The organism is Aeromonas sp. R7-1, assembly GCF_040908115.1.
In the GTDB taxonomy this organism is placed as follows: domain Bacteria; phylum Pseudomonadota; class Gammaproteobacteria; order Enterobacterales; family Aeromonadaceae; genus Aeromonas; species Aeromonas caviae.
Genome location: NZ_JBFODD010000065.1, coordinates 1 through 57062 on the forward strand (window position 1 = coordinate 1; position 57062 = coordinate 57062).

52 protein-coding genes and 2 pseudogenes (1 of these 54 running past the window's edge) are annotated in these 57062 nt (G+C 60.4%); 17 read left to right on the forward strand and 37 right to left on the reverse strand.

From position 1 onward, the window contains the following. From AB5Y51_RS20620 to AB5Y51_RS20645, 6 genes are all read left to right on the forward strand, one after another. The coding region (locus tag AB5Y51_RS20620; RefSeq protein ID WP_368179114.1) for a flagellin at positions 1 to 735 on the forward strand (735 nt) is incomplete at its 5' end. 41 nt (positions 736 to 776) lie between these two features. Then, positions 777 to 1235 (forward strand): flagellar protein FlaG, encoded by a 459-nt coding sequence (locus AB5Y51_RS20625; protein WP_225315744.1) that lies wholly within the window; start codon positions 777 to 779, stop codon positions 1233 to 1235. A gap of 31 nt (positions 1236 to 1266) precedes the next feature. After that, positions 1267 to 2664 carry a flagellar filament capping protein FliD gene (gene fliD, locus AB5Y51_RS20630; protein ID WP_191967237.1) on the forward strand — a complete coding sequence of 466 codons (1398 nt, stop codon included), beginning with the start codon at positions 1267 to 1269 and terminating at the stop codon, positions 2662 to 2664. 20 nt (positions 2665 to 2684) lie between these two features. Then, a complete protein-coding gene (fliS, locus tag AB5Y51_RS20635) occupies positions 2685 to 3107 on the forward strand; it encodes a flagellar export chaperone FliS (protein WP_042015966.1) in 423 nt (140 codons plus the stop codon). Positions 3108 to 3157: 50 nt separating this feature from the next. Beyond that, positions 3158 to 3430 carry a hypothetical protein gene (locus AB5Y51_RS20640; RefSeq protein ID WP_151027608.1) on the forward strand — a complete coding sequence of 91 codons (273 nt, stop codon included), beginning with the start codon at positions 3158 to 3160 and terminating at the stop codon, positions 3428 to 3430. Beyond that, positions 3430 to 5535, forward strand: coding sequence for a 6-hydroxymethylpterin diphosphokinase MptE-like protein (locus AB5Y51_RS20645; protein ID WP_368179117.1), 2106 nt, complete (start codon positions 3430 to 3432; stop codon positions 5533 to 5535). The genes AB5Y51_RS20640 and AB5Y51_RS20645 overlap by 1 nt, the downstream gene beginning before the upstream one ends. Positions 5536 to 5608: 73 nt before the next feature. Here the strand turns inward: AB5Y51_RS20645 and AB5Y51_RS20650 are convergent, their stop codons facing one another. The 15 genes and pseudogenes from AB5Y51_RS20650 to AB5Y51_RS20720 form a co-directional block, all read right to left on the reverse strand. Then, complete coding sequence (locus tag AB5Y51_RS20650) at positions 5609 to 6274, reverse strand: class I SAM-dependent methyltransferase (protein ID WP_323882231.1); 666 nt, start codon at positions 6272 to 6274, stop codon at positions 5609 to 5611. Positions 6275 to 6285: 11 nt separating this feature from the next. Then, on the reverse strand, positions 6286 to 7335 hold the full coding sequence (gene pseI, locus AB5Y51_RS20655) for a pseudaminic acid synthase (RefSeq protein ID WP_080767979.1): 1050 nt from the start codon (positions 7333 to 7335) through the stop codon (positions 6286 to 6288). 3 nt (positions 7336 to 7338) lie between these two features. Further along, positions 7339 to 7890, reverse strand: coding sequence for a UDP-4-amino-4,6-dideoxy-N-acetyl-beta-L-altrosamine N-acetyltransferase (gene pseH, locus AB5Y51_RS20660; RefSeq protein WP_042015970.1), 552 nt, complete (start codon positions 7888 to 7890; stop codon positions 7339 to 7341). Between the two features lie 14 nt (positions 7891 to 7904). After that, positions 7905 to 9059, reverse strand: a complete 1155-nt coding sequence (gene pseG / locus AB5Y51_RS20665; protein WP_362778034.1) for a UDP-2,4-diacetamido-2,4,6-trideoxy-beta-L-altropyranose hydrolase — start codon at positions 9057 to 9059, stop codon at positions 7905 to 7907. Beyond that, positions 9060 to 10349 carry an aminotransferase class III-fold pyridoxal phosphate-dependent enzyme gene (locus AB5Y51_RS20670; RefSeq protein ID WP_042015973.1) on the reverse strand — a complete coding sequence of 430 codons (1290 nt, stop codon included), beginning with the start codon at positions 10347 to 10349 and terminating at the stop codon, positions 9060 to 9062. After that, entirely contained in the window at positions 10346 to 11101 is a 756-nt protein-coding gene (locus AB5Y51_RS20675) for an NTP transferase domain-containing protein (RefSeq protein WP_124245085.1), read from the reverse strand. Before AB5Y51_RS20675 ends, AB5Y51_RS20670 begins: the two co-directional genes overlap by 4 nt. Further along, complete coding sequence (locus tag AB5Y51_RS20680; protein WP_201934572.1) at positions 11098 to 11943, reverse strand: aldo/keto reductase; 846 nt, start codon at positions 11941 to 11943, stop codon at positions 11098 to 11100. Before AB5Y51_RS20680 ends, AB5Y51_RS20675 begins: the two co-directional genes overlap by 4 nt. Beyond that, positions 11934 to 13076: a UDP-4-amino-4,6-dideoxy-N-acetyl-beta-L-altrosamine transaminase gene (gene pseC / locus AB5Y51_RS20685; protein ID WP_266135967.1), complete on the reverse strand. Its 1143-nt coding sequence runs from the start codon at positions 13074 to 13076 to the stop codon at positions 11934 to 11936. The genes AB5Y51_RS20680 and pseC overlap by 10 nt, the downstream gene beginning before the upstream one ends. Beyond that, a complete protein-coding gene (gene pseB / locus AB5Y51_RS20690) occupies positions 13073 to 14077 on the reverse strand; it encodes a UDP-N-acetylglucosamine 4,6-dehydratase (inverting) (RefSeq protein ID WP_266135968.1) in 1005 nt (334 codons plus the stop codon). Before pseB ends, pseC begins: the two co-directional genes overlap by 4 nt. A 106-nt stretch (positions 14078 to 14183) precedes the next feature. Continuing rightward, on the reverse strand, positions 14184 to 14954 hold the full coding sequence (locus tag AB5Y51_RS20695; RefSeq protein WP_368179141.1) for a cobalamin-binding protein: 771 nt from the start codon (positions 14952 to 14954) through the stop codon (positions 14184 to 14186). A gap of 61 nt (positions 14955 to 15015) precedes the next feature. Then, positions 15016 to 15948 (reverse strand): cobalamin biosynthesis protein, encoded by a 933-nt coding sequence (locus AB5Y51_RS20700; RefSeq protein WP_368179121.1) that lies wholly within the window; start codon positions 15946 to 15948, stop codon positions 15016 to 15018. 26 nt (positions 15949 to 15974) lie between these two features. Next, positions 15975 to 16667: a 5'-methylthioadenosine/S-adenosylhomocysteine nucleosidase gene (gene mtnN / locus AB5Y51_RS20705; RefSeq protein ID WP_010674306.1), complete on the reverse strand. Its 693-nt coding sequence runs from the start codon at positions 16665 to 16667 to the stop codon at positions 15975 to 15977. A gap of 99 nt (positions 16668 to 16766) precedes the next feature. Beyond that, complete coding sequence (locus AB5Y51_RS20710; protein ID WP_041215436.1) at positions 16767 to 17525, reverse strand: ABC transporter substrate-binding protein; 759 nt, start codon at positions 17523 to 17525, stop codon at positions 16767 to 16769. A gap of 142 nt (positions 17526 to 17667) precedes the next feature. Then, a pseudogene (locus tag AB5Y51_RS20715) lies at positions 17668 to 17784 on the reverse strand (ZIP family metal transporter); the annotation flags it as partial. A 23-nt stretch (positions 17785 to 17807) separates the two neighbouring features. Then, positions 17808 to 18737 carry a ZIP family metal transporter gene (locus tag AB5Y51_RS20720; protein ID WP_039038671.1) on the reverse strand — a complete coding sequence of 310 codons (930 nt, stop codon included), beginning with the start codon at positions 18735 to 18737 and terminating at the stop codon, positions 17808 to 17810. Between the two features lie 295 nt (positions 18738 to 19032). Here AB5Y51_RS20720 and AB5Y51_RS20725 point away from each other — a divergent pair, with 295 nt between their 5' ends. Beyond that, positions 19033 to 20664, forward strand: coding sequence for a methyl-accepting chemotaxis protein (locus AB5Y51_RS20725; RefSeq protein WP_041215434.1), 1632 nt, complete (start codon positions 19033 to 19035; stop codon positions 20662 to 20664). A gap of 69 nt (positions 20665 to 20733) precedes the next feature. Here the strand turns inward: AB5Y51_RS20725 and gloA are convergent, their stop codons facing one another. The 8 genes from gloA to rsxA all read right to left on the reverse strand — a co-directional run bounded on the left by gloA (position 20734) and on the right by rsxA (position 28170). Further along, positions 20734 to 21141 (reverse strand): lactoylglutathione lyase, encoded by a 408-nt coding sequence (gene gloA, locus AB5Y51_RS20730; RefSeq protein WP_039038673.1) that lies wholly within the window; start codon positions 21139 to 21141, stop codon positions 20734 to 20736. A gap of 77 nt (positions 21142 to 21218) precedes the next feature. Continuing rightward, entirely contained in the window at positions 21219 to 21860 is a 642-nt protein-coding gene (gene nth, locus AB5Y51_RS20735) for an endonuclease III (RefSeq protein ID WP_368179124.1), read from the reverse strand. 14 nt (positions 21861 to 21874) lie between these two features. After that, positions 21875 to 22633, reverse strand: coding sequence for an electron transport complex subunit E (locus tag AB5Y51_RS20740; RefSeq protein ID WP_368179125.1), 759 nt, complete (start codon positions 22631 to 22633; stop codon positions 21875 to 21877). A 16-nt stretch (positions 22634 to 22649) separates the two neighbouring features. Beyond that, positions 22650 to 23282: an electron transport complex subunit RsxG gene (gene rsxG / locus AB5Y51_RS20745; RefSeq protein WP_042015982.1), complete on the reverse strand. Its 633-nt coding sequence runs from the start codon at positions 23280 to 23282 to the stop codon at positions 22650 to 22652. 43 nt (positions 23283 to 23325) lie between these two features. Next, a complete protein-coding gene (gene rsxD / locus AB5Y51_RS20750; protein WP_010674314.1) occupies positions 23326 to 24378 on the reverse strand; it encodes an electron transport complex subunit RsxD in 1053 nt (350 codons plus the stop codon). Between the two features lie 3 nt (positions 24379 to 24381). Further along, a complete protein-coding gene (rsxC, locus tag AB5Y51_RS20755; RefSeq protein WP_368179127.1) occupies positions 24382 to 27003 on the reverse strand; it encodes an electron transport complex subunit RsxC in 2622 nt (873 codons plus the stop codon). 14 nt (positions 27004 to 27017) lie between these two features. Then, on the reverse strand, positions 27018 to 27584 hold the full coding sequence (rsxB, locus tag AB5Y51_RS20760; protein WP_042017194.1) for an electron transport complex subunit RsxB: 567 nt from the start codon (positions 27582 to 27584) through the stop codon (positions 27018 to 27020). Positions 27585 to 27588: 4 nt separating this feature from the next. Beyond that, positions 27589 to 28170 (reverse strand): electron transport complex subunit RsxA, encoded by a 582-nt coding sequence (gene rsxA / locus AB5Y51_RS20765; RefSeq protein ID WP_039038677.1) that lies wholly within the window; start codon positions 28168 to 28170, stop codon positions 27589 to 27591. Between the two features lie 111 nt (positions 28171 to 28281). Here rsxA and AB5Y51_RS20770 point away from each other — a divergent pair, with 111 nt between their 5' ends. Both AB5Y51_RS20770 and AB5Y51_RS20775 read left to right on the forward strand, forming a co-directional pair. Beyond that, positions 28282 to 29178, forward strand: coding sequence for a DMT family transporter (locus AB5Y51_RS20770; protein WP_041215431.1), 897 nt, complete (start codon positions 28282 to 28284; stop codon positions 29176 to 29178). A 61-nt stretch (positions 29179 to 29239) separates the two neighbouring features. After that, on the forward strand, positions 29240 to 29437 hold the full coding sequence (locus tag AB5Y51_RS20775) for a hypothetical protein (protein WP_039038678.1): 198 nt from the start codon (positions 29240 to 29242) through the stop codon (positions 29435 to 29437). A gap of 72 nt (positions 29438 to 29509) precedes the next feature. Here AB5Y51_RS20775 and AB5Y51_RS20780 read toward each other — a convergent pair whose 3' ends face one another. The 3 genes and pseudogenes from AB5Y51_RS20780 to AB5Y51_RS20790 form a co-directional block, all read right to left on the reverse strand. Continuing rightward, on the reverse strand, positions 29510 to 30043 hold the full coding sequence (locus AB5Y51_RS20780; RefSeq protein ID WP_257978395.1) for a methyl-accepting chemotaxis protein: 534 nt from the start codon (positions 30041 to 30043) through the stop codon (positions 29510 to 29512). A gap of 6 nt (positions 30044 to 30049) precedes the next feature. Beyond that, a pseudogene (locus AB5Y51_RS20785) lies at positions 30050 to 30808 on the reverse strand (PAS domain-containing protein); the annotation flags it as partial. A 467-nt stretch (positions 30809 to 31275) separates the two neighbouring features. After that, positions 31276 to 31701 (reverse strand): DUF4124 domain-containing protein, encoded by a 426-nt coding sequence (locus AB5Y51_RS20790; RefSeq protein WP_039038680.1) that lies wholly within the window; start codon positions 31699 to 31701, stop codon positions 31276 to 31278. A gap of 270 nt (positions 31702 to 31971) precedes the next feature. Between AB5Y51_RS20790 and fabV the strand changes: the two genes are divergently transcribed. Both fabV and AB5Y51_RS20800 read left to right on the forward strand, forming a co-directional pair. Beyond that, complete coding sequence (gene fabV / locus AB5Y51_RS20795) at positions 31972 to 33165, forward strand: enoyl-ACP reductase FabV (RefSeq protein WP_167825074.1); 1194 nt, start codon at positions 31972 to 31974, stop codon at positions 33163 to 33165. A 162-nt stretch (positions 33166 to 33327) separates the two neighbouring features. Further along, positions 33328 to 34803, forward strand: a complete 1476-nt coding sequence (locus tag AB5Y51_RS20800) for a YfcC family protein (protein WP_368179130.1) — start codon at positions 33328 to 33330, stop codon at positions 34801 to 34803. A 65-nt stretch (positions 34804 to 34868) separates the two neighbouring features. Here the strand turns inward: AB5Y51_RS20800 and AB5Y51_RS20805 are convergent, their stop codons facing one another. Then, positions 34869 to 36083: a pyridoxal phosphate-dependent aminotransferase gene (locus AB5Y51_RS20805; protein ID WP_005302243.1), complete on the reverse strand. Its 1215-nt coding sequence runs from the start codon at positions 36081 to 36083 to the stop codon at positions 34869 to 34871. Positions 36084 to 36439: 356 nt separating this feature from the next. Here AB5Y51_RS20805 and AB5Y51_RS20810 point away from each other — a divergent pair, with 356 nt between their 5' ends. Continuing rightward, positions 36440 to 36649, forward strand: a complete 210-nt coding sequence (locus AB5Y51_RS20810; protein ID WP_010674028.1) for a DUF1653 domain-containing protein — start codon at positions 36440 to 36442, stop codon at positions 36647 to 36649. A 59-nt stretch (positions 36650 to 36708) separates the two neighbouring features. Here AB5Y51_RS20810 and AB5Y51_RS20815 read toward each other — a convergent pair whose 3' ends face one another. The 5 genes from AB5Y51_RS20815 to AB5Y51_RS20835 all read right to left on the reverse strand — a co-directional run bounded on the left by AB5Y51_RS20815 (position 36709) and on the right by AB5Y51_RS20835 (position 41951). Further along, positions 36709 to 36966 (reverse strand): GrxA family glutaredoxin, encoded by a 258-nt coding sequence (locus tag AB5Y51_RS20815; protein ID WP_010674029.1) that lies wholly within the window; start codon positions 36964 to 36966, stop codon positions 36709 to 36711. 202 nt (positions 36967 to 37168) lie between these two features. Then, positions 37169 to 38602, reverse strand: a complete 1434-nt coding sequence (gene dacB / locus AB5Y51_RS20820) for a D-alanyl-D-alanine carboxypeptidase/D-alanyl-D-alanine-endopeptidase (RefSeq protein WP_319883563.1) — start codon at positions 38600 to 38602, stop codon at positions 37169 to 37171. 87 nt (positions 38603 to 38689) lie between these two features. Further along, a complete protein-coding gene (locus AB5Y51_RS20825; protein ID WP_368179132.1) occupies positions 38690 to 40450 on the reverse strand; it encodes a DEAD/DEAH box helicase in 1761 nt (586 codons plus the stop codon). A gap of 120 nt (positions 40451 to 40570) precedes the next feature. Then, positions 40571 to 41608 (reverse strand): HlyD family secretion protein, encoded by a 1038-nt coding sequence (locus tag AB5Y51_RS20830; RefSeq protein WP_039038992.1) that lies wholly within the window; start codon positions 41606 to 41608, stop codon positions 40571 to 40573. A 10-nt stretch (positions 41609 to 41618) separates the two neighbouring features. Then, positions 41619 to 41951 carry a DUF3302 domain-containing protein gene (locus AB5Y51_RS20835; protein ID WP_039038991.1) on the reverse strand — a complete coding sequence of 111 codons (333 nt, stop codon included), beginning with the start codon at positions 41949 to 41951 and terminating at the stop codon, positions 41619 to 41621. Between the two features lie 216 nt (positions 41952 to 42167). Between AB5Y51_RS20835 and AB5Y51_RS20840 the strand changes: the two genes are divergently transcribed. Continuing rightward, a complete protein-coding gene (locus AB5Y51_RS20840; protein WP_368179134.1) occupies positions 42168 to 43811 on the forward strand; it encodes a mechanosensitive ion channel family protein in 1644 nt (547 codons plus the stop codon). 62 nt (positions 43812 to 43873) lie between these two features. Here AB5Y51_RS20840 and AB5Y51_RS20845 read toward each other — a convergent pair whose 3' ends face one another. The 5 genes from AB5Y51_RS20845 to adhE all read right to left on the reverse strand — a co-directional run bounded on the left by AB5Y51_RS20845 (position 43874) and on the right by adhE (position 52205). Next, positions 43874 to 45295, reverse strand: a complete 1422-nt coding sequence (locus tag AB5Y51_RS20845; protein ID WP_039038989.1) for a carbon starvation protein A — start codon at positions 45293 to 45295, stop codon at positions 43874 to 43876. Between the two features lie 143 nt (positions 45296 to 45438). Further along, positions 45439 to 46143, reverse strand: coding sequence for a two-component system response regulator BtsR (gene btsR / locus AB5Y51_RS20850; RefSeq protein WP_041215425.1), 705 nt, complete (start codon positions 46141 to 46143; stop codon positions 45439 to 45441). Next, entirely contained in the window at positions 46140 to 47831 is a 1692-nt protein-coding gene (locus AB5Y51_RS20855; protein WP_368179136.1) for a LytS/YhcK type 5TM receptor domain-containing protein, read from the reverse strand. Before AB5Y51_RS20855 ends, btsR begins: the two co-directional genes overlap by 4 nt. 352 nt (positions 47832 to 48183) lie before the next feature. Further along, the gene (locus AB5Y51_RS20860) at positions 48184 to 49419 is read right to left on the reverse strand and encodes an HD-GYP domain-containing protein (RefSeq protein ID WP_139736549.1); all 1236 of its coding nucleotides are present in this window, start codon (positions 49417 to 49419) and stop codon (positions 48184 to 48186) included. A 110-nt stretch (positions 49420 to 49529) separates the two neighbouring features. Continuing rightward, a complete protein-coding gene (gene adhE, locus AB5Y51_RS20865; RefSeq protein ID WP_041215422.1) occupies positions 49530 to 52205 on the reverse strand; it encodes a bifunctional acetaldehyde-CoA/alcohol dehydrogenase in 2676 nt (891 codons plus the stop codon). An 833-nt stretch (positions 52206 to 53038) separates the two neighbouring features. Between adhE and AB5Y51_RS20870 the strand changes: the two genes are divergently transcribed. From AB5Y51_RS20870 to oppC, 4 genes are all read left to right on the forward strand, one after another. Then, positions 53039 to 53674, forward strand: a complete 636-nt coding sequence (locus tag AB5Y51_RS20870) for a YchE family NAAT transporter (protein WP_010674328.1) — start codon at positions 53039 to 53041, stop codon at positions 53672 to 53674. 280 nt (positions 53675 to 53954) lie between these two features. Then, complete coding sequence (locus AB5Y51_RS20875; RefSeq protein ID WP_039038984.1) at positions 53955 to 55574, forward strand: ABC transporter substrate-binding protein; 1620 nt, start codon at positions 53955 to 53957, stop codon at positions 55572 to 55574. A 97-nt stretch (positions 55575 to 55671) separates the two neighbouring features. Next, positions 55672 to 56592, forward strand: a complete 921-nt coding sequence (gene oppB, locus AB5Y51_RS20880; RefSeq protein ID WP_010674330.1) for an oligopeptide ABC transporter permease OppB — start codon at positions 55672 to 55674, stop codon at positions 56590 to 56592. A gap of 14 nt (positions 56593 to 56606) precedes the next feature. Continuing rightward, positions 56607 to 57062, forward strand: partial view of an oligopeptide ABC transporter permease OppC gene (gene oppC / locus AB5Y51_RS20885; RefSeq protein WP_010674331.1) — the start only. The gene runs 456 nt beyond the window's last position; only the first 456 of its 912 coding nucleotides appear in the window; its start codon is at positions 56607 to 56609; its stop codon lies beyond the right edge, outside the window.

Sequence of the window (57062 nt, forward strand, 5' to 3'; positions counted from 1 at the left end):
TCCCAGGTAAACGGCCTGGACCAGGGCAACCGCAACGCCAACGATGGCATCTCTCTGGCGCAGACCGCTGAAGGGGCCATGGACGAAGTGACAGGTATGCTGCAACGCATGCGTACCCTGGCGCAACAATCTGCCAACGGCTCCAACTCCGCCAAAGATCGTGAAGCTCTGCAGAAGGAAGTGGATCAGCTGGGGGCGGAGATCAACCGTATCTCCAAAGACACCACCTTTGCCGGTACCAAATTGCTGGATGGCAACTACAGCGGCAGCTTCCAGGTCGGTGCGGATGCCAACCAAACCATTGGTTTCAGCCTCTCCCAGGCTGACGGTTTCAGCATCTCCGGCATTGCGGCTGCAGCCAACACGACGGTGGATGTAGGTACTGTCATTGGTACAGCCATCAACGTTACCGCCATCTTTGCTGCCGGTAGCTCTATCAGCATTAGCACTCAGAATGGTGCTCAACAGGTTCTGGCTGCTGCTGATGCCATGTTGGGAGTAGTGGACAGCAAGCGTGCAGAGCTGGGTGCGGTGCAGAACCGTCTGGACTCCACTATTCGTAACCAGGCCAATATCTCGGAAAACGTGAGCGCAGCACGTTCCCGTATCCGCGATGCAGACTTTGCGACAGAAACCGCCAACATGACCAAGCAGAACATCCTGCAACAGGCGGCTTCCAGCATCCTGGCCCAGGCCAACCAGCGTCCGCAGTCTGCACTGCAACTGCTGGGTTAAGCGGGCCGTAACGTCAACATCATTGATATGAGGAGCAGCAGATGGGCAATGAATCGATAGCCATGCCTTCTGTTTCTTCGACGCTAACTCAACATGGCGGCCCTCAGGCCGCCATGCCTGCTTCTTCATCCGTTGCGGGTGGACATGATGTGGCCGAACAGAAAGGCGTCGAGTCGGCAGCCAAGGCATCGCAGGAGCCACCGACACACATCAAGGCAGTCAAGCCGAGCATTGACAAGGCCTATATAGAAAAACAGGCCCAAGAATTGCAGGAACGCTTGGACAACTTGAGCAAGATGAAGGGATGGACAATCAACTTCAGTCTGGTTCCCGAGCTGGAGCAGCCGGTCATCAAGGTCATTGATGTGGATACCAAACAGGTTATCCGACAGATCCCGAGTGAAGAAATGCTCTTGATGAACAAGAGGTTGCAGGCCATGGAGCAGGCAGGGAACACCCTGCCAAGTCTCTCCGGGCTGTTGTTCGATGGCCAGGTGTAACCTGATATTTTAAGTCGATAGACAGGAGGATGTGATGGCAATTACTTCAGCAGGGGCGGGGTCTGGACTCGATCTTGAAAGTGTGATCTCGGCGAGTGTTGCAGCGAAAAAAGCTCAATTGCAACAGCCGATCATTACCAAGCAAAACAGTACCCAGATCTCCTTGTCCGGTATCGGTCAGCTGAAATCCTCCATCTCTGCCTTTACCGACATTCTTGATAAACTGAGTGCGCCAGGTGCGTTCAACAAACGTGCCATCAACATCACCCAGAGCAAAGATGACCCCATTTTGAAGGTGGAGAGCAAGTCTGGTGCTTCCAACGGTCAATACAACATCATCGTCAATAAGTTGGCGGAAACGAGCCGCCAGGAGGGGATCTTCGACAGTTCGACCACCCCTCTGGCGACTCAGGATGGGCAACTGACCTTCAAAGCGGGTGACAAGACGTTCAAGGTTGATGTGAAGGCTGGGGACACCCTGCAAGATATCCGTAAAAGCATCAACAGTAATGGCGATAACTTCGGCCTGAGTGTCAACATCGTAAACACGGCTGATGGCAAGGCCAAGCTGGTGATCGACTCCGGTATCTCGGGAGACGGCAAGGATTTGACCATCACCGGCGATAACGCCGAGCTAGGGGTCTTCGAAGCCGGTGGCGGTGTGATGAGCCAGACCCGGGCAGCCAGCAGTGCCGAGATTAACGTGGATGGCAACGTCCTCAAGAGTGATACCAACACCTTTGATGATTCCATTCAGGATCTCAAGGTGACGGTACTTCGCGTGTCGGATAAAGACAGTGCGGGGGATCTCAAGGCAAACAAGGTCGATATCACGACCGATAAGACCTCCATTCAGGAGCTTGTCCAGCAGTTCGTTGATGGTTACAACACTCTGCAAGACAAGATGAATTCCCTGGGCAAACGCAACACCTTCGTGGGTGGTGTGAAGCAGGACGATGGCGGTGCCCTGGCCGGTGATTCCACCACCCGAGCGATCGAGTCTTTCATGAGCAACCTGCTGGTCAGCCCTTCTCAGAACAGCGGTACTTATTCCACCGTCTTTGAGATTGGCATCAAGATGGACAACAAGGGAAAACTGTCCCTCGACAAGACGAAGTTCGGGGAAGCTGTCGACAAGAACTTCGATCAGGTGGTGGCCCTGTTTGGGGGAGAGAAGGGGCTGGCATCTACCCTTAATTCCGGCCTGAAAGAATATACCAAGAGCGGCGGTATGCTTGCGCAACGAGAAGATGTCCTGAATTCGGATTTGCGTGCGCTGACCCAAAAAACGGCGACGGCCAATGCCCAGTTGACGAAGTATGAAGCGGCATTGCGCGCCCAGTACGGCAGTCTGGATGCCTTGTTGGTCAAGATGAACAGTTCTGCTTCTGCATTGGCAACATTGCAGACGAGTTATCAGAAGTCTTGATAGATCGAGAGTGTTGAATTATGTACAAGCGCAATATCAAAGCATATACAGCGGGTAATTTGGCGGCCGATCTGGCCACTGCAGACCCTCACCGTGTCATCCAGTTGATGATGCAGGGCTGCCTGGAGCGACTGGCTCAAGCCAAGGGAGCCATTGAGCGCAATGACATGGAGGCCAAAGCCACTGCCGTCTCCAAGGCACAAGGATTGCTTCACGGGTTGCAGGATGCGCTGGACATGAGCCAGGGGCGCATGGCGGAGGATCTGTATGGGCTTTACGCCTATATGGATGAACGGGTATGGGATGCCAGTCTGAACCGGGATACGGCGCCTCTTGATGAAGTGATGACTCTGATGCTGACCATCAAGTCAGGCTGGGATCAACTGCCTGAATCCGAAAAACACCAAGGTTATCAGATGAGACAGCAGTTGGGTGAGCTGTGAGCTCCAGGCTTACCGTGCTCGAAGAGGCACTGGACGAGAATGCCCGCCTCATGGAGACGCTGTTGCGGCAGCAGCAATATGATGATGCCTTGCAATGCATGGATGACAGGCTTGTCTTGATCGATAAGCTGGTCACGCTGGCCAGCGGCGATGCGGCAGAGCAACAGGCGGTAGCCGCTCTGGCCGTCAGATTGTCCGTTCAGGAAGAGGCCATGAAAAACCTGGCCGCCACTCATCATCATGCCATTTTCGAACAGTTGACCCTGTTCGGAAGAGCCAGCAAGGCCGGTCAGGCCTATCGTGTGAACAGCAAGGAGTTCTGATGTCGCTCAATGTCGATTCCGCCCTGATGCAAGCTGAGCAGGATGCACTGCGACTCCAGCAGCAGGCGGAACAGGAAGCCGCCATGGCAGTGGCGTTGCCGCTGAGATTTGAACAGAATATGGCGGCATTCCGTCGATATATTCCCCATATCGCCGATACCTATGAGCGCTATCAACCCGCTCGCCCGTTCAGGTTCTTCTGCAACGAGAATGGTCAACCCAATCTTGAGTGGCTAGATGATGGCGTTGCCGTCTACGGCAACGAACCCTACCTCATCTGTGAGACCCTGGTCACCGAGTTCATGGAGAAAGGGGGCCTGTCCAAGTTCTCCTTCAGCCAGGAGGCAAATCCCCTTGGCTTTATGCATGTCGAGTATCTCAACAAGCTGAATGCTTACCTTGACGATATTTCTGAGACGGAGACCCAGCTTGAACATGTACCCAATGAGGTCCCCAGTGCCCTGGTGTTTGGCGTCGGTCTCGGGTACCACCTTGGCTATCTCTATGAAAGGTGCAAGATCGGCACTCTGTTCCTCTTCGAGCCGGATCTGGATCTCTTTTACGCCTCCTTGTACTGCTTCGACTGGGCACCTTTGCTCGATTACCTGCATCAGGAGAACCTGGGGATGCAGATCCTGCTGGGACAGGATGAAGAGAGCATCGTCAAGGATTTCGCCTCTGCCATTCACAGCCGTGGCTCCTTCCTGATTGCCAATGCATTCATCATGTGGGGCTATCAGAATGAGAAGATCAAAAAGCTGATCGAAAAGGTGCAGCAAGAATATTTCTTGCTGGTGATGGGGTGGGGGTTCTTTGACGACAATCTGATCGCCCTGTCTCACACCATCAACAACATCGAGCGCGGAGTCCCGTTCCTGCAAAAAGATCGGCGGGTCTCGCCCCAGTATCAACGAACCCCTGTTTTCATCGTCGCCAATGGTCCGTCTCTGGATGATGCCATTGCTGTCATAGAACAGAACAAAGACAAAGCCATCATCATTTCGTGTGGCAGCGCCATTTCTGCCTTGCACAAAGTGGGCATCAAACCGGATATTCACGTCGAGACGGAAAGAACCAAGGTCGTTTATGATTTCCTGGTGAACCTGGATGATCCTGAATATCTGCGCGATGTGCTGTTCCTGAGTACCGATGTCATTCATCCTGACTGCGCGACGCTGTTCAATACCTCGGCACTCGCATTCAAACTCAGTGAACCTGGCGTCGTGCTTTATCGAAATTATTTCCCCGGTTTACAACCTTGTGCGGCCCTGGGAGGGGTGAACCCCTTGGTCGGCAACATCGGTGTCAGTGCTCCCATCCACCTTGGCTTCAAGCATCTTTATCTCTTCGGTCTGGACAATGGGTACAAGCACAAGGGGCATCACCATTCCCGGCTCAGCTCTTACTACAACAATGAAGAGAGTGCCGGAACCCTGGGTGAGATGATGTATGGCGACAGCCAATGGCGGCGAGAAGGGAATTTTGGCGGTATGGTCATCAGCAACGCCATGTTTGATACCTCCCGCCATGTCATGGAGCAAGCACTGGCGGCCAATCCCGATGTACAGTGTTTCAACTGTAGCGATGGCGCCAAAATAACCCATACCAGAGCCTTGCCCAGCGTTGAAATCAGCTTCTCCCAGCGCGTTGACAAGACGGCGTTGCTGGGAGAAATCGCATCGTTGTGCGTCCCTATTCCACTGTCCAAAGAAGACTTTTCTTCTCTGCTCGATGTCGAGTTCTTCAATATCTTTATCGACAAGATGATGGAAGAATGGCAGCAGCCGTTCACGTCGCGCAACGAAGTGAACCAGTTGATGTTGCGCAACTTTGGTTACCTCGCCCAGATTGCCGCCACACGGCAGCAGCATATTACCCAGACCATGGTCGGCTCAATGAACTATGTGTTTACGCTGTTGAGCTCCATTCTCTATTCGTTCGAAGGTGAAGAGAAAACCCTGCAACTGATGAAGCCCGCCATCGCGTTGTGGCTGGAGTTTCTCGGGAAGGTGAAGGCGATGTATCCAAGAGCGCTCGACAGTGTGGACATGATAGATAACGAAGTGATGGCATTGTTCAGAAAAAAAGCGGGTAGCAAGGTGTGAATCTTCCCCGGAAGGGGTTATACAAGCCATGAGCCTTGCACGAAGAAAAATACCGACCCAGGGTCGGTATTTTTTATCTTTTTGGATAGGGGTTCTGCGCTGCGAGCAACCTTGCATCCTTTCGCAAGATTTGCACGGAGATTAAGGCATCCGGTTCCATTTCTGCGCTACCGTCGTGATGCTGTACATGTTCAAACAGACGGTGGTAACCCGGATGCCAACCAAACAGCTCCCCATAGTTCATCTTGTAGCTGAATAAATGGGCATGATGTTGATAGTCGTTGCGATAATGTCCTGCCGGCGGGTTGAAATCCAGTATGGTCATCAGGCCCCGATCGGCCAGTAGCGCATCGCTGCCAGCGGCAATCTTGAACAAGTCTTGGGGATCGCACAGATAGAGGCAGAAGCCGAAGATGATGAGATCGACAGGTTCTATATCGGGCAGACTGTCGGCCGTTCCGACTGCAAGGTGCAACCCGGGATAGCGTGTGCTCCCGTCTTCAATGGCGCTGGCCGAAGGGTCCACCCCATAGCATCGGGCACCGTAGTGCTCGGCCAGCTGCGCCAGCCGCCAGCCGTTGGCACAGCCTATCTCCAGGATCCTGGCTGGTCTGCTGCCCAGATATTCCAGCGCCTTGAAGATGGGATCATTTGCCAGAGATTTATCGAGGATGGCGGCCTTGTTGCGCTTATACCACTCATTCCCTTCGTGGTCCATGAAGACGTTCTTCTGATGCATATGCCCTTCCATTATTTAAAAACGTCGTTGTTTACCGGCGTGTTTGCCAATATAGGTTGAGTAACAGTTTTTCCTATCACATCAGGAAGATATTTGGGCGCCAATCCAAAGCCAGGACGTACACTGCGCACCGCATCTGCCGTGATGGTTTCTCCCACCTGCAGGTCTTTGACAAAATAGAGAGAGCGCCGAAATTTTACATTTCCCACTTCGCTGGATTTTCGGCTGTAATCCACTTGACCCAGTGCAGACCATGCTGTTCTGGCACTAATACATAGTTGCTTTAATTCTGTCGGCTCCAGCGAAAAACTATCGTCAGGACCACCGCCATTGCGATCCAGAGTAAAATGTTTCTCAATGACCGATGCTCCCAAGGCAACACTGGCAATAGCTGTTGTATTGTCGAGCGTATGATCGGATAACCCAGTCACTAATCCGAAGCGCTGCTGCATATCTAGCAAGGTGCGCAAGTTGTAATCTTCAGCCGGAGCAGGATAACCACTGACACAGTGAAGTATGGCTAATTCTTTGCAGCCACCAGTTCTCGCCGCCTCAATCGCATTTTCAATTTCTTCCGCGTTTGCCATGCCCGTCGATATGATCATGGGTTTGCCTGTGCTTGCGACATAGCGGATCAATGGTAGGTCAATTGCTTCAAAAGAAGCAATCTTGTAGGCAGGCGCATTGAGCTCTTCTAGGAGATCTACCGCGGTGGTGTCAAAAGGAGAGCTGAAAATTGTAATACCGATTTTACGGGCATGCTGAAATAAGGGAGCATGCCATTCCCAAGGTAGCTGAGCCTCTTGGTAAAGTTGATAAAGACTCTTACCGCGCCAAAGCCCTTCATGGATTTGAAATTCTGGGGAATTGCTGTTAAGAGTAATGGTGTCTGCTGTATAAGTCTGTAATTTTATAGCGCTAGCACCAGCATGCTTAGCCTCTGTAATTAAGCGGAATGCATTATTTAGATTGCCATTATGGTTAGCAGACATTTCTGCTATCACATATGGAGGAAAATCAACACCAATGCCAACATCATTAATAAATATTCTTGGTTTCATATGCTATCTGCTCCTGAATGCTGTTATTCTTTCTAGTTGAGCAGTTCTATTGGATTCCCATTGGGTTTTTAAAATAGCCAGTCTATGAACGTTGATAAACTCTCCATTAGTAAAGCGCTGATCCTTAAAAACCCCCTCAGTTTCAAAGCCAAACTTGTGGTGTAAAGTAATTACAGGGCGATTAAACTCTAATACCTCACAGTATAGTTTGTGTAAGCCAAGCGTAATGAATGCTAGGTCGAGCATCAGAAACTCCATCTTAGCTCCAGATCCTCTCGGTGCTGAAGGTGATGTGTAAAATGCCCAGGCTGAATTTTTATTACTCAAGTCTATATTGTTAAATGATGTTATGCCACATGGCTGCCCTTCGTATTCATACATATAATATCTTTGGTCTTGACGGAGTTTAGTTTTCTCCCACCAAGAATAATGCTCTTCACGCGATATAATATGCTGAGTGTACATATTACCTCTTACTTTTTGCTCGTTACGCCAAGCGAGCATTATATCAAGTTCATTTTCTCTAACATTTCGTAATACACCAAGAGAATCCATGGCAAAATTCCCATTTAAGTAGATATTATTTTGTCTGAAACTAACCAGACTCCTAAACCATCTGTAATACTACTGGCACAACTTGTCATTGCAGTGCTAGTTCCTGGTGCTGTAATAAATTCATTAACCCAATGTGTAATGTTTTTTTCCATATTTCTTTCTTGCATACACACAGCCGCTCCAGCCGACATTAAATTGTGTGCTGCTTCTTGTTGGTTGTCTGCAATTATCATCATCAATGTAGGTAAACCGAGACAGCATCGCTCCCAAGATGTACTACCCGCAGCACCGATCGCCAAGTCACTACTCGCCATAAGTTGCGCCATATTGTTAGCATTAACCAGTACTTCGGTTGGCCAGTGTAGAGTTGCAGCGAGATCTTCAATCTGTGTTAGCCATGGGGCCTTTGGTCCCATTACTACAAGGATCCGACAATCGTCAGGCAAGGGGGCACAGCGTAATGCATTCAACACTTGGCTAGTTACATTAAGCTTGTCGACACCCCCCATAGTGATCAGAACCTGTTTTAACACCGGACGCTGGCGCCGCTTTAGAGAGTATTCTCGTAATTCAGCAAATTCTGGGCGAAGCAATGCATAGCGTGGGCCGATCAGGAGTTGGCAACCGGGTGGGACATGCTTTCGGTAGTCATCGAGCTGGCGGCCCAGATTCTGGTCGAGCAGCAGATCGCAATCGTGAGGACGATCCGCAAGGTCATCGATCACCATGATTCGACCGACATAATTACGGAGCCTGCTTTCCCAGTGGGCGTCGAGAGCGTAGTGGTCGACAATCAACCATGCTGGACACAGCTCGGCCAGAATTACATGGGTTTGTGCAGCATCCAGCATCCTGCTGCATCCAAGCCAGCTCGCATGTGCAGGTGAGGATATGTCCGCAGAGCCTTGTTCTGGCTCGGCGACTGTGTCAAGCAGATGGCAGTGGTGCCCACGGGTACGGATAAGCTCAGCCAGGTGTCCTGGATGCGCACGGCAGATAAACCAGCACTCAGCCCCTTTCTCACTCAATGCATCGGCTAGGGTCAGACAGCGCATTACATGGCCTGAACCGATCTCCAGCGATGCATCGGTACGAAAAACAATCCGCTGGCCGTCTAGCCTCATGCTATCCGATGCTGTGCGTTGAGTCTGCGGCATATCTGGTTGCACTCAGCGCACCTTGAATACCGGCTGGATAGGCTCGCCATCCAGGGCCTGATGGATGGCCTTGCTCGCGTCCAGACGGATAAGCTCCGGCAGGACTTCGGCATAGACGGCCAGCAGGGTTCGAATGTCCTCTTCACTATGGGCAAGGTTCAGGTTGTGGCTGCCAAGGCTAAGGATGCCACGCTTGCACAGCTCCTGCATTAAATAGCTCTTTAACTGCCAGCTTGTGTGGTTGGTTGAATCACCTGTCAGTAAGAAACACCAACTGGGGTGGCCGGCGCTTTGCAGCCAGCCTGGGGCATCCAGCTTTTGCAACAGGGCGTTGAGCCCATCGAGCAGTTGCTGGCCCCGCTCGGCCAGGCGAGTGGGCACGTCGAGCCGACGCATCTTGCCGATCACGGCGTTGGCCGCCGCCAGGGCGATGGCATCGCCGCCGAAGGTGCCGGAGAAGAAGATGTCCTCCATGCGGCGCATGTACTGGCGGCGGCCCACTACGGCGGAGATGGGGAAGCCGTTGGCCATCCCCTTGCCGAAGGCGGCCAGATCCGGGGTCACCCCGAACAGGGTCTGGGCGCCTCCTAAATGATTTCTAAAACCTGTGATGGTCTCATCGAAGATGAGCAGGGCGCCGTGCTCGTCGCACAGCTGTCGCAGACCGGGCAGAAAGTCCGGGGCGGGCCAGGCGACGTTCATGGGCTCCAGGATCACGGCGGCAAACTCGCCGGGATGGGCTTCCAGCTGGGCCTTGAGGGAGGCCAGATCGTTGTAGTCGAAGCGATGGGTCAGCTCGCGTACGCACTCGGGCACCCCCAGGTGGCGGGTGGTGGAGCCTATGTACCAGTCCTGCCAGCCGTGGTAGCCGCAGACCGCGACCCGCTCTTGCCCTGTCACCGCGCGAGAGAGGCGGATGCAGGCGGAGGTGGCATCGGTGCCGTTCTTGCCAAAGCGCACCATCTCGGCGCAGGGAATCAGCTCGATCAGCTGTTCCGCCACCTCGGTTTCCAGCCGATGGGGAAGGGAGAAGATGGAGCCCAGGTTGAGCTGCTCCAGCACGGCCTGGTTCACCTCCGGATCGCAGTAACCCAGGCTGATGGCCAGCAGGCCGCTGGCAAAGTCGAGATACTCGTTGCCATCCACGTCCCACACTCTGGCACCCTGGCCGCGCTCGATAAAGAGCGGGGCGGCGCCGTAGGGGAAGCAGAGGCGGCTCTTGGAGAAGGTCTGGGACCCTAAGGGAATGCTCTGCTCGGCCCGGGCTGAGAGGGTCAGTGAATGCTGATACCGTGAGGTCATGAGTGGTTCTCCTTGGCCAGCGATCGCGCCAGCCCCTCATTGCGTTGATGTTGAGTGTTCAGGGTCGCCAACTGCGGCTCACGAGCCAGCAGGGCGAGAATGTCGTCGGTGGCAAAGGCCGGGTTTGACGGGTAGAGGCGCTGATATATCTGCTCAACCAGGGCGAAGTCGGCGGGCTCGTCCACCGTCCAGCGCAGGTGGGCTAGGCTGGGGGTGCGGCTAAGTGCCCCTATCTTGAACTGATCCGCATGCTGGCGGATGTAGTAGGTGACGTGCTCGCGCTGGGTCGGGGTGTGGGCGTACTCGGCCAGCAGCGCCAGGGTGGCGACGCTCATGATCTCCGCGTCCAGCCCATCAGGGTAGCTGGGATCCCAGCAGTTGCTGCTGTAGTCGTAGCCGCCGGCCAGATGCAGCTCGATCAGCTCGTCGATAAGGGCGGGATCCGCGAGGGGGCAGTCGCCGGTGAGCCTGACAATCTGGCTGGGGCCAAAGGGTTGCGCCGCCAGATGAAAGCGTTGCAGCACGTCGTCCAGGGGGCCGCGAAAACAGGGAACATCCAGTTCTGCGCAGAGCGCCGCTATGGCCAGATCGTCGGCCTGGTCACTGGTGGCAACCACCAGCTGATCCAGCCTGGTCGAGCGTTGGAGTCGCTCTATCTGGCGGGCGAGCATGGGGGCGCCGAGCAGAGGCTTGAGCACCTTGCCAGGCAGCCGGCTGGAGCCGGCTCTGGCCTGCAGGATACCGAGGATCATGATCTACTCCACATGGCTGGGTTGATGAGACCGGGCTCGTCGCAGGCGAGGGCGGCCAGCTCGTCGTCATGGCACGGATGCAGATGGGCATAGGTCGAAGCTATGGCCGCCAGCTCATGGGCATGACAGACCCCCACCACGAAGCGGCTGACCTGGGGCAGGGCCGGGATCAGGGAGAGCGCCTTGTGGAGCGGGGAGAGATGGGGATGCCACTCATCCAGCCGCGCCAGTGGTTCACCGAAGGTGTCGAAATACGCGGGACGAAGCTCCGGTTGCATCAGCAGCAGGCCTTGCAAGAAGAGGGAGCGCACGTGGATCTCACACCCCTGAGCCTGCAGCCGGTCGAGCCAGCCTGAGCGCAGGAAGCGCTGATCGAGCAGGTTGGCGGGGAGCTGCACCAGCTCCAGCGGATAACCCTGCGCCAGCCAGAGTGCCAGCTCCTCGGGGGAGTAGACGGAGACCCCCACTTTGCCCACCTTGCCCTGTCGCTGCAGCTCTGCCAACTGCTCGAACAGGGCAGGGCTGGCATCCTGGCTGCGGTGCAGCAGCAGGCCGTCCAGCCTGGTGCGTGCCAGCCGTTGCAGGCTGCCTGCCACCGAGGTGGCGATCTCTACGGCCTGGATGCCGGGGGCCAGCTTGTTGATCAGCTGGAAGTCGGCGGTGTGATGGCTGCCAAGCCTGATCTCGGACTTGCCGTAGGCCTGGGCCGTGTCCAGGGTATTCACACCCAGCTTGCGGGTCAGGGCCAGGATGGCATCGAGTTCGTCATCAGCAACCTCGCCAGCGTGGTTGCTGATGCCGTAATCGAGCCCGAACTGCACCGTCCCCAGGGCTAGGCGCATAGTATCCGCTCCAGGGCCTCGATGACCTTGTCCTGCTCGGCCGATGAGAGGGCAGGGAACAGGGGGAGGCTGATGGCATGCCGATAGTAGGCCTGGGCGCCGGGGTAGGCTGCGGGATCATGACCCAGCTCGCGATAGTAGGGCTGGGCCGGGATGGGCATGTAGTGGACGTTGACGCCGATCCCCGCCTCCCTTAGCCGGGCAAACACCCGATCCCTGTCGGTGACCCGGATCACATAGAGGTGATAACCGCTGCGCCTGTCATCCATTTGGCGCAGGGGTTGTACCGGCAATTGGGTCAGCAGCTCGTCGTAGCGGGCGGCCAACTGCTGGCGCCGGTCGATAAACAGGGGCAGGCGAGCGAGCTGGCTTGAGCCCAGCGCCGCCTGGATATCGGTCAGGCGGTAGTTGAAGCCCAGCACCTGCTGCTCGTAGTACCAGTCACCCGGACTGGCAACGCTCAGTTGCTCTGGGTCCCGGGTGATGCCATGGCTGCGATAGAGGCGAAGCCGTGCGGCCAGCTCGGCACTGCGGGTGGTCACGGCTCCCCCTTCCCCCGTGGTGATGGGTTTCACGGGATGGAAGCTGAAGACGGTCATGTCGCTGTGGGCACAGTTGCCGATGGGTTCACCCTGATAGCTGGCCCCCAGGGCATGGCAGGCATCCTCGATGAGGCGAACGCCATATTGTCGGCACAGGGCGCCAATCTCGGCGAGATCGCAGGGTTGACCCGCCAGATGGACGGCGACCAGGGCTTTCGGTTGGCGGGGGCTGCCCTGGACGCCTTGCAGTTTCGCGCGCAGCGCCGCCACACAGAGGTTGCCGGTCTCGGGCTCCACGTCGACGAAATCCACCTGGGCGCCGCAGTAGCGGGCACAGTTGGCGGAGGCGACGAAGCTGATGGCGGAGACCCAGACCCAGTCGTCCGCGCCCAGTTCCAGCGCGGCGCAGGCAAGGTGCAGGGCCGTGGTGCCGTTGCTGCAGGCGATCACATGGGGGGCTTGGCAATAATCGGCCAGTCCCTGCTCAAAGGCGGGGACCATCTGACCTTGTGTTAGATAGTCCGACCTCAGGACGGCAACGACGGCATCGATATCTTCATCTGTGATGGATTGGCGTCCATAGGGGATCATTCGGCTAGCACCTGCTGGTTCATGGTTTTCAATTCCTCTATCGACAGGAAATGGCGATTATTGAGGGAATTGTATTCGAAGCCGGGCTCGACCAGGGTCGCCTGCTCCCCCAGGGCATTGATCGCGAAGTCATTGTTGCGACTCGTGAAGGTGATGCTGGGGGCGATGACGTAATAGTCCTTGAACTCATAGGTATGGTAGGAGTCGTCGGCCGGGCACATTACCTCGTGCAGCTTCTCCCCCGGGCGGATGCCGATGACTTCCTGGGGCAGCTCGGGGGCCATGGCGCTGGCGAGATCCGTGATGCGCACGGACGGGATCTTGGGAACGAACACTTCCCCCCCCTTCATGCGGGCGAAGTTGGTCAGCACGAACTCCACCCCCTGTTGCAGGGTGAGCCAGAAGCGGGTCATCTCCCCATGGGTGATGGGCAGACTGCTGGCCCCTTCCTTGATCAGGCGATCGAAGAAGGGCACCACAGAGCCGCGCGACCCCACCACGTTGCCGTAGCGCACCACGGAGAAGATGGTCGGATGCTTGCCCGCCATATTATTGGCGGCCACGAACAGCTTGTCGGAGCAGAGCTTGGTGGCGCCATAGAGGTTGACCGGGTTGGCGGCCTTGTCGGTGGAGAGGGCGATCACCTTCTCGACCCCGTTGTTGAGCGCCGCCTTGATGACGTTTTCGGCGCCCCCGACGTTGGTCTTGATGCACTCCATGGGGTTGTACTCGGCGGCCGGCACCTGCTTGAGGGCGGCGGCATGGACCACGAAGTCCACGCCGTGCATGGCCATGTTGAGCCGCTCGGCATCGCGCACATCGCCGATGAAGTAGCGCATGCAGGGATGGTTGAAGCGCTGCTGCATCTCGAATTGCTTGAGTTCATCACGGGAGTAGACGATCAAACGGCTCGGTGTGTACAGGGAGAGGACAGCCTCGATGAACTTCTTGCCAAAGGAGCCGGTACCCCCGGTGATCAGGATCGTTTTGCCGTTGAACATATCATAGTCCCGTTATGGAGTGAGTATCTGTCAGAGTGGAAAGCATATTTTATGCCATATCTTGTGGCGAGCCATAAGGCAGCATCACCCGCAGCGACGCCGGGGATCAGGCCGATGGCGGGCTGCTGCTGGCGATGGCCTCGCACAGCTGCTCCACCGCGTTGAGGGCCCGCGGGGTGAAGCGGTGCAACTCATCGGGGTTGATGAGGACGAGCCGCTGCTGCTTGACGGCATCCAGCATGGACCACTGGCGCCAGTGGGCCAGCACGGCGGGATCCCGGCTGCTGGCCAGGATCAGGCCCGGATTGGCCTTGATCACCTGCTCCAGCCCGACCTGGGGATAGGGGGTATTGGCATCCGCCATGATATTGCGGCCACCGCAGAGTTTGATGGCGCGGCCCGGCCAGGTCGAGTCGTTGACGCTGGTGAGCGGCGGATACCAGAGCTGATAGAAGACAGAGACCGGCTTGGGCTTGCCGTAGCGCTGTGTCAGGGCATCGAGCCTGGCCAGATAGGCGTCGGCCTGCTGGTCGGCTTTCTGCCGGGTACCGAGCAGGCGCCCCAGGCTGCGTATCTCGTCGGCCAGGGAGGCAAAGTCGGTGGGCTCCGAGTAGAAGACGGGGATGCCGAGCTTCTCGACGGGGGCCAGCATACGGGACTGGGCCGAGCGCCAGGCCACCACCAGATCCGGCTTCTGGGCCAGCAGCGCCTCCAGGTTGATGCTGCGATAGTTGGCCACCCTGGGGAGGTTGGCCACCTCGGCGGGGTAATCGGAGGCATCGTCGGTGGCGACCACGCGATCCCCGGCGCCGATATCGAACAGCAGTTCCGTCAGATGGGGAGTGAGGCTCACGATGCGCTGCGGCGGGGTGGCCATGGCGCACAGTGAGGTGCCCAGCAGGCAGACAAACAGGCTCAGGGCACGAAGGGAAACGCGATCAGCCATGATTGAGCGCCATCCATGTCAGGAGCAGCGAGAGCCCGAGCCAGCCCCAGCCGGTCAGTTGCAGACGCTGCAGCAGGCGCAGGGGCAGGTTGGCATCGGGTTCGCTCCCCTCATCAAATACCGGAAAGCGCACCAGCTGGCCCTGATAGTAGCGGGGGCCGCCGAGTCGGCTGCCCGTGGCCCGGGCCAGCAGCGCGAGCAGGACCCCCATGGCGGGATGGGGCCAATGCAGCGCAGGCCGCACTCTGTTGCCCAGCCCGCGCACCTGGGGCAGGCACAGGGGGAGTGCCAGCAGCAGGATGGCGGGAGCGCAGAAACCCTGATAGAGCGCCGCAGCCGGGCGGCCGAAGTGGACGAACGCGTTCTGCTTGGGGTTCCACGCCAGATGGGTCAACTGGGCGAGCCGCACCAGCAGGGCACCCTGTACCCCGGCCAGGGCGAAGCCCAGCAGGGGGGCGGCCCACTGGCCGACGAGGCGCAGTACGCAGGTCTCGCTCACCGCCTTGTTCAACCCCATCACCGAGAGCTTGCCGGTTTCCCGCTTGAGCCAGGGGGCGACCTGCAGCCTCGCCACGACCAGCGTCTCCTGGGTCGCCAGGGCGCAGCTACCTCGGGCGAGTTCCCGCAAGGGGCGGGATTCGAGCATCAGCAGCAGGAACAGGAAGTCGAACAGGGGCTCGGACAGGGAGAGATTGCGCACCGCCCAGAGACCGGCAGCGCAGGGCACCCAGACCACCAGCAGGGCAAGGAGCCCGGCCTGGCTCTGCTGGCGCGGTGTGCCGTCGGGGCGATAGACCTTCTGGCCGAGGCGGGTGAGCAGAGGCACGGCTGCGCCGGGTCTAAAGCGTACGGGCCAGGGCAGCAGGGCCTCCAGCAGGGCGGCCCCCACCATGATGGCCGCCGTCGTGGAGGCGAGGGCGGTCATCAGAGCATCCCAGGAGGGGGCGTCGATCACAGCTTGCCGAGCAGCGCGATGATCACTTCGGCGGAGTGTTGACCCGCCACCTCGATGAAGGCATCGAAGGATTCCACCTGCTCCTTGCCGGCGATGTCCGACATGGCCCGTACCACCAGATAGGGCACCTTGAACATGTGGCACACCTGGCCGATGGCGGCCCCTTCCATCTCCACCGCCAGCATCTGCGGGAAGTCGGCACGGGCTTTCGCGATGGCGTCCGGCTTGCACATGAACTGATCGCCGGTGCAGATGAGCCCGACCTTGGTCTGGTGCTTGCCTTGCTCGGCAATGCAGGCTTGTGCCAGGGCGATGAGTTTTTCGTCGCAAGGGAAGGCGGCGGGCTGCTGGGCCATCTGGCCCATTTCGTAACCGAAGGCGGTCACGTCCACGTCGTGGAAGCGCATCTCGCTCGCGATGACCACGTCACCGATGTGCAGATCCTGGGCGAAGCCGCCGGCGGAACCGGTGTTGATGACGCAATCGGGAGCAAACTTCTCCAGCAGCAGGCTGGTGGCGACGCTGGCGGCGACCTTGCCGATGCCGGAGCGGGTCAGGATCACCTCTTTACCGGCCAGCTTGCCCTGATAGAACTCGCAGCCGCCCAGTTGCAGGGTGGTGGGCTCGCTCAGCTGGCTGCGCAGCAGGGCCACTTCCTGCTCCATGGCGCCGATAATACCTACTTTCATCATCTACCTCGTCTCGATGGCCGCTGGGCCGAAAAAGTTGGCGTGGATGATAGCAAAACTTGGCGGTGGCGCCGAGCATTGCGATGGCGCGGATGGGGGTCAGGGGTAGCGTCTGGCCAGGGCGGCCAGTTCACCACTGTCTGCGAGCCGTTGCAGGGTGTTGGCGAACAGGGTCAGGCGCTCGGGGGCACTGTGGCGATGGAACAGGATGTAGAAGGGAGTCTCTTCCATCACGGTGGGGAGGATGCGGATCTTGTCGGCCAGACCCTGTTCGCGCAAGTCGGACTCAAACCCCGGGGAGCGGTAGTAGACGAAACGGCCGCGCTTCATCAACAACTTCTCGTAGTTGGCCTGGTTGCTGATCCCGCCGCTGTCGATGATGAGGCCGCCGATGTCCTGGAGCCGGGCGATGGCGCCGCTGCCATGGTTGATGAGGATGATGCCCCCCTGGCCGAGGGCCCTGACATCCTGCCAGCTGCGTATCTCGACGGGATCGTCACGGCGCACCGCCAGGTGGTAGCGCACCGTGAAGATGGCGGGGGTCAGGACGATGAAGTGATCCCGCCTGGCCGGGCTCTCTCCCACGCCGCAGATGAAGTCCAGCTGGCCGTGCTGCACCTTCTTTTCCAGCCGTCGCAGCGGCAGGAAGCGCTGATCTCCCTCAATGCGAAGGGCAGGCTCCCTCGCTTCCATGAGCCGGAAGAGATCGACGCAGATCCCGCCGACATGCCCGTCAGGGAGCGTCACGTACTTGGGGGACGACGCCTGTTGCGCGGCCGTATGAAAGACCTCGGTGGCGCCAATGGCCCTGGCGGTGAGGACAAGCAGACACAGCAGCAGGATTATCCTGAGGGTCATCCGGGCAGGCTTCCGATGGGATTCAGGCGCCGTACATCAACCAGTCAAAGGGCGCCGGGGGCTCAACATTAGGCGATTTCCCCCTCTTATTTCAAGGGGTTCGCGCTGTCGTCACCGGGCGCACGGGGCTTGAGGGGGGTGATCAGCCGAGTGCGGTGTCGAGGGTCATCATCAGGGCGAAGCCTGCCATGAGCCCCAGGGTGGCGTGGGTCTGGTAGCCGTTGCGATGGGTTTCCGGGATCACCTCGTGGGAGACCACGGGTTGCATGGGGCGTCGGCGTCTCACCCCAGGGCTGTATCCAGTGTCATCATCAGGGCGAAGCCTGCCATCAGGCCCAGGGTGGCGTGGGTCTGGTGGCCGTTGCGATGGGTTTCCGGGATCACCTCGTGGGAGACAACAAACAGCATGGCACCAGCCGCGAGCCCGAGGCCGATGGGGTAGGCGATGGCCATGCCGCTGGCGAGTCCGACCCCGAGCAGGGCGCCGAGCGGTTCCAGCAGGCCGCTGCCGATGGCGACCAGCACGGCCACCGGCGGGCGAAAACCGGCTGCGCACATGGCCAGCGCCACCGCCAGTCCTTCGGGAATGTCCTGCAGGGCAATGGCGGTCGTGAGGGGCAGTCCCACCGTCATGTCCCCCTGGGAGAAGCTGACCCCGATGGCCATGCCTTCGGGCAGGTTGTGCAGGGCGATGGCGAAGACGAACAGCCAGACCCGTGAGCAGCTCTCATGGCCGGGACCACAGGGGCCGGTCTTGTCGTGTTCGTGAGGGGTGAATTGATCCAGTCCCAGCATCAGCAGCACCCCGAGGGTCATGCCGGCCACCACCACGGCGGCGGCGAGGAAGCCGTCACCCGTGATCCCCTCGGCGGCCTCGAGCCCCGGCAGCAGCAGGGAGAAGGCGCTCGCCGCCAGCATCATGCCGGCGGCGAACCCCAGCATGGCATCCTCCACCCGTTGGGGGACGGCGCGCAGGAACAGGGCAGGCAGGGCGCCCAGCGCCGTGGCGGCAAAACCCGCAGCGCCGCCGATGAGGCCATAGCGTACCCCGGGCGTGATCTCTCCTGCGGCCAGCATGACGAGACTCTGCACCAGGAGCAGCAGCACGGCGACCAGGGCGAGCAGCAGCCCCAGGGCGATGAGGGGGCGATCCGCTATCTGCTCGCGCAGTTGGACAGACCAGGAAGGGGAGAGGGTCGATACGTTGTCCATGGGGCCTCTGAAGACAGGAATGGGGAGAGACGAGCGGCCATTACATAACCTAGCCCCTGCTTTGTCCATGACTGCGGACCGATTGTGGCAATCGGCTCAAGTTTTGCGTCGAGCTGGTCGCTCCTGTGCTGGCAGCCTCGTGGCGGGCACAAGGCCCGGCGTGGGGCGAGCGGGAAGCAAGGGATCCCCTCTCTTCGCTCCCATCGTCATTTCCCGTCAGGAGTCTCGGGTCACCGCTTACACGGATGTGATCATTGTGTCACTGCACATCTGCAGTCGAGGATCACCAGCCAACATGTCTTACAAGCATCTCTCCATCGGCAAGAAGATTGCCGCCGTCTTTGCGGTCATTGCCGTCATCAACGCCGTCTTCGGTCTGTTTCTCGCCACCGAACTGCGGGACATTCGGGATCGGGTATTGAACTTCACCGACTCCACCCTGCCAAGCGTGCTCTCGGTGGACAACCTGCTCTACGACGTCTCCTATGTGCGCCGTGCCCAGTTTGCCCTGCTGATGGTGGAAGATGCCGTCGACAGGCAGGTTCGCCGCGCCCGCATCCAGGAGAGCCTGGGCAAGGTGCAGCAGGTCATGGATGCCTACGAGGCAACCGTGGGGGCCGAGCATGAACGCCAGGCCTTCAACCGCGTCAAGCAGCAGTGGCTGCAATATCTGGGGGCCGTCAACCAGGTGGATGCCCTGTTGTTCCAGGGCCGCAGGGATGAGGCCAGGGAGGCGCTGTTTCGCTCGAACGGGCTCTACACCGAGCTGGAGCTGGCGGTGCGTGCCCTGGTGAAGGTGAATCTTGGCTTTGTGGAAGAGAACCGTGGCAGCCTGCTTGGCAGCGTCACCATGGTGATGACCTTTGCCGTGGTGAGCATCGCGACCCTGCTGATCTTCATGGGGGTCATGACCTGGTTCCTCACCCGCCAGATCTGCCTGCCCCTGCAAGCCGTGGTGGCCCAGGCCAATGCCATCGCCCTGGGGGATCTGACCCATCGGCTGGATCGCCAGCACATCGGGCAGGACGAACTGGGGATGCTGGCCAGCGCCTCCCTCAAGATGCAGGACAACCTGCGTGGGCTCATCGAGGAGGTGGCCGCCGCCGTGACCCAGCTGGGGGCCGCCATCGAGGAGGTGAGCGCGGTCTCCGAGCAATCATCCCAGGGGATCCAGAGCCAGCAGCAGGAGATAGCCCAGGTCGCCACCGCCATGGCCCAGATGAAGGCGACGGTAGCGGATGTGGCGGGCAACACCGAGGTGGCCTCGGAGTCGGCAAGCTCCGCCAATGCCCTGGCTCGTCGCGGCAGTCAGGATGTGCAGGGGGCCCTGGATGCCATCACCCGGGTGGCCGGTGAGATGGAGCAGGCGGGCAACCTGGTGAGTGAACTGGAGAAAGAGTCTGCCCAGATCAACCTGGTGGTGGATGTCATTCGCGGCATTGCCGACCAGACCAACCTGCTGGCACTCAATGCCGCCATCGAGGCGGCCCGTGCCGGTGAGCAGGGGCGCGGCTTTGCGGTGGTGGCCGACGAGGTGCGCACCCTGGCGGGGCGTACCCAGGCCTCCACCGGCGAAATCGTCGCCATCATCGAGACCCTGCAGGCTCGTGCCAACCGGGCGAAGTCGGTGACCGGCCAGAGTTGCGAGATGATCCGCCAGTGCGTGAGCCAGAGCGAACGCACCAGCGCGGGCATTCGTCAGATTGAAGAGGCGGTGGCCCAGATAGCCGACATGGCGATCCAGATTGCCAGTGCCTGCGGCGAGCAGGATGCGGTCTCCGATGAGCTGGGCCGCAACGTGGCGCGCATCAACGACTCCTCCAACGAGGTCGCGACCGGCGCGGATCACACCGCCAAAGCCTGTCTGGAGCTGAGCCAGCTGGCGGCGGGTCTGCGCCAGAGCATGGGGCGCTTCCGCCTGGCCTGACGGTGGTTGCAGCCAATAAAAACGGGGCCCTGGGCCCCGTTGTTTTTCTCACCGCCAGGCGGCGTGGGCTCAGGCGCCCAGGCCGTTACCGGCGTCTTTCTTGGCAATCAGCTCAATCTTGTAACCGTCCGGGTCTTCCACGAAGGCGATGACGGTGGTGCCGCCCTTCACCGGGCCCGGCTCGCGGGTGATCTTGGCGCCGGCGGCGCGCAGTGCCTCGCAGGTGGCATAGATGTCGTCCGCTTCCAGGGCGATGTGGCCATAGGCGGAACCGAGCTCGTACTCGCTCACCCCCCAGTTGTAGGTGAGCTCGATGACGGCTTCATCCTTCTCGTCGCCGTAGCCGACGAAGGCCAGGGTGTACTTGTATTCGCTGTTCTCGCTCTTGCGCAGCAGTGTCATGCCCAGCACTCGGGTGTAGAAGTCGATGGAACGTTGCAGATCGCCGACGCGCAACATGGTATGCAGAATTCTCATTGCTCAATTCTCCGGGTTGGTGGATTGGTACTGCCTTGAATCCATGGCCCGAGACCGGATCCGCAGAGGCCTGCAGATCAACTCTCGGGATAGACCTTCTCTTTGTATTCGCACAAATCTTCGATGATGCAGGAGCCGCAGCGGGGCTTGCGGGCGAGACAGGTGTAACGTCCGTGCAGGATGAGCCAGTGATGCACGTCCAGCTTGAACTCGGCGGGGACCACCTTGAGCAGCTTCTCCTCCACCTGATCGACGTTCTTGCCCACGGCAAAGCCGGTGCGGTTGGAGACCCGGAAGATATGGGTGTCGATGGCGATGGTGGGCCAGCCGAAGGCGGTGTTGAGCACCACGTTGGCCGTTTTGCGGCCGACGCCGGGCAGGGCCTCGAGGGCCTCGCGATTCTCCGGCACCTCGCCGCCGTGGCGCTCCAGCAGAATGGCGCAGGTCTTGATGACGTTCTCGGCCTTGGTGTTGAAGAGGCCAATGGTCTTGATGTACTCCTTGACCCCGTCCACCCCCAGATCCAGCATGGCCTGGGGGGTGTTGGCCACCGGATAGAGCTTGTCGGTGGCCTTGTTGACGCTGACATCGGTGGCCTGGGCCGAGAGCAGCACGGCGATGAGCAGCTCGAAGGGCGTGGTGAAGTTGAGCTCTGTGGTGGGATGGGGGTTGTCGTCCCGCAGTCGCTCCAGGATCAGCCTGCGTTTCTGGTTGTTCATGGATCTCTCTTGTCTCAGAGCTGGGTCGTGCGGGCGCCCGCCGCCGGCACGGTGCAGTGGGCCTTCTCGGCACTCTGCTTGCGGCCCATCCAGTCGTTGATGGCGTTTTTGCCAGCGATCATCAAACCGAGGCCGATGAAGCCACCGGGGGGCAGGATCGCCAGCAGCAGGCTGGCGTCGGTGTGGAACAGCTCGACGCGCAATGACTTGGCCCAGTCACCCAGCAGCAGCTCGGCACCGTCAAACAGGGTGCCCATGCCAATGATCTCGCGCAGCCCACCCAGTACCAGCAGCACCAGGGTAAAGCCCAGCCCCATCATGAAGCCGTCGAGGGCGGCAAGCAGAGGCGGGTTCTTGGAGGCATAGGCTTCGGCGCGGCCGATGATGACGCAGTTGGTGACGATGAGGGCGATGAAGATGCCGAGCGCCTGATAGAGGCCGTAGGTGTAGGCATTCATCAACAGCTGCACGCTGGTCACCAGGGCTGCGATGATCATCACGTAGACCGGGATGCGGATATCCTTGGGCACCCAGTTGCGCACCAGGGAGACGGCGAGGTTGGAGCAGACCAGTACCACCATGGTGGCAAGGCCGAGCCCCAACGCATTGGTAAAGGTGGAGGAGACCGCCAGGGTGGGGCAGAGTCCCAGCACCTGCACCAGGGAGGGGTTGTTCTTCCACAGTCCCTGCAGCATCAGCTCCTTGAGCTCTTCGCGGCGGCCACTTTCCCCGGCGGGTTGGCTGGCCGTGTCAATCACGTCGACTTGTTCCATAGCGTGTGCTCCGGCGTTAGGGGTTGGTATGGCAGGAGGGGGCATCGTGCAGCAGTTCGGGGTGCTCCTGTTGCAGCCTCAGCAAATTTTTCACCGCCTTGACCACGGCCCGCGGGGTGATGGTGGCCCCGGTGAAGGCGTCGAATTCGCCGCCATCCTTCTTCACCGCCCAGGTGGCGTCGTTGTCGGCCGTGAGGGACTTGCCGGTGAAGCTGTCGATCCAGCTGGATTTCTTCAGCTCTATCTTGTCACCAAGTCCCGGGGTTTCCTTGTGGGCCAGCACCCTGACCGCGCTGACGGCCCCTTTTGCATCGGTGCCGACCACCATGCGAATGGCTCCACTGTAACCATCGGGGGCCACGGTTTCCAGCGCGTAGCCGGTGTGCACCCCCTTGAGGGTGGCGGTATAGAGGGGCATGGGCTCATTGCTGCCCAGGTATTCCCGGCTGCTGACCAGCTTGCAGCTGGCCACCAGATCGTTGTCATAACTCCCCTCGGGCAGCAGGGCCTGCAGGGTGCGCAGCTTCTCCAGCTCTTGCTGGTGGGCGATGCGATCCCGGGTCAGTTCGTTGGTCAGCACCACCATGGCGGTGCAGCCGAGGGCAAAGAGGGCCAGGGTCAGGCCATTCTTGCGCATGCTTTTCAACATGGGAGGCTCCCTGTCTCGCGTCTGCGGCAATTCAGATGTGGGTTCATTTGCGACGGGCTCCATAGACCTTGGGGCGGGTCAGACTGTCAATCAGGGGAACGCACAGGTTGGCCAGCAACACGGCGAAGGCGAAGGCATCCGGATAGCCGCCAAAACGGCGGATGACATAGACCAGCACTCCGATGAGCACACCGTAGACGAGGCGCCCCTTTGCGGTGGTGCTGGCACTCACCGGATCGGTGGCGATGAAGAAGGCCCCGAGCATGGTGGCACCGCTGAACAGGTGCAGCATGGGGGTGGCGGTGGCATCCGGGGTGGCCAGATAGCCCAGGGTGGCAGCGAGCAGCAATGCGCCCAGCACGGCAGTCGGAATGCGCCAGTTGATCACTTTCTGCTGGAGCAGGAAGAGGCCTCCCAGCAGGTAGCCGAGGTTGACCCAGCTCCAGCCGATGCCACCCCAGCCCTCGAAGACCTTGTGGGTCATCACTTCGGTGGCGGTCAGCCCCTGGGTCAGCCCGGTCTTTAAGGTATCCAGCGGCGTGGCCATGGTCAGGCCATCCACCCCCTGCTTGAGCTGCAGCATGCTGTAGCCGTCGAGACTGAAGCCGGTGAAGATCACCGAGGCCGCATCGGCGAAGCCGATGTCGTAGGCGGCGATGCTTGAAGGGGGCAGCCAGCTGGTCATCTGGACCGGGAAGGAGACCAGCAGCAGCACATAGGCCACCATGGCAGGATTGAACAGGTTCTGACCGAGCCCGCCATAGAGATGCTTGGCGATGATGATGGCGAACGCCGTGCCCAGCACCAGCATCCACCAGGGCAGCAGGGGGGGCAGGGAGAGACCGATGAGCACGGCGGTGAGCGCCGCGCTGCCATCCAGCAGGGCCGGTTTGACGGGGCGGCCGCGCAGGCGAAGGACCAGGGCCTCCGAACCCAGGGCCGTGACCAGCGCCAGCAGGATCTGGATCAGGGTCCCCCAGCCGAAGAACCAGGTCTGCGCCAGGAAGCCGGGCAGGCAGGCCAGGATCACCAGCACCATCAGGGTCTGGGTCTGTTTGCGGTTGTGGGCAAAGGGCGCACTCGCGATATTGAACATGGGTCAGTGGCTCTTGTCGGTCGAAGGGGAGGAGGCAGCCTCGGCCGCCAGCTTCTTGGCTTTGGCCCGGGCGATGGCCGCCTTCTTGGGGTCCACCTCGGCGGCGGGCCCGGATGCGGCGGCCAGGGCCTCAACGGCGTTATCGGTTGTGTTCACGGATGTCTTATCCGCGTCCACCGGCGTGTCCCCTTGCGCCTGGGCGGCTTTTTTGGCCTTGGCCCGTGCGATGGCGGCGGCAATGGCCGCCTTCTTGGGGTCCACCTCGGCGGCGGGCCCGGATGCGGCGGCAGGGGCCTCGGCGGTGGCGGTATCGCTTGTGTTCACGGATGTCTCACCCGCGACCACAGGCCCGTCACCTTGCGCCTGGGCGGCTTTCTTGGCCTTGGCCCGGGCGATGGCGGCGGCAATGGCCGCCTTCTTGGGATCCACCTCGGCGGCGGGCTCGGATGCGGCGGCAGGGGCCTCAACGGCGTTATCGGTTGTGTTCACGGATGTCTTATCCGCGACCACCGGCCCATCACCTTGCGCCTGGGCGGCTTTCTTGGCCTTGGCCCGGGCGATGGCGGCGGCAATGGCCGCCTTCTTGGGGTCCACCTCGGCGGCGGGCTCGGATGCGGCGGTCGGGGCCTCAACGGCGTGTTCGGTTGTGTTCACGGATGTCTCACCCGCGACCACCGGCCCATCACCTTGCGCCTGGGCGGCTTTCTTGGCCTTGGCCCGGGCGATGGCGGCGGCAATGGCCGCCTTCTTGGGGTCCACCTCGGCGGCGGGCCCGGATGCGGCGGCCGGGGCCTCAACGGCGTGTTCGCTTGTGTTCACAGATGTCTCACCTGCGACCACCGGCCCGTCATCTTGCGCCTGGGCGGCTTTCTTGGCCTTGGCCCGTGCCAGGGCGGCGGCGATGGCTGCCTTCTTGGGATCCAGCTCTGCCTTGGGAGGTTGCTCCCCAGGTGCCGGGGTGTCAGCCAGCTCATTGTCCTCGCCATTGGCCGCCTTGGCGGCACGACGGGCGATGGCCTCCTGCTTGCGCGCCTCACGGGCGGCAATCATGGCCTCGTTGTCCGGTGCGGGTTCACTCACGGCCACCTGGGCCGTCTCCTGTTTGGCCTTGATACGGGCCAGGGCGGCGGCGACCGGATCTTCGCCCCCGGCCGTCGTCATGGCCTGGCGACGCTGGGCTGCGGCCTCGGCGTGGCGGGCTTCGCGGGCCGCCTTCTCACGCTCGAAGCGAGCCTGCTTGGCCTCGAAGCGCTGCTTGGCACGTTCGGCCTTCTCGGCCTCGGCACGGGCCTCGCGGATGTCATCCTTGGCGATCTTGTAGTACTGCACCAGGGGGATTTCGCTCGGGCAGACCCAGGCACAGGCGCCGCACTCGATACAGTCAAAGAGGTTGAGCTTCTCGGCCTTGTCGTACTCCTTGACCCGGCTGTACCAGTAAAGCTCCTGGGGCAGCAGGGTGGCGGGGCAGGCATCGGCGCAGGCACTGCAACGGATGCAGGCCTGTTCCGGGCCGGGGGGCGGCAGCTCGGCGCGGGTGGGGGAGAGCAGGCAGTTGGTGGCCTTGACCACGGGGACCATGGCGTGGGGCAGGGTGAAGCCCATCATGGGGCCCCCCATGATGACCCGCTGATCCGCCTCCGGTTGCAGCTCGAAACGCTGGAGCAGCCAGCGTACCGGCGTGCCCAGACGTACCCAGGCATTGCCGGGTTTCTTGAAGGCGTCGCCGGTGAGGGTGACGATGCGCTCGATGAGCGGCTCCCCATCGATGATGGCGCGCTTGATGGCAAAGACGGTGGCGACGTTGAGCACCATGATGCCCATGTCCACCGCCCGGCCTCCTTTGGGCACCTGGCGTCCGGTGAGCAGCTCTATGGTCTGTTTGGCGCCGCCGGAGGGGTACTTGGTCGGTACCGACTTGACCAGCACGTCGGCGTCGCTGGCATGGCGGGTCAGGGCCTCGATGGCCGCCGGTTTGTTGTCTTCCACCCCGATCAGGGTGAGCTTGGGCTTGAGCAGGTGCTTGAGTACCCGGATGCCGTCCATGATCTCGTCGGCGTACTCCTGCATCAACCTGTCATCCGTGGTGATGTAGGGTTCGCACTCCAGCCCGTTGACGATGAGGATCTCGGTGAGCTGGCCACGGCCGTCGAGCTTGCTGTGGGTCGGGAAGACGGCGCCGCCGAGCCCGGCGATGCCGGCCTGCTGGATGCGCTCGAGCAACTCCCCCCGCTCCAGATTCCAGTAGTCAGGCTGGGGTGTGCGCTCGCCCCAGGCATCGTCTCCGTCCGGGGTGAGGAGGATGCAGAGATCGTCAAGACCGGAGGGGTGCGCCACCGTGTGCTGTTCGATGGCGGTGATGGTGCCCGAGGTGGAAGCGTGCACCGGCACGATGCGCCCCTTGTCAAAACGGGTGAGGGGTTGCCCCTTCTTGACCTTGTCCCCCACCCGCACCAGCAGTTCGCCGGCCGGACCCGCGTGCTGGCGCACCGGAATGATGAGCTGGGGGGGAAGGCCCGCGTCAACGACGGGGGTCAGGCTTGACTGGTGCTTGTTCTCGGGGGGATGGATGCCGCCGTGAAAATCCCACAGAGTGCCGGCTTTGATGCGTTCGAGCAGATGCTGCATGGTTACTCCGCTGTTTATTCCACTATCTTGACCGGAATGGCGACCTTGGCCAGATCCCATTTCCAGTTGTCGACCGTGGTCGGCACCGGGATCATTTCGATACAGTCGGTCGGGCAGGGGTCGACGCAGAGATCGCACCCGGTGCACTCGGCCGCGATGACGGTGTGCATCGCCTTGGTGGCACCCAGGATGGCGTCGACCGGACAGGCCTGGATGCACTTGGTGCAACCGATGCACATGTCTTCGTGAATGAAGGCCACCTTCTTGACGGGGATTGCCGCGTCTTCACCGCCGTCCAGAGACTGGGGCTCGACCCCCATCAGGTCGGCAATCTTGCGCATGGTGGCGTCGCCACCGGGCACGCACTTGTTGATCTTGTCGCCATTGGCCAGGGCTTCGGCGTAAGGTTTGCAGCCCGGGTAACCGCACTGGCCGCACTGGGTCTGGGGCAACAGGGCATCAAGCTGATCGACGATGGGATCGGCCTGCACATGAAACTTGACGGCGGCAAAGCCGAGAATAATGCCGAAGGCCAGGGCAAGCAGGGCCAGCACCAGAATGGCAAAGAGTATGTGAATCATAGCGTTATATCTTGATGAGGCCGGTAAAGCCCATGAAGGCCAGCGACATCAGGCCAGCGGTGACCATGGCGATGGAGACGCCACGAAACGGTGCCGGCACGTCGGCGGCCACCAGCCGCTCACGCATGGCGGCAAACAGGATCAGCACCAGAGAGAAGCCGACGGCGGCCCCGAAGCCGTAGATGATGCTCTGGATGAAGTTGTGGCGCTCGTTGATGCTGAGCAGCGCCACGCCGAGCACGGCACAGTTGGTGGTGATGAGCGGCAGGAAGATGCCGAGCAGGCGATAGAGGGTCGGGCTGCTCTTGCGGATCACCATCTCGGTGAACTGGACCACCACGGCGATCACCAGAATGAAGCCCAGGGTGCGCAGGTAGGCGATCTCCAGCGGGATCAGGATGTAGTGCTCCATCAGATAGGAGCAGGCGCTGGCCAGCGTCATGACGAAGGTGGTGGCCAGACCCATGCCGATGGCGGTTTCCAGCTTGCCGGAGACACCCATGAAGGGGCAAAGGCCGAGGAACTTCACCAGCACGAAGTTGTTGATCAGCACGGTGCCGACCAGTAAAAGCAGGTACTCAGTCATTGAAGATGGGTTATCCGGTATGAAGGCGGCCGTATTATCTGATGTTAGGTGCCTTTAGACAACCGCAAGGCCGTATGGTTATTATTCGAATGCCCAATTCATGGAGGCATTGTGCGCCTTTTACCCGTCCTGACGCTGACCCTGGCCATGCTGCTCTGGTCCAGCTCCTTCATCGCCCTCAAACATGTGCTGGAAATCTGGTCCTTCGGTCAGGTGCTCTTCATGCGGATGGGGGTGGCGTCCTGTTGCTGGCTGCTCTGTTACCGCCAGCTTGGTCACGTCACTTACCAGAAGGGGGATTGGCGCTGGTTGGCCCTGATGGGGGCGCTTGAGCCCTGCCTCTACTTCCTTCTTGAAGTCAACGCCCTGCGTTACACCAGTGCCGGCCAGGCCGGCATGGTCTGTGCCCTGCTTCCCCTGATGGTGGCCCTGGTGGCCTTCGTACTGCTTGGAGAGCGGGTGAGTCGCCGCCAACTGCTGGGCTTTGCCATCGCCATCGTTGGCATCGCCCTGCTGGGGTTGGGGGAGGGCGCCGACGAGTTCGCTCCCAACGCCCTGCTCGGCAACAGCCTGGAGATGGGCGCCATGCTCTGCGCCGCCACCTATTCTGTGGTATTCAAGAAGCTCTCCAGCCGCTACGGCGTGATGACACTGACGGCGTTGCAGGCCTTCGTCGGGACGCTCTTCTTCGCGCCCTTTGCCTTCAGTGCGCCCTGGCCCGCGAGCTGGGCCTGGCAGGACATGGGGGTCATCCTCTTCCTCGGTGCCTTCGTGACCCTGGGTGCCTACCTGCTCTACAATTGGTCGGTGACCCAGGTGAAGGTGACCCTGGCGGCGGCCTATGTGAACCTCATACCGGTCTTTACTCTGCTGCTCGCCTATCTGCTGCTGGGAGAGACGCTCACGGCCCTGCAATGGGTGGCCTGCGCCGCCGTGCTGGTCGGCATCGGGGTGGGCCAGCTGCCGTCCGGCAGGAAGCGTGCGCAGGCAGTCGCCACCGGGGGATGAGTCGCCGCCATTGGGCTACAGTCTGGGCAGGGAAACACGCTGTCGAAGAAGGAGCCGACCGATGAGCGACATGCACTTGCTGGCCGCGGCCAAAAGCCTGTTGAGCCATCCCCCCTTTACCCTGGCCGATGCCAGAGCCCTGGAGGCGCTGGAAGAGGAGGCTGTGGGGGAGGAGGGGCTCTGCATCGCCGCGCTATGGGACATCGCCCTAGCGCTGGCGGACGAGGAAGCCAGACACTATCTCCTGGGGGATGGCTGAGCGGGTGTCGGGTGGGCGGACAGCAATGACAACGGGGGGCCTGGGCCCCCCGTTGTCATTGGCAGCTGTCGCTCAGATGGAGAGGCTCTTGACGGTGTCCGACACCGAGTTGGCGTCCTCGATGATCTCCTTGATGACATCGGCGATGATGGTGGCCTGCTCCTGACCTGCCACCGCCTTGTCGGAGACGACGGAGACGGTCTGGGTGATCTGGGAGGTGATCTCCGAGTTGTGCTTGATGACGGTGACGATCTCGCTGGTGGAGCTGGAAGTGCGCGCCGCCAGTTGCCTCACCTCGTCGGCCACGACCGCGAATCCCCGTCCCTGTTCCCCGGCGCGGGCCGCCTCGATGGCCGCGTTGAGGGCCAGCAGATTGGTCTGATCCGCGATGCCGCTGATGGTGGAGATGATGGATTCGATGCTCCTGGATTGCTGGTTGAGCTGCTCTATCTGCTTGCTGACCGCATTGACCGAGGTGTTGATGTGAGAGGAGGTGTCGAGCACCCTGTCGATGACCTCCCGCCCCCTGGCGGCGCTCGCGACGGTTTCGCTGGCGATGGCACACGCCTTCTGGGCCGCTTCCCGGGTGGAGATGGATTTCTCCACCCGCTCGGTGATGTCGCTCGCCAGCTTGATGATTTTGACCACCTTGCCCTCGTGGTTGAAGATGGGGTTGTAGGTGGCCTCCAGCCAGATCTTCTCCCCCCGGTGACCCAGGCGCATGAAAAGCCCTGACTTGATGTCACCCGAGCCGAGATCCTGCCAGAAATGGGGGTTGTTCTGGTAGAAATCGCTGTCACAGAAGAGGCGATGATGCTTGCCGACCACCTCTTCCAGCCGGTAGCCAAAGCAGTTGAGGAAATTCTGGTTGGCGGTGATGACGGTGCCATCGGGTTGGAAATCGATGACCGCCAGGGACTTGTCCAGCGCTGCCAGCAGGGCCTGGGTGCGCTCCAGAGTGGATTGCTGCTGGGTCACGTCGGAGGCGACCTTGGCGATCCGCACCACCTTGCCGTCGATCACGATGGGGAAATAGGTCGCCTCCAGCCACACGGCCTTGCCGGATTTCGACTGGCGAATAAAGCGGCCGCTGCGGGAGACGCCGTGGCGCAGATCCTGCCACAAGGTCTCGTAATCCCGGGTATTGACGTCGTCGGGGAAGCAGAGGGTGCTGTGATGCTTGCCGATCACCTCGTCACGCTCAAATCCCACGATCTTGAGAAACAGCTCGTTGGCGAAGGTGACCACTCCCGCCGGGGTGAACTGGACGAAGGGGACCTGCAACTGGATAGCCTGTTCAAATGCCCCCAGCTCCACCACCCTTGCCGCTTGCTCACTGGCTTCCTTGCTTGCTTTTTGATTCCAGAACATGACAGTGCTCCTCCATGAGACCCTTGAATGGGATAACGACCAAATCTGAGTAAATTAACAATAGCATTGCGTCCTGATGAGTCGTCATCGAACTCAAATTAACTTTTTATTTTTCAATGTTGATAAATGGCTTTTAAATTGTGGGGTCTCGTACAAGGGTTATTTATCTCCTGGGCCGCCCTGGCCCCAGGGAATATTGGCATGAAGGCGCCTCTTTTGGCACTGACTATTCTATATATCGCCTTCATATGAACCCAGTGGCGCGCCATGTGGCCTATATGGGGACTCAATGAGTCTTATATGGGCACAGTGAAATAGGTGGAGGCGGGGATCTGGAAATAGCCGCTATCTGACTCTCTGGTGTGAGAAATAAACGGCCAAGGGTGTGAGTTTTTGGATATGCGGCATGTGTGAACCCGTGACGACATTGCCGCTTCGGTATATTTCCTGTCCCGAAACCGGGGTATTTATTTTGCCTGCAAGGTGGAGAGTTTCTGGTTCAGGGACTCAATCTCTTTCTGATATCGGGTAGTGACCGACTGCATCTCTGCCGAGACATTGCGGGATCTTGCCTTGTTCTCCGTGATCTGGGTCATCTCGTTGTTCATCTTCTGCTTTTTGGCCTCGATCTCGGTGCGCAGCGCCTCGGCCTGGCGTTGTTTCTGGCCGTTCGCCAGGCTCTGCTCTATCTCCCGGGTCTGGTTGGCCGCCTGCTCCACCGCCTCGGGGGAGGGGGTATAGACATTGAGTGCCATGGGTTTGGCGTCGCTGCTGCAGGGGATGTCGCTGAAGGTGATCTGCCCATCGCGGGCGCATTGATAGACAGCCGCCTGGACAACGGGGACGGTGGCAAGCCCCAGGCAGGCGAGAGAGATGACCAGCATGCGTGACATAGACTCCTCCTTGAATCCTCTTCCTTGCACACTAGTACATGGCGCAAGGTCAGACAACGGCCTCGTTCCGGGTGTGACATTCCGGTCCTCACGTTGCCTCTCTCTGGTCCATGGCGGGGAGATCTCCTGCGCAATGGGTGTGCCATGGCGGCATAAAGCGACGGATCCCTGCCTGTTTCCCCGCAGTTCAACACATCAGAGCACCATAACGGGCCGCAATGAGGTATCTTATGCCCCGATTTCATCCATCAAACGGATAAGAGACAACACATGATCATCAAACCCAAGGTTCGCGGCTTTATCTGCACCACCACCCACCCGGTCGGTTGTGAAGCCAATGTTCGTCGCCAGATCGCTTACACCCAAGCCAAGGGCGCCATCGAGAATGGCCCCAAGAAGGTGCTGGTGATCGGCGCTTCCACCGGCTATGGTCTGGCCTCTCGCATTGCCGCAGCCTTCGGCAGCGGAGCTGCCACCATCGGTGTCTTCTTCGAAAAGCCGAGTTCCGAGACCAAGACGGGCTCCGCCGGCTGGTACAACTCCGCCGCCTTCGACAAGGCCGCCAAAGAGGCCGGCCTCTACGCCAAGAGCATCAATGGCGATGCCTTCTCCCACGAGTGCCGTGCCAAGGTGATCGAGCTCATCAAGCAGGATCTGGGTCAAATCGATCTGGTGGTCTACTCCCTGGCCTCTCCGGTTCGCAAGCTGCCGGACACCGGCGAAGTGGTGCGCTCCGCCCTCAAACCCATCGGCGAGGTCTACACCTCCACCGCCATCGACACCAACAAGGATCAGATCATCACCGCCACCGTCGAGCCGGCGAATGAGGAAGAGATCCAGAGCACCATCACCGTCATGGGCGGCCAGGACTGGGAACTGTGGATGGCGGCTCTGCGCGATGCGGGTGTGCTTGCTGACGGCGCCAAGTCCGTGGCCTACTCCTACATCGGTACCGACCTGACCTGGCCCATCTATTGGCATGGTACCCTGGGGCGCGCCAAGGAAGATCTGGACCGTGCCGCCACCGCCATCCGTGGCGATCTGGCCGCCAAGGGGGGGACCGCCCACGTGGCCGTGCTCAAATCCGTGGTAACCCAGGCCTCCTCTGCCATTCCCGTGATGCCGCTCTACATCTCCATGGCCTTCAAGATCATGAAGGAGAAGGGCATCCACGAGGGTTGCATGGAGCAGGTGGACCGCATGATGCGCACCCGCCTGTACGGCGCCGGCATGGTGCTGGACGAGCAGGCCCGCATCCGCATGGATGACTGGGAACTGCGTGAAGACGTGCAGCAGACCTGCCGTGATCTCTGGCCCTCCATCACCACCGAGAACCTCAGTGAACTGACCGACTACACCGGCTACAAGCAGGAGTTCCTGCGCCTGTTCGGTTTCGGTCTGGACGAGGTGGACTACGATGCGGACGTGAATCCGGACGTGCAATTCGACGTGATCGAGCTGTAAGTCGGTCGTCAGCACAGACAGGGCCCTGCGGGGCCCTGTTTTTTTGCAGCAGACTCAACCTGTTGCCTCAGGTTTATTATCCGCGATCACCTTTTTCCCCGAACAAACCCGCTAGGCTTGCGCTGTCCGGATCACAGACGGCACCGCCGAGGTACGAAAGTCATGACCACAACCCATGAGGCGCCCAAGAAGCGCCAGCTCCCCACGGTTTATACCCTGCTTTTCATCATCATCGCCCTGATGGCGGCCCTCACCTGGGTGCTGCCGGCGGGCAAATACAACTATGTGACGGCCAAGACCCAGCAGCCGGTTGCGGCGGCGGCCGCGGCCGACTACAGCGGTGACGAGCGATTGCTGCCGGTACCCGGCAGTTACACCGAGCTCCCCTCCCAACCCCAGGGGGTATTCGATGTGCTCAAGGCGCCCATCCAGGGCTTTCACAAGGCGGCGGACGTGGCACTGTTCGTGCTCATCATCGGCGGCTTTCTGGCGGTGACCATGCAAAGCGGGGCGCTCGATGCCGGGGTCGGGGCCATAGTGCGCACCTTCGCCGGGCGCGAGCGGCTGCTCATCCCGGTGCTGATCGCCCTGTTTGCTCTTGGCGGCTCCACCTTCGGCATGGCGGAGGAGACGGTGGCCTTCTGGGCACTCATCGTGCCGGTGATGATGGCGGCGGGCTTCGATCGCATGGTGGCAGCGGGGATCATCCTGCTCGGCTCCGGGGTCGGGGTGCTCGCCTCCACCGTCAATCCGTTTGCCACCGGCATCGCCTCCGGCTTTGCGGGTATCCCCATCGGTGAGGGGATTGGCCTGCGGGTCATCCAGTGGCTGCTGCTGGTGATCTTCGCCTCCTGGTTCGTGATGCGCTACGCCAGGCAGGTGCAGCAGGACAAGTCCCGCTCCGTGCTGGCCGATATCGTCTATGACGACGAGTTCTCCCAGATGAAGAGCGGCAACCTCGCCTTCAGCGGCAAGCAGAAGCTCACCATGCTGGTCTTCTTCGGCACCTTCCTGCTGATGATCTATGCGGTGGTGCCCTGGTCGGATCTGGGCATCGATCTGCTGCCCACCCTGGGCTGGTGGTTCGACGAGCTATCTACCCTCTTCTTCAGCGCCTCCATCCTGATTGCCCTCATCAACCGGATGCCGGAGTCCAACTACGTGGCGACCTTCCTGAACGGGGCGCGGGATCTCATCGGGGTTGCCCTGGTGGTAGCGGTGGCGCGCGGCATCTATGTGGTGATGGAGCACGGCGTCATCATCGACACCATACTGCACTGGGCCGAGGGACTGGTGAGCGGGCTGTCGTCGTCGGTCTTCATCCTGATGGCCTATCTGGTGCACATCATCCTGAGCTTCTTCATTCCCTCCACCTCGGGGCTCGCGACCGTCTCCATGCCGTTGATGGGGCCGCTGGCGGACTTCTCCGGCATCTCGCGGGATCTGGTGATCACCGCCTATCAGTCCGCCTCCGGCTGGATCAACCTGTTCGCCCCCACCGCCGCTCACCTGGTGGCGGGGCTGGCGCTCGCCAGGATCCCCTACGATCGCTTCGTGCGCTGGGTGCTGCCCTTCATCATCGGGGTGGCCCTCATCACCATGGCGGTGCTGGTGGCCGGGGCCCTGCTCCACGGCTGATGGCGCGAATAGAAAACGACAGACAACAAAAAGGCTCCCGAAGGAGCCTTTTTCATGAGCCTTGCTTACTGCTTGTAGCCCTTGAGGAAGCGGGCGAGACGGCCGATGGCCTCTTCCAGCTCCTCTTCCCGGGGCAGGAACACCAGGCGGAAGTGATCCGGCGCCGGCCAGTTGAAGCCGGTGCCCTGCACCAGCAAGAGCTTCTCCTGCTGCAGCAGGTCGAACACCATCTTCTGGTCATCGCGGATGTCATACACCTTGGGGTCGAGGCGCGGGAACATGTAGAGCGCCCCCTTGGGCTTGACGCAGGAGACCCCGGGGATCTCGTTCAAAAGCTCCCAGGCTTTGTCCCGCTGGCGACGCAGGCGGCCCCCCGGCAGGATCAGCTCGTTGATGCTCTGGTAGCCCCCAAGGGCGGTCTGGATGGCGTGCTGCATGGGCACGTTGGCACACAGCCGCATGGAGGCCAGCATCTCCAGTCCCTCGATATAGCCCTTGGCACGACCCTTGGGACCGGTGATGACCATCCAGCCCTGGCGGAAGCCGCAGGCGCGGTAGGCCTTGGAGAGGCCGTTGAAGGTCACCACCATCACATCGTCGCACAGGGTGCAGACGCTGGTGTGGGAGATGTCGTCGTAGAGGATCTTGTCGTAAATTTCGTCGGCGAAAATGATGAGGTTGTGCTGACGGGCGATCTCGATCACTTCAAGCAAAAACTCGCTGCCGTAGACGGCGCCGGTCGGGTTGTTGGGGTTGATCAGCACCAGGCCGCGGGTGCGCGGGGTGATGCGGGCGCGGATGTCGTCGAGATCCGGATACCAGTCAGCCCCTTCGTCACAGCGGTAGTGCACCGCATGGCCGCCGGAGAGGGTGACGGCCGCGGTCCAGAGCGGGTAGTCGGGGGAGGGCACCAGCATCTCGTCGCCGTTGTTGAGCAGCGCCTGCATCGCCATCACGATGAGCTCGCTCGCACCGTTGCCGATGTAGATGTCGTCGATGTCGACCTTGCGCATCCCTTTTTGCTGGTAGTACTGCATCACCGCCTTGCGGGCGGAGAAGAGCCCCTTGGAGTCGCAGTAGCCCTGGCTTTGGGGCATGTTGAGGATCACATCCTTGATGATCTCCTCCGGTGCTTCGAAGCCAAACGGGGCCGGATTGCCGATGTTGAGCTTGATGATGCGGTGACCTTCGTCTTCGAGACGGCGAGCTTCTTTGTGCACCGGGCCGCGGATGTCATAGCAGACATCGTCGAGCTTGTGCGACTTGTCGATAGTGAACATGGTGAGCGTGATTCCTTCCCCGTGGGGCGCGTTGGCAGAAAAGCTGTTTTTAGTATCAAATTTCTCTGCCCCTATTCTTCACAGAATTGAATGCTAGAACAATCTAATTTATGGAATAAATCCCTGATATTTACCCCTGAAACAGGGTTGTTGAAATGTTAAATTCAGCATGATCGTTTGCCTCTCTTTGGTAGATCAGTGAAAGATGAGGGGCAGATTCATAAAGCAACATGAGTGTATTGAAATATCTCCCCCATCTGGCACGATTGGCTGGGGTAAAAAAGGCCCCGACCCGTCGATCTGCCAGGGGAGCACGCAGGCACGGGGGCTCATCTTCCCGCTCTCGAGGTTCACTCATGCAGGCACCCGCCACCGGTCGCTACCGCCATTTCAAGGGGGGCTATTACCAGGTTCTGGCCCTGGCCTTGCACACCGAAACCCAGGAGCAGCTGGTGATCTATCAATCCGAACAGGATGGTCAGGTTTATGCCCGCCCCGTCGCCATGTTCATGGAGTGGATTGAACATCAGGGACAGGTGGTGAGCCGCTTCACGCCGGTGGCCTGAGGCAGGTTTGGCGACATGAAAAAAGGCGCCAGAGGCGCCTTTTTTCATGGTGTCGGGGCTTACAGACCCAGATTGGCTCTGGCATAGGCCTCAAAATCGGTGCAGCCGCCGATGTGCTGCTCATCCAGGAAGATCTGCGGCACAGTGGTGACCGGCTTGCCCGCCTTGGCGGCGAGATCGTCCTTGGTCAGTCCGGCCACGTTGATATCCACGTAGCGGAACTCGAAGTCATCGCGCTCCTCGGTCAGTTGCTCGGCAATCTGCTTGGCACGCACGCAATAGGGGCAACCGGGACGACCAAAAATCTCTACAAACATCTTTTCTCTCCATTAAACAAGCCGTTGAAGAAGGCCATTGAGATGAGGCTGGGCACAGCATAGCCCTGGCGCCCTGTCAGTCAAAGCTGAAAATTGCGATGCTTACGTTCGCCATCTCCGATTGCGCCCACTGCTGATGACGGCGCCAGCGTCCCCCAAGGCCGGGGAATCGGGCCGCCTTGCCGGCAAGGCAGCCCGTCTATCACTGCTCGACGATCTGGATGGGTTGCTGCTGGTAGATACTCTCCAGCACGCCTTTTTCGAAGACGGTCCAGGGCCAGGGCGCCTTGCTGGCGCGGTAGCGCTCGTGGGTCGCCGGATCCTGGGAGAGACCGCGCTGGAACATCACGAAGGCCTTGCGCTGGCCACCGGCCGTGTCGATGAAGCCAGCGAGGTTCGACGTACCTGTGATGGTACCGGTCTTGGCGTGTACCTTGTTCTTCATCATGGGAGCGGTGACGCTGCGTCGCCAGGCCAGGGTGCCGTCCACCTGGGAGCTTGGCAGCAGCTTGATGAAGTCGAGCTCGGCATCGTTCTTCTGGATGAAGTTCAGCACCGACAACATCTGGCGCGCGCTGATGAGATTGTGGGCGGAGAGGCCGGAGCCGTCGGCCAGGGTGGCGTTGCCAAGGTCAATGCCGTGCTTGGTCAGGATGGCGCGCACCGCCATGGTGCCGCTGCGATAGCTGCCCGGCTTGTTGTAGTAGTGACGCCCCACGGTTTTGAGGAAGGTATCGGCGTAGAGGTTGTCGGACTTTTTCAACATCTTGGCGAGCATCACCGGCAGGGAGACAGAGTAGTGGGTCGCCAGGGTCTGGGCACCGACAGGGGCCTGATGGGTGACCCGCAGCAGGCCGTCGTGGCTGATGCCGGCGCGGTTCATGGCCCAGCGGATGTTGTCCCAGCCCCAGGCTTCCACGTCGTGGATGGCAAAGCGCAGCCCTTGCGGCTCCTTGTTCGGGGTGATGCAGCCCTTGAGCTCGTAGAAGTTGCCCTTGGCCATGTCTACTTCCAGAGCGCAGAACTGGCGCGCCATGTCGCCATAGCTCATCACCTCCACGTTGTCGGCACCGATGCCGATGGGCACGCCGGTGGCCACGTTGCCCACCGCAGGCTTGCCAATCTGGGTGGCGGTGATGGTGCCGTAGGCGCAGTTCTTGTCGATGATGACCGAGGAGACGGGGGCGGCGAAGCAGAGGGTCTGATCCCCCCAGGACCAGCCGTTACCGCGCTCGTAGCCGTTGTAGGCACCGGTGTTGACATAGACGTTGCCCTGAATGCGGGTGACGCCCAACTGTTTGAACAGGGCAACCAGATCCATGCGCGACAGGGTCGGGTCGCCGACGAAGTTGATCCAGATGTCGCCGTTGATGGTAGTGCCCTGTTTGGCGCCGGGCTGGGCCTGGATGTCGGTGGCGAAGCGGAAGTCGGCACCGAGTTCGAGGCGTGCGGCGAGCGCGGTGAGCACCTTCATGGTGGAGGCGGGGGCTATCATGTCATCGGCGTGACGGGCAAATTCCACCCCGTTGCTGCCCTGTACGATGACGGCGTACTGGCCCCCCTTGGGCGGGGTCAGCGGGGCGGCGTGGACCGCCAGAGAAAAGAGAGCACAAAAACCAATCAACAGCCGCTGCATAGGATCCTCTAACTGAACGAAAGGGCGGCATCATAAACCGCCCCGATAATCAAACCGGGTGACTGCCGGGTATCGCCTGCCATGGGGTCAGGCCGGGGCGTTGGCAGTCCGGTAACGCCCCTCGTAATCGAATATTTTTTCCTTCACCTGCCAGAAGCGTCCCGACTTGCGGGCGATGACGAAATCCGGGTGACGGAACTGGTCTGCCGCGAGCATCACGCTCGCCAGGGTAGTGAATTCGGGCTCCAGACCCGGGGCGGGCCAATGATGACGCACAAAGCGTTGTTGAAACAAGCGCTGTGCACCCCGGGAGTGAAAGGGGAAGTACTCCGTCAGGGTCAGGCCATCCTCGTCGTGGTAGGTCACCTCCAGCCGCTCCCCCTGCTTGCCGCGCCCAGGGCTCAGGGTCAAACCGGCGCAGCGGATCACCATGCAGTCCTTGAGATTGAGGGCCTCCTTGAGCTTGTCGTCAGGGTCCACCAGCAGCTGGTCACAGCGTTGGCAGCGGCGGGCGGCGATGTCGTTTTCAGCGCCGCATCCGGGGCAGATCTTGGCGCGAAAGCGGTAGTCGCACTCCTCGCGGTTGCCCTCGTCATCTTCAAACAGTCCCTGACAGCGGCGGCCGTAGTGCTCGATCACCTTGCCATCCTCGTCGGTCTTGCCCCAGAAGGTGTTGGCAAAGCCGCAGGCGGGGCAGGGCACCTGAACCGGCTCGGTGCCGGCGTGGGGCCTGGGCTCCCCCACCTCGGGGGCAAACAGGTTGAAGTTGTTGCCTGCGTAGTCGAGCACCAGGCAATCGCTCTTGCCGGGTGAGAGGCGCAGGCCCCGTCCCACAATCTGCTGGTAGAGCGACACCGACTCGGTGGGACGCAGCATCACGATAAGGTCGACGTGGGGGGCATCAAAACCGGTGGTGAGCACCGCCACGTTGACCAGAAACTTGAGCTCGCGCGCCTTGAAGGCACTGATTAGAGCGTCGCGCTCCGGTCCCGGCGTCTCGCCGGTGACGAGGGCGGCCTGCTGGCCTCTGGCACCGAGCAGGCCATGAATTTCCCGGGCATGCTCGACGGTGGCGGCGAAGATCATCACCCCCTGCCGATCGGCCGCATACTCCAGCACCTGGCTCAGGATATGGGGGGTGACCCGCTCCTGTCGCCTGATCTCGCCGTTGAGCTGCGCCTCGCTGAACAGGCCGTTCTCCCGCGGTACCAGCTTGCTGAAGTCGTAGTGGACGATGGGGGCGTCCACCAGGCGCGGCGGGGTCAGGTAGCCGTTTTTCACCATAAAGCGCAGGGGCAGTTCGAATACGCAGTCACCAAAGAGCCGCTCGCCGTGGCTCTTGACCATGCCGTGGTAGTGGCGCCGGTAGATCCAGCCCAGCCCCAGCCGATAGGGGGTGGCGGTGAGCCCGAGGATCTTGAGGGCAGGGTTGGCGGCCTTGAGATGCTCGAGCACCTGGTGGTATTGGCTGTCGTCATCGAGCGAGACCCGGTGGCACTCGTCGATGATGAGCAGCGAAAAAGCCCCGTCGAAGGCATCCAGATTGCGTGCCACCGACTGCACCGAGCCAAACACCACCTGGGCGCTCGCCTCCTTGCGATCCAGCCCGGCGGCGAAGATGTCGGCCTTGAGCCCCCACGCCTCGTACTTGGCGTGGTTCTGCTCCACCAGCTCCTTGACGTGGGCCAGCACCAGCACCCGGCCGCGCGCCTTGCGGGCCAGTTCGGCGATCACCAGGCTCTTGCCGGCCCCGGTGGGCAGCACCACCACGGCGGGATCCGGGTGTTTGCGAAAGTGGTTGATGACGGCGTTGACCGCGTCGGTTTGATAGGGTCTGAGAACGAACATGGGGAACGGTTGTGGCGCAAGGTGGCGCCATTATAGGGATCTTGCGGGGAAAATGCAGCGAGGGGGGCGTGCTGACAGGAAGCGGGCCGGCAAGATGCCGGCCCGTGCAGGTCAGGGACCTCAGTGGAAGGGGAACAGGTAGTTGAGCCAGCTACCCATGCGCATCAGGATCTTGCGCATGATGGCCACGTGGTGGAAGTGCTCGGTATAGATGGCGGCCTGACCGCTGGAGCCCGCGATCACCTGGTAGTTTGCCCACTCGGGATCGGTGATCTCGAGCACGATGGGCAGGCGACCCGGTACCTGGGCCGAAGTCTGATCGATAAGACCCGCCTGTGCCTGGATGTTGCCCGGAGCCATGGCCGGGATAACGGACTGCACCTTGGCCTTGAAGATGCGACCCGGGATGCCGTCGAGCACGACTTCGGCCTCGTCACCCGCTTTGAGCCGCTGCATGCTGTTCTGCCAGAACCAGCCGACATAGGCATTGGCATCTTCATGAATGAAAGTCATCACGGGGCGGAACATGAAGGGGGCGGCAATCATGCCCGGGCGCAATGCCAGTTGCACGACATGACCGTCACTCGGGGCGTAGACCACGGTCTGCTCCAGATCGTACTTGGCGATGTTGAGCTGGGCACTCAGGTCATTGAGGGTCGCTTTCTGCTGATCTATCTGGGCGACGATGTCATCCACGTTGGCCTGGGTGACGTCGAGGTCGCGCTGTTTGCCGATGCCCCGTCGCATCAGCTCCTGGGCGCGATCCCTGTCCAGGCTGGCGGATCGCAGGCGGGCGTCCAGAGCCTTCAGAAAATCGGTGTTGGAGGCGAGGCGCGCCGTCAGGCTGGCGACCTTCTCCTGGAAGGGCTCAGCGTCGATGCGAAACAGCACATCCCCTTTCTTGACTGGCTGGTTGGGCTTGACCGGGACGTCGGTGACTCGTCCCTTGACCAGGGGCACGACCGGGGTGGAGACATAATAGTTGCGAGCCAGCTCGGAATAGGGGTGGTTGTAGTTCATCAGCATGATGAGTGTGCCGATGATGATGACGCCACCCAGCACGGCGGTCGGCACGGTCCACTTGTTGAGCGGGATCTTGAAAATCTTGAAAATACCTATGCAGAGGGCCGTATAGGTGAGAATAAGTAGCAGGTCCATGGGGCGTTACCTATTTGTCGGTCTGTTCGAGCGTGGTCATGCGAGCCTGCAGTGCGGCCAGCTCCTCTTTGAGTGCGCTGATCTCGGTTTCGTCATGTTGTAGGCGTTGCGAGAAGCCCCAGCCGCGATCGGGGCGATAAATCGTGGCCCAGATCCAGAGGAAGGGCCAGAGCACGTGCAGGGTGAACAGGCTGACCCAGCCTGCCACGTGAATGGCGTCCTGGTGGGGGTGATTACGGTGCTTGGCAATTTCATATGGAATATCGTGAATGACGATAATGCCATAGAACATGACCAAGACGACAAACACCAGGATCCCCAGGGCAATGTAGTCAAGTACCATCGATTTCTCCCGTCTGAGTCGCTAACAATGCTTCGATTGTCGAGTCGAGGCTTCGGCAATAATGACAGCATATGCCGTCGGTGCAAGTCTGCAATCGGAGAGTTGGTGTGGCGGTACAGGCATGGTTCATCGATTGCTCATTTAACACACAAAATTGATTTGGTTAGATAAAATCAAACAGCAATGGATGCCCGGGCAAGGTGAGAGGTGAACCTGATGAACGAATGGTGCAGTGGCAAAGGATGGCGGCTTGGCCTGTTGCTGATCTGCCTGTTGTGGTCCCGCCTCGGCTGGACTGCCGAACCCAGAATGGAGCCCAATGAGCAGGAGCGGGCGCAGACCCTGGTCCTGCTTCATGAACCCATCGTCATGCTGACGGCTAAATATGGCAACCTGGATGGGGCGGCCAGGGTACGGCTGGCCCATGAGCGAGTTCAGCGGATGGAGCCAAGCGACCTCATGACGCCTGTGGCCGTGACGAAAGGCAGCCGACACGGCCAGGAGAGCCGGGAGTTTCTGGTCAATGGCAAGCGCATTCTGGTGTTGCTGGAAGGGGACCTGGATGAATTCGACGAGCTGACCCTGGATCAGGCGGCCGAACGCGTCCTGCATCGGCTCGACGGCGTGCGCATCAAGTATCTCGAGCTGCACTCGACCCCCTATCTGGTCAAGGCCGTCGGCTTGGCGGTGGTGGTCAGCCTGATCTTCTTCGGCCTCATCTGGCTGTTGCAGCGGGGGCATCGGCGAGTCAGAAAGTGGCTGGCCAACCGCCTGTTGCTGCAGAAGGGGCTGGTCCCCCACTCCTGGCGCCAGGTCACCGGGAATGTCGAGGTCCGCATGCTCGGCCTCATCACGCTGCTGCTCATCTTCATGCTCACCTATGGCTGGCTGACCTATGTGCTCGGCCTGTTCCCCCAGACTCGGGCCTGGAGCGATCGGCTTGGGGAATCCCTGTTTGCCCTGTGTGGCGACATGCTGGAAGGCATGATTGCCGCCATGCCCGGTCTGGTAACCGTGCTGCTTATCGTGGTCATCACCCGTTTCTTCATCAAGATGCTGGCCATCCTCTTCGACCGCATCGAGCGTGGCCAGTTTCGGGTGCAGGGTTTGCACGCCGAGACCATAGGCGCCACCCGGCGACTGCTGTCAGTGGTGATCTGGCTGTTTGCCCTGACGGTGGCCTACCCCTATCTGCCGGGGGCGGATTCCGATGCCTTCAAGGGGATCAGCGTCTTCTTCGGTCTGATGGTGACACTGGGATCGGCCGGTATCATGAACCATGCCATGAGCGGCCTGGTGCTCATTTACTCCCGCGCACTGCGGCCAGGGGATCTGGTGCAGATCGGCGAGGTGGAGGGGATGGTGAGCGAGCTCAACGCCCTCTCGACCAAGCTGGTGACGCGCCAGGATCACGAGGTCACGCTGCCCAATGCAGTGGTGGTGGGGGGCAAGGTGGTGAACCTGACACGGCTGGCGGGCGAGAAGGGGGTGGCCCTGCTGACCAAGGTGACCATCGGTTATGACACCCCCTGGCGTCAGGTACATGCCATGCTGGAGCTGGCCGCGCGGCGTTGCACCCGGCTCAATCAGGATGAAGCTCCCTTGGTGCGGCAGTTGAATCTGCAGGATTGGTATGTGGAGTACGAGTTGCAGGTAAGAATGAAGGCAAGCGAACTCCCTGCAGTGGTCAAGACGGAGCTCCATGGCCATATTCAGGATGTCTTCAACGAGTTCGGGGTGCAGATCATGTCCCCCAACTTCATTGCCCAGCCGGAGCAGGCTGTGCTGGTGGCCAGGGAGCAGTGGTATCAGGCGCCGGCCCGGGCGCCCGATCCCGCCGAGCCCCCCGCCAGGGAGTGACCACAAAAAGCAGAGGCCCGGCAGCAATGCCGGGCCTCTTGTCATGAAGAGAAGCTGACGCCTCAGCTCTCCTTGGCCTCTCTCAGTTGGGAGGGCCTGAATTTCACCAGGAAGGCGAGGGTGATGAGGGCGGTGCTCACCAGACCGATGATGGTGGAGACATTCATCTCGAGGCCGAAACCGATTGGGGCGTTGGCCAGGTAGGTGATGACCACTGCGGTCATGAAGATGGCGGGAATGGTGCATACCCAGTGCAGCTTGCCTTCCTTGATGAGGTAGGCGGCCGCAGCCCACAGCATGATGACGGCGGTGGTCTGGTTGGCCCAACCGAAGTAGCGCCAGATCACCCCGAACTCGGCCTTGGAGATGATGAAGCCAAGGATGAACATGGGGATGGCGATGAGCAGACGCTTGGCCATGGGCTTCTGGGTCAGGTTCAGGAAGTCCGCCACGATGAGGCGGGCGCTGCGAAACGCGGTGTCACCGGAGGTGATGGGCAGGATCACCACGCCGAGGATCGCCAGGATGCCGCCCACGGTACCGAGCAGGCTGGTGGAGACTTCGTGCACCACGGCAGAGGGGCCGCCGCTGGCCAGGGTGGCGTTGAGTGCCTCGGTGCTGTCGTAGAAGGAGAGACCCAGGGTGCACCAGATGAGGGCGATGATGCCTTCCCCTATCATGGCCCCGTAGAAGATGAAGCGACCGGAGCTCTCGTTCTGCATGCAGCGCGCCATCAGCGGGGACTGGGTGGCGTGGAAACCGGAGACGGCACCACAGGCGATGGTGATGAACAGCAGCGGCCAGAGCGGCAGGTCCGTCGGGTGCAGGTTGGAGAAGTCCATCCCGGTGTTGTAGAAGCCCTTGCCGGAGACGATGAGGCCGATGATGAGGCCGACGGACATGAAGACCAGCAGCGCGCCGAAGATGGGGTAGAAGCGACCGATGATCTTGTCGATGGGGACGATGGTCGCGAGGATGTAGTAGGCGAAGATGGCCGCAATCCAGTAGACCAGATCGGTGGAGGTGAGGTTGGCGAGCAGGCCCGCCGGGCTCAGGACGAAGACCACGCCCACCAGCATCAGGAGCACCACGGCAAAGAGGTTCATGAAGTGCTTGGCGGCGGTGCCCAGGTGCTCACCGACCACGGTCGGCACCGAGGCGCCTCTGGCGCGTACCGACAGCATGCCGGAGAAGTAGTCGTGGACCGCACCGGCGAAGATGCAGCCAAAGACGATCCAGAGCATGGCGACCGGACCATAGAGGGCACCCAGGATGGGGCCGAAGATGGGGCCGACGCCTGCGATGTTGAGCAGTTGAACCAGGTAGACCTTCTTGTCCGACATGGGGACATAGTCCACCCCGTCCGCCATGGTGATGGCGGGGGTCTTCAACTCGGGTTTGGGCCCGAATATCCGTTCGATGAATTTGCCGTATACGAAGTAGCCGGCTATCAACAAGCCGACACAGAGGAAGAACCAGATCATTGCTACGCTCCTGCTTTGTTATTTTTGGTGTGCGCAGCCAGTGTAGGGGGGGACTTCTGTTAACGGCAGGTGAAAGGGGGTGAGCGGCGACATGGCGACCCGAGCGGTTGTCCGCTGTGATCCGGCGCACATCGCGCCCCGCTTTATTCCAGTCCCAGCTCGTCTTTGAGCTCCTTGAGGTAGCGGCGGCTGACCGGTACCCGGGCACCGCTCGGTGTCACGATCTCCGCCAGCTGATTCTCCAGCAGCCGGATTTCGAAGATGGCGGCCGGGGCCACCAGATACTGGCGGTGGCAGCGCAGCAGCGGGGTCTTCTCCTCGAGGGACTTGAGGGTGAGCTGGGTGTGAAACAGCTCGCCCTGGCAGGCGACATGGACACCGCCGAGATCGGAGAAGGCGTACTCCACCTGGGAGGTTGGGAGCAGCCGTACCCGGTTGTGCAGGTATCCGGGGATATGGTGGATGGTCGGGGCCAGGGTCCCGACCGGTTGCGGGGTGATGTCCTGCCTGAGCCGCGCCAGGGTCTTGGCGAGGCGCGCCGGCTCCACCGGCTTGAGCAGGTAATCGAAGGCGTTCTCCTCGAACGCCTGGATGGCGTACTCGTCAAAGGCGGTGACAAAGACGATACGGGGCAGGGGATCGAGCATGGCCACCAGCTCCATGCCGCTGAGCTTGGGCATCTGGATATCGAGAAACACCACATCCGGCTTGAGTTGCTGGATGAGGCCGAGCGCCTCGATGGCGTTGCCCGCCATGCCCAGGATCTCGATGTCGGGATCGCTGGCCAGCAGCTCTGCCAGCTCCTCGCGGGCATAGGGCTCGTCATCGACGATCAGGGTGCGGATCATGTCATCTCCTTGGCGGTGGTGCGGGGTTGTCGTGGGAGCGTCAGGGAGACCCGGGTCCATTGCTCTGGCTCCCACTGGACGTCAATGCCATAGCGCTCGCCAAAGGCGCTCTTGAGGCGCTTGTCCACCAGGCTCATCCCCAGACCATCCCCCTGGCCGGATGGTTGCCAGGCCCCGGCATTGTCTTCGACGCAAAGGGTGATCACCTCGGGGGTCTCCCTCGCGAAGAGGCGAAGTCGCCCCTCTCCCAGCAGGGAGCAGATGCCGTGCTTGATGGCATTCTCGATGAGGGGCTGCAGGGTGAAGCTCGGCAGTTGCACCTCGGCAAGGTGGGGCGGGATCTCGTTGATGACGGTGAGCCGCTCGCCAAAGCGGGCCTGCTCTATCTCCAGGTAGGAGAGGCTGTGCTCCTGCTCCTCCTGCAGCGTGGTCAGGCCGCTCTGGCGCTTGAGGTTGTTGCGAAAGAAACGGGAGAGGTGCAGCAGCAGCCCCCGTGCCCGTCCCGGATCGCGGCGGGTAATGGCGCTGATGGTGTTGAGGGTGTTGAACAGGAAGTGGGGGTTTATCTGTGCCTGCACCAGCTTGAGCTCGGATTGCACCAGCAGGCGCTGCTGCTGCTCCAGGCGGCCTGCCAGCAGCTGCTGGGACAACAGGTTGGCGATCCCTTCTCCCAGGGTGTGATTGATCTTGAGGAAGAGCCGCTTCTTGGGCTCATAGAGCTTGATGGTGCCGATCACCCCCTCGTCACCCTGCAGGGGGATCACCAGCACGGAGCCGAGCTGGCACTGGGGGGAGATGCTGCAACGATAGGGCTGGCTGTTGCCATCGGCGAACAGCACCTTGTTCTGGGCGATGGCTTGCAGGGTGATCGCCGAGGTGATGGGGGTACCCGGCTTGTGGTGATCTTCTCCGGTGCCGATGAAGGCGAGGATCTTGTCGGTGTCCGTGATGGCGACGGCGCCGACGCCGGTCTCTTCCTGAACGATATGGGCTATCTTGCCGCTGGCCTCCGGAGTGAACCCCTGGCTCATGATGCCGACGGTGCGGTTGGCGATGGTGAGCGCCTTGGCGGAGAAGACCCGGGAGAACTTTTCGTACATCCGCTGCTGGTCGCGGATCATGCTGATGAAGAGCGCCGCCCCGCAGGAGTTGGCGAGGATCATGGGGGTGGCGATGGTGCGCACCAGCAGCAGGGACTTGTCGAAGGGGGTGGCGACCAGCAGGATGATCACCATCTGCATGATCTCGGCCACGAAGGTGGTAAAGAAGGCGACCCTGGGGGCAAAGAGGTCATTGACCCTGCCTGCCCGCATCAGCCGCCAGTGCACCAGCCCCCCCAGCAAGCCTTCGCAGGTGGTGGAGATGGCGCAGGCGAGATCGGTGAACCCCCCCAGGGTATAGCGGTGCAGGCCGCCGGTCAGCCCCACCAGGAATCCAACCAGAGGACCACCCAGCAGTCCCCCCAGTACGGCACCGACCGCCCGGGTGTTGGCGATGGCGTCATCGATGTCGAGGCCCACATAGGTTCCCAGTATGCAAAAGCAGGAGAAGATGACATAGATGAGCACCTTGTGGGGCAGCCTGACGGAGTAGTTGGCCAGGGGACGCAACAGGGGGCTTTTGGAAAAAAGGTAGGCGATGACCAGGCTGACGCTCATCTGCTGGAGCAGAGAGAGGACTAGTTGCATAAAAAAGCTTCCTCAAACACCACGCCGGAGCCGGGCGTTGTCATGACGCAGGATGAGCCTGAGCCCGTCTTGATGCGGGCTGCGGGCTGAACGCTGCGGCAGTTTGCCAGAATGGAAAAATAAAACCATATAAAATCAGCATGTTAAATTGATATTTGTGTAACCTGCGCCCGCTTGATATTGCTGATACGAGCATGAAGGTATCCACCGGATACGCCACACGGAGGTGGCATGCTCCGCCCGGCCATCGGCTGGGCGTTTTTTATCCAGCTCCAATGGTGGACGATTTCGAGGGGACCTGAGCAATTATTCAGGTTTGTCCAATGAGTTATCCCCAGCTTCTGGGGATAACTCAGAAGGCGAAATAGTAACAGACCCGCCGACCCAGACCGAAAAAGGCGCGTTGCGCGTCGTCCAGCTCTTCCTGTCTGAGGGTGGCGACGATGCTTCGCGCATCTTCCCGCAGATCGATCATGGTCACCCCTTCCGGTCGCTGCCCCTTGAGGTAGGGCAGCACCTTGGGTCTGAGGGGCATGCTGGGCTCGGTGGAGAGCACCAGGGCCAGGGCATCGTCATCCAGGCGCACCAGGGAACCCGGTGGATAGACCCCCAGCACCTTTATCAGCAACCTGACCTGGGTTTGCTCGAACTTCTTCTGGGAGAGCTTGTAGAGCTGGCCGATCACCTGGCTGGGCCCCGGCGGGTTGAGGCCGCTGCGCGGATGAAGCAGCTCGTCATAGTGATCCACCAGCCCGATGAGGCGGGCGAGGGGGGGGATCTTGTCGCCCTTGATCCCGAGGGGAAAACCGCTGCCATCGAGGCGTTCGTGATGCAGGTAGGCGACCTCACGGATCCTGGGTTCGAAAGCCTGCAACTGGTTGAGCATCTCCAGTCCGTACTGGGGGTGCATGTTGAGGAAATTCTGCTCCGCCTTGCTGAGCTCCCCCCGCTTCTGGATGATCTGGCTCGGGATCCTGAGCTCGCCGATGTCGTGGATCAGGCCCGCCAGACCGGTCTCCTCGATCTCGACGGGATTCATGCCAAGCTCCCGTGCCATCAGCATGGCGATGAAGGCCACGCTCAGGCTGTGTTGCAGCAGGGTATCCGTGTTCTGGCTGCGGATGAGGTGCAGACCGAGCGGCCCCTGGTGTTCTGCCAGACGGGCGGCGGTGCTGCGCACTATCTGCGCAGTATTGGCCAGGCCTTCGTCCGGTTTGAGGTTGAGGGCGCCAAGGGCGTCGCGAAGATCTGACAGGGATTGACCGAACGCCTTGTCCGCGATGCGAAGGGAGCGCCTGAACGCCTTTTCGTCGAAGGTGGGGCCCTCAGAAGAGGGGGCGGTATCCCCGGTGTCGCTCATCTCAAGAGAGGGAACGGGTTCGGCCCGCAGCAGGGGCTCGACCGGCAGATCGCTCTTGTCGGGATCCACCATCAGCAGGGTCAGGTCGAGGTGGCGGATGATGTCGAGCTGCTGCTGGTCCTTGATTTTGAAGGCGTTGAACATGAAAGGGTGGCTCGTCCATCCCGTGGGAAGATGGATGTAGTGGCCGACTCTCAACTGCTCGATGGAGGCCTGTATCAGCGCCATGGACTAGCTCTTCTGTCGAATTTGCCTATCAACAAGCTAGCAAAATTAAACAGATAGACAAACAAAAAAGCCCGCGCATGTGCGCGGGCTCTTGTCATCCGTGGCGTTTATCAGGCCTTGGATTTTTTCTTGTTGTCCACCTTGGTGTCGACCTTGGCTGCAACCGGGGCGGCAGCAGGGGCTTCCTCGATGAAGGGACGGCCGTAGTAGGTGTCCATCAGGATGGCTTTCAGCTCGGTGATCAGCGGGTAGCGCGGGTTGGCGCCGGTGCACTGGTCATCGAAGGCTTCCAGGGCCAGCTGGTCTACCTTGGCCAGGAAGTCCGCTTCGTTCACACCGGCTTCGCGGATGGAGGCCGGGATCCCCAGGGTGGCCTTCAGCTCGTCCAGCCAGGTCAGCAGCTTCTCGATCTTGGCGGCGGTACGGTCACCGGCAGCGGTCAGGCCCAGGTGGTCAGCCACTTCGGCGTAGCGACGGCGAGCCTGCGGACGGTCGTACTGGGAGAACGCGGTCTGCTTGGTCGGGTTGTCGTTCGCGTTGTAACGGATGACGTTGCTGATCAGCAGGGCGTTGGCCAGACCGTGGGGGATGTGGAACTCCGCACCCAGTTTGTGGGCCATGGAGTGGCACACACCCAGGAAGGCGTTGGCAAACGCGATACCGGCGATGGTGGCGGCGTTGTGCACCTTCTCGCGGGCAACCGGGTCGTTGGCGCCGTTGATGTAGCTGGAGGGCAGGTAGTCCTTCAGCAGTTTCAGGGCTTGCAGCGCCTGACCGTCGGAGTATTCGTTGGCCAGCACGGAGACATAGGCTTCCATGGCGTGGGTCACTGCGTCGATACCACCGAAGGCACACAGGGATTTGGGCATGCCCATCACCAGGTTGGCATCCACGATGGCCATGTTCGGGGTCAGCTCGTAGTCGGCCAGCGGGTACTTCATGCCGGTGGCGTCGTCGGTCACGACCGCAAACGGGGTCACTTCAGAACCGGTACCGGATGTGGTGGTGATACAGACCAGTTCGGCCTTCACGCCCATTTTCGGGAACTTGTAGATACGCTTGCGGATGTCCATGAAGCGCATGGCCAGGTCTTCGAACGCGGTGTCCGGGTGCTCGTACATGACCCACATGATCTTGGCGGCATCCATGGGTGAACCACCACCCAGGGCGACGATCACGTCCGGCTTGAAGGAGTTGGCCATCTCGGCGCCCTTGCGGACCACGGACAGGGTGGGGTCGGCTTCCACTTCGTAGAAGATCTCCACTTCCATGTTCAGCTTCTTGAGCAGGCGAACCACTTCATCGGCATAGCCGTTGTTGAACAGGAAGCGGTCGGTCACCACCATGGCGCGCTTCTTGCCTTCCAGGTCGCCCAAGGCGATCGGCAGGGAACCACGACGGAAGTAGATGGATTTCGGAAGTTTGTGCCACAGCATATTTTCTGCCCGTTTTGCGACTGTCTTCTTGTTGATCAAGTGCTTGGGACCGACGTTCTCGGAGATGGAGTTACCACTCCAGGAGCCGCAACCCAGGGTCAGGGACGGGGCCAGCGCGAAGTTGTACAGGTCACCGATACCACCCTGGGTGGAGGGGGTGTTGATGAGGATACGGGCGGTCTTCATCTTGTCGCCGAAGTACTTGATGCGGTCGGCATTGCGATCCTGGTCGGTATAGAGACCGGAGGTGTGGCCGATACCACCGATGTTGACCATGTCGCAGGCCATTTCGACGGCTTCTTCGAAGTTCTTGGCACGGAACATACCCAGGGTCGGGGAGAGTTTTTCGTGAGCGAACTCGTCTTCTGCGCAGAGTTCCAGACCTTCACCGATGAGGATCTTGGTGGTGGCAGGCACGGTCACACCGGCCATGGCGGCGATCTTGGTAGCAGGTTGGCCCACGATGTCGGCGTTCAGGGCGCCGTTGATCAGCAGCACTTTACGCACCTTGTCCGCTTCGTCCTTGGAGAGGATGTAGCCGGCGTGGGTCGCGAAACGCTCCTTGACCTGGTTGTAGATGGAGTCGACTACGATAACAGCCTGCTCGGAGGCACAGACCACGCCGTTGTCGAAGGTCTTGGACATCAGGATGGAGGCGACGGCACGCTTCACGTCGGCGGTTTCGTCGATGACGATGGGCACGTTGCCCGCACCCACGCCGATGGCGGGTTTGCCGGAGGAGTAGGCGGCCTTCACCATGCCCGGGCCACCGGTGGCCAGGATCAGGTTGATGTCGTCGTGACGCATCAGGGCGTTGGAGAGTTCGACGGAGGGTTGATCAATCCAGCCGATGATGTCTTTCGGCGCACCGGCAGCCACGGCAGCATCCAGTACCAGCTTGGCAGCGGTATTGGTGGAGTTCTTGGCGCGGGGATGCGGGGAGAAGATGATGGCGTTGCGGGTCTTCAGGGAGATGAGGGCCTTGAAGATCGCAGTGGAAGTCGGGTTGGTGGTCGGTACGATACCGCAGATGATGCCTACCGGCTCGGCGATGGTGATGGTGCCCATCTCGTCGTCCTGGCTCAGGATGCCGCAGGTCTTTTCATCTTTATAGGCGTTGTAGATGTATTCGGAGGCGAAGTGGTTCTTGATAACCTTGTCTTCGATGATACCCATACCGGATTCAGCCACGGCCATCTGGGCCAGGGGGATACGGGCGTTGCTGGCGGCCAGGGCGGCGGCACGGAAGACCTTGTCTACCTGCTCTTGCGAGAAGCTGGCGAATTGACGCTGTGCTTCTTTGACGCGGGCAACCAGTGCATCCAGTTCAGCCAAATTGGTTACTGCCATGTTTATCTCCTGATGATTTGAAAACTGTTTAGTAAGACCTTGGCAATGCCCGGCAATTATAGCCACCTTGTCAAGGCGAGAATCACCATAACGGGGTATTTACATGCCTTAGTAAACTGTTTTCTGGCTCGATTATAGGGTCGGGATGTGTCAGAAAAGATTGATCTGGATCATATGTAACAAAAGAACAAAAGAAATTTTGTTTCACCCCTTATCGCACCACTATGTTACGGGAGTGTGTCATCCTTTCTTGGCATCATGAGCTGCTGTCACGCGCCCTTGGAATATCTGCTCAGGGAAGGGGATCTGATGAATTCTCGCCTTGACCGGGATGGGGGGAGGCGGTATCGCCGTGATGGTGGCAGAACGTTCACTCCCCTGACGTTTCATTTATGTTGAGAAAGGGGTTGTTGTTTTCATCCAGTCGCCCTGGCGAAACAGCACATCTGGCGGTGGCAGGGAGCGCGTCACCTCTTCAGAGCCGACCCCACTGGCGCCGTACCAGGGTGAGAAAGGCCAAAAATCGGGGTCACAGGAGTGGGTGGGGGCGGCAAGCAGGCGTGGTGAGAAGCAAGGGTGCCATTTGCCGAAAATATCGTTTCTTGGCTGAGGGTTGATATAACGCGCTGCGATGGCACCCGGCGATGTTAATGGTGGCCTCTCTCCCTTAACAACCCGATATGTTGAATTATGTCGATACATTAGCGGAACTAACTAAAAAGCCCCGGTAAGGGTGAGATTATTTGATTGGAGAAGGGAAAAGCCATGGTGTAAATTTACGCGCAGTTTGGGGGCTGGCCCCTTGTGGCTCGTATTGGTTCTGGATGGCGCCTATGGCAGCAATAGACTTCTCTTTATACCTGAAATTTTTCGTCGGCCTGTTCGCGATCATCAACCCGCTGGGTCTGTTGCCGGTCTTTGTGAGCCTGACGGGCCACATGTCGCCGGAGGAGCGACGCAAGACCAACACCACCGCCCACATTGCCGTGATGATCATCCTGATGGTCTCCATGTGCATGGGACAGCTCATCCTCGACAGTTTCGGCATCTCCCTGGCGTCGTTTCGCATTGCCGGTGGCTCGCTCATCACCCTGATCGCCTGGTCGATGCTGCAGGGCAAGCTGGGGGAGGTGAAGCACAACAAGCAGGAGAAGGGTGAACTGGCTGCGCGTGAATCCATTGCCGTGGTGCCCCTGGCACTGCCGCTGATGGCCGGACCCGGTGCCATCTCCTCTTCCATCGTCTATGCCAGCCAGAAGACCCTGCCCCAGATGGCCGGCATGTTCGTGGTGGTGGTGGCGTTTGCCTGCTGCTCCTGGCTCATCTTCCGGGCTGCTCCCCTGCTGTTCAAGCTGATGGGCAACACCGGCATCAACGTGGTGACCCGTATCATGGGTCTCATCATGATGTCCCTTGGCATCGAGATCATCGTGGCGGGCATCAAGGGAGTCTTCCCCGGTCTGGTGTGAGCCAGGTCCGTTTTTGTCGGAGCCGGTCCTTGTGACCGGCTTTTTATTGTTTCTTTTTTGTTGGTCATTTCCTAGAATCGAGCGGCCTTGTACGAAAAACGACCGCCTCGGGATATTTAAATGCTGAATAAATGGTTTTAAGTTGTTTTTTTGACCATGAAAGCGGCCTGTTCCTGATGATATCTATTGCATTATCAGAATTGTCAGGGAATTATGCGGGCAGCGAGGTGTTTGTCTCGTGGATAACAAATGCATGGAATGTTCTTGTTGGAGTATGGAAATGACTCATAGAAAAACAATTATTAATACCCTTTTATTGACTGCACTTTTCGGTGGCGCCACCCTGGCTCACGCCGCCGATGTCCCCGCCGGTACCAAGCTTGCTCCCGAGCAAACCCTGGTGAAGGGCAATGGTTCCGAACCCGCCACCCTGGATCCGCACAAGACCGAGGGAACGGTAGAATCCAATATCCTGCGCGACCTGTTCGAGGGGCTGGTCACCTCTGGCCCCAAGGGTGAGACCCTGCCCGGCGTCGCCGAGTCCTGGGAAACCAAGGACAACAAACATTACGTGTTCCACCTGCGCAAGGATGCCAAGTGGTCCAACGGGGATCCCGTCACCGCGCATGACTTCGTCTTTGCCTTCCAGCGCGCGGTGGATCCCAAGACGGCCTCTCCTTACTCCTGGTACATGGAGATCCCGACCATCGTCAACGCCACTGACATCATCGCGGGCAAGAAGCCGTCCGACACCCTGGGCGTGAAGGCGGTGGACGATCACACCTTCGAGGTGCAGCTGGAGAAGGCGGTGCCTTACTTCGTCAGCATGCTCTCCCACACCACCACCTATCCGGTCCCGAAGAAGGTGATCGAGAAGTTCGGTGACAAGTGGACCCAGCCCGGCAACATGGTATCCAACGGCGCCTACGTGCTGAAGGACTGGGTGGTCAACGAGCGCGTCGACGTCGAGCGCAACCCCAACTACTGGAACAACGGCAAGACCGTCATCAACAAGGTGACCTACCTGCCGATCCAGTCCACCAACGCCGAGCTGAACCGCTATCTGGCTGGCGAAGTGGATCTGACCTACAACATGCCCATCGAACGCTTCAAGCAGATGAAGAAAGAGCTGCCGGACGAAGTGAAGGTGAGCGGCTATGTGGGCACCTACTACTACACCTTCAACACCAAGCGCAAACCTTATGACGACGTGCGGGTGCGTACTGCACTCACCTACGCCATCGATCGCGACGTGATCGCCGACAAGGTGATGGGCAAGGGTGAGACCCCGGGTTATGCCCTGGTGCCCGACTTCGTGGACGGCTTCAAGCCGGTGGCACCATCCTGGTCCAAGCTGACCCAGGCAGAGCGCGATGCCAAGGCGAAAGAGCTGCTGACCGAAGCCGGTTACGGCCCGGGCAACCCGCTCAAGTTCGAGCTGCTCTACAACACCGACGACAACCACAAGAAGGTGGCCGTGGCCGTCGCCTCCATGTGGAAGAAGCTCGGCGTGCAGGTGAGCCTGGTGAACCAGGAGTGGAAGACCTATCTGGAGACGCTCAAGCAAGGTCAGTTTGATGTGGCCCGTCGTGGCTGGATTGCCGACTACAACGAAGCCTCCTCCATGCTGGATCTGATGCAGACCACTCACGGCAACAACGACGGCAAATACTCCAACCCGACGTTCGACAAGCTGATGAGCGAGTCCCGCAACCAGGTGGATGCCGAGGCGCGCAACAAGCTCTATGTCCAGGCCGAAGAGATCCTGGCCAAGGACATGCCGATCGCCCCCATCTATCAGTACGTGACCTCCCGCATGGTCAAGCCCTACGTGGGCGGCTACCCGGCCAACCCGCTGGACAACATTTACAGCAAAGACATGTACATCGTTGCTCACTGAGTAAAGAAACAAGTCGCATAACAAGCAGGGCCCGCCAGACGGCGGGCCTTTATTACAACCGCGACCCTTTGGAAGCAGTACAGGACAGGAAATGTCTATGTTGAAATTCATCCTTAAACGTCTACTGGAAGCGATCCCGACTCTGCTGGTCTTGATCACCGTCTCCTTCTTCATGATGCGCTTCGCCCCGGGCAACCCCTTCACCAGCGAACGCGCCCTGCCGCCGGAAGTCCTGGCCAACATCGAAGCCAAATATGGCCTGGACAAGCCCATCGGCATGCAATACCTCACTTACCTCGGCAACCTGGTCCAGGGGGATCTGGGGCCCTCCTTCAAATACAAGGACTTCACCGTCAATGATCTGGTGAGCCAGGCCCTGCCTGTCTCCGCCAAGATAGGCTCGGTCGCCTTCCTGCTGGCAGTGACCCTGGGGGTCACCTTCGGCACCATTGCGGCCCTGAAACAGAACACCCTCATCGACTACCTGTTGATGTCGTCGGCCATGGCCGGGGTGGTGATACCCGGCTTCGTGCTGGCACCGCTGCTGGTGCTCTTCTTCAGTATCTATCTGGGCTGGTTCCCGGCGGGGGGCTGGCAGGGGGGCGGCGCCCAGTTCATGGTACTGCCGGTGTTCGGCATGATGATGTACTACATCTCGGCCATCTCCCGCATCATGCGCGGCAGCATGATCGAGACCATGAACTCCAACTTCATCCGTACCGCCCGCGCCAAGGGGCTGCCCCTGCGCCACATCATCCTCAAGCACGCGCTGCGCCCGGCCATGCTGCCGGTGGTCTCCTACCTGGGACCGGCCTTCGTGGGCATCATCACCGGCTCCGTGGTCATCGAGACCATCTTCGGCCTGCCGGGGATTGGCCAGCTGTTCGTCAACGGTGCCCTCAACCGTGATTACTCCATGGTGCTCGGTCTGACCATTCTGGTCGGCGCCCTCACCATCACCTTTAACGCCGTGGTCGATATTCTCTATGCCGTCATCGATCCCAAGATCCGTTACTAAGCCGGGAGTGCATCATGGTAGTCACAACTGAAAAGCGCGAAGCCGTCGAGGCGTTCGCCCAGAAAGTGGAAGTGGTGGAAGGACGCTCCCTGTGGAAGGATGCCCGTCGCCGTTTCCTGCGCAACAAGGCGGCCCTGACCAGCCTCATCATCCTGACCATCATCGGTCTGGCGGTGATCGTGGGGCCCCACCTGTCCCAGTACACGTTCGATGACCCGGACTGGGGGGCCATGCAGAGTGCCCCGGACATGGAGACCGGCCACTGGTTCGGCACCGACAGCCTGGGGCGCGACCTGTTCGTGCGTACCCTGCTCGGCGGACGCATCTCCCTGATGGTCGGCATCATGGGGGCCCTGGTGGCCGTCATCATCGGCACCCTCTACGGGGCCGCGTCCGGCTTCATCGGCGGTCGCGTCGACAGCCTGATGATGCGCGTGCTTGAGATCCTCAACGCCTTCCCCTTCATGTTC

Coding starts and splice junctions, on each gene's coding strand:
- nth (WP_368179124.1), bottom strand. CDS start 21,860: ATGAACAACCAGAAACGCAGGCTGATCCTGGAGCGACTGCGGGACGAC.
- rsxB (WP_042017194.1), bottom strand. CDS start 27,584: ATGATTCACATACTCTTTGCCATTCTGGTGCTGGCCCTGCTTGCCCTG.
- rsxD (WP_010674314.1), bottom strand. CDS start 24,378: ATGTTCAATATCGCGAGTGCGCCCTTTGCCCACAACCGCAAACAGACC.
- AB5Y51_RS20625 (WP_225315744.1), top strand. CDS start 777: ATGGGCAATGAATCGATAGCCATGCCTTCTGTTTCTTCGACGCTAACT.
- fliS (WP_042015966.1), top strand. CDS start 2,685: ATGTACAAGCGCAATATCAAAGCATATACAGCGGGTAATTTGGCGGCC.
- AB5Y51_RS20700 (WP_368179121.1), bottom strand. CDS start 15,948: ATGACCGCCCTCGCCTCCACGACGGCGGCCATCATGGTGGGGGCCGCC.
- rsxG (WP_042015982.1), bottom strand. CDS start 23,282: ATGTTGAAAAGCATGCGCAAGAATGGCCTGACCCTGGCCCTCTTTGCC.
- AB5Y51_RS20815 (WP_010674029.1), bottom strand. CDS start 36,966: ATGTTTGTAGAGATTTTTGGTCGTCCCGGTTGCCCCTATTGCGTGCGT.
- AB5Y51_RS20855 (WP_368179136.1), bottom strand. CDS start 47,831: ATGCAACTAGTCCTCTCTCTGCTCCAGCAGATGAGCGTCAGCCTGGTC.
- btsR (WP_041215425.1), bottom strand. CDS start 46,143: ATGATCCGCACCCTGATCGTCGATGACGAGCCCTATGCCCGCGAGGAG.
- AB5Y51_RS20825 (WP_368179132.1), bottom strand. CDS start 40,450: ATGTTCGTTCTCAGACCCTATCAAACCGACGCGGTCAACGCCGTCATC.
- mtnN (WP_010674306.1), bottom strand. CDS start 16,667: ATGAAAGTAGGTATTATCGGCGCCATGGAGCAGGAAGTGGCCCTGCTG.
- AB5Y51_RS20650 (WP_323882231.1), bottom strand. CDS start 6,274: ATGCATCAGAAGAACGTCTTCATGGACCACGAAGGGAATGAGTGGTAT.
- pseH (WP_042015970.1), bottom strand. CDS start 7,890: ATGGATTCTCTTGGTGTATTACGAAATGTTAGAGAAAATGAACTTGAT.
- AB5Y51_RS20875 (WP_039038984.1), top strand. CDS start 53,955: ATGACTCATAGAAAAACAATTATTAATACCCTTTTATTGACTGCACTT.
- AB5Y51_RS20810 (WP_010674028.1), top strand. CDS start 36,440: ATGCAGGCACCCGCCACCGGTCGCTACCGCCATTTCAAGGGGGGCTAT.
- AB5Y51_RS20845 (WP_039038989.1), bottom strand. CDS start 45,295: ATGATCTGGTTCTTCCTCTGTGTCGGCTTGTTGATAGCCGGCTACTTC.
- AB5Y51_RS20670 (WP_042015973.1), bottom strand. CDS start 10,349: ATGACCTCACGGTATCAGCATTCACTGACCCTCTCAGCCCGGGCCGAG.
- AB5Y51_RS20830 (WP_039038992.1), bottom strand. CDS start 41,608: ATGGACCTGCTACTTATTCTCACCTATACGGCCCTCTGCATAGGTATT.
- pseB (WP_266135968.1), bottom strand. CDS start 14,077: ATGTTCAACGGCAAAACGATCCTGATCACCGGGGGTACCGGCTCCTTT.
- dacB (WP_319883563.1), bottom strand. CDS start 38,602: ATGCAGCGGCTGTTGATTGGTTTTTGTGCTCTCTTTTCTCTGGCGGTC.
- AB5Y51_RS20805 (WP_005302243.1), bottom strand. CDS start 36,083: ATGTTCACTATCGACAAGTCGCACAAGCTCGACGATGTCTGCTATGAC.
- pseI (WP_080767979.1), bottom strand. CDS start 7,335: ATGAAACCAAGAATATTTATTAATGATGTTGGCATTGGTGTTGATTTT.
- AB5Y51_RS20775 (WP_039038678.1), top strand. CDS start 29,240: ATGAGCGACATGCACTTGCTGGCCGCGGCCAAAAGCCTGTTGAGCCAT.
- oppB (WP_010674330.1), top strand. CDS start 55,672: ATGTTGAAATTCATCCTTAAACGTCTACTGGAAGCGATCCCGACTCTG.
- AB5Y51_RS20710 (WP_041215436.1), bottom strand. CDS start 17,525: ATGACCCTCAGGATAATCCTGCTGCTGTGTCTGCTTGTCCTCACCGCC.
- AB5Y51_RS20680 (WP_201934572.1), bottom strand. CDS start 11,943: ATGCGCCTAGCCCTGGGGACGGTGCAGTTCGGGCTCGATTACGGCATC.
- pseC (WP_266135967.1), bottom strand. CDS start 13,076: ATGATCCCCTATGGACGCCAATCCATCACAGATGAAGATATCGATGCC.
- AB5Y51_RS20640 (WP_151027608.1), top strand. CDS start 3,158: ATGGAGACGCTGTTGCGGCAGCAGCAATATGATGATGCCTTGCAATGC.
- AB5Y51_RS20695 (WP_368179141.1), bottom strand. CDS start 14,954: ATGGCCACCCCGCCGCAGCGCATCGTGAGCCTCACTCCCCATCTGACG.
- AB5Y51_RS20725 (WP_041215434.1), top strand. CDS start 19,033: ATGTCTTACAAGCATCTCTCCATCGGCAAGAAGATTGCCGCCGTCTTT.
- fabV (WP_167825074.1), top strand. CDS start 31,972: ATGATCATCAAACCCAAGGTTCGCGGCTTTATCTGCACCACCACCCAC.
- AB5Y51_RS20720 (WP_039038671.1), bottom strand. CDS start 18,737: ATGGACAACGTATCGACCCTCTCCCCTTCCTGGTCTGTCCAACTGCGC.
- gloA (WP_039038673.1), bottom strand. CDS start 21,141: ATGAGAATTCTGCATACCATGTTGCGCGTCGGCGATCTGCAACGTTCC.
- AB5Y51_RS20675 (WP_124245085.1), bottom strand. CDS start 11,101: ATGATCCTCGGTATCCTGCAGGCCAGAGCCGGCTCCAGCCGGCTGCCT.
- AB5Y51_RS20740 (WP_368179125.1), bottom strand. CDS start 22,633: ATGGAACAAGTCGACGTGATTGACACGGCCAGCCAACCCGCCGGGGAA.
- AB5Y51_RS20790 (WP_039038680.1), bottom strand. CDS start 31,701: ATGTCACGCATGCTGGTCATCTCTCTCGCCTGCCTGGGGCTTGCCACC.
- AB5Y51_RS20840 (WP_368179134.1), top strand. CDS start 42,168: ATGAACGAATGGTGCAGTGGCAAAGGATGGCGGCTTGGCCTGTTGCTG.
- AB5Y51_RS20870 (WP_010674328.1), top strand. CDS start 53,039: ATGGCAGCAATAGACTTCTCTTTATACCTGAAATTTTTCGTCGGCCTG.
- AB5Y51_RS20800 (WP_368179130.1), top strand. CDS start 33,328: ATGACCACAACCCATGAGGCGCCCAAGAAGCGCCAGCTCCCCACGGTT.
- rsxA (WP_039038677.1), bottom strand. CDS start 28,170: ATGACTGAGTACCTGCTTTTACTGGTCGGCACCGTGCTGATCAACAAC.
- AB5Y51_RS20645 (WP_368179117.1), top strand. CDS start 3,430: ATGTCGCTCAATGTCGATTCCGCCCTGATGCAAGCTGAGCAGGATGCA.
- AB5Y51_RS20860 (WP_139736549.1), bottom strand. CDS start 49,419: ATGGCGCTGATACAGGCCTCCATCGAGCAGTTGAGAGTCGGCCACTAC.
- adhE (WP_041215422.1), bottom strand. CDS start 52,205: ATGGCAGTAACCAATTTGGCTGAACTGGATGCACTGGTTGCCCGCGTC.
- AB5Y51_RS20835 (WP_039038991.1), bottom strand. CDS start 41,951: ATGGTACTTGACTACATTGCCCTGGGGATCCTGGTGTTTGTCGTCTTG.
- rsxC (WP_368179127.1), bottom strand. CDS start 27,003: ATGCAGCATCTGCTCGAACGCATCAAAGCCGGCACTCTGTGGGATTTT.